The sequence below is a fragment of the Streptomyces sp. NPDC002730 genome (genome assembly GCF_042888805.1).
Classification (GTDB): Bacteria; Actinomycetota; Actinomycetes; order Streptomycetales; family Streptomycetaceae; genus Streptomyces.
Window position 1 is genome coordinate 110,520 of the sequence record NZ_JBIAQG010000016.1, and the last position, 57,529, is coordinate 168,048.

Below are 57,529 nucleotides of genomic sequence, written 5' to 3' on the forward strand. Positions count from 1 at the left end.
GGCGCTGGGCCTGGAGGCACCCGCCGAGCCCGAACTCCCCGCGCAGCGACGCTTCGCTGCCATCGACCGACCGAAGCACACGTACAACTCGTACCCCTCGCACAACCGGAATGAGGACCACTGATGGAGTCGGCTGAAATCCGCCGCCGCTGGCTGAGCTTCTTCGAGGAGCGCGGGCACACCGTCGTGCCTTCGGCGTCGCTCATCGCGGACGACCCGACTCTGCTGCTGGTCCCCGCGGGCATGGTGCCGTTCAAGCCGTACTTCCTCGGTGAGGCCAAGCCGCCCGCCCCGCGCGCCACCAGCGTGCAGAAGTGCGTCCGTACGCCGGACATCGAAGAGGTCGGCAAGACCACCCGCCACGGCACGTTCTTCCAGATGTGCGGCAACTTCTCCTTCGGCGACTACTTCAAGGAAGGCGCCATCACCTACGCCTGGGAGCTGCTGACCAGCTCTGTGGCCGACGGTGGCTACGGACTGGACCCCGAGCGGCTCTGGATCACGGTCTACCTCGACGACGACGAGGCCGAGCAGATCTGGCGCGACAAGATCGGCGTACCGGCCGAGCGCATCCAGCGCCTGGGCAAGAAGGACAACTTCTGGTCCATGGGTGTCCCCGGACCCTGTGGCCCCTGCTCCGAGATCAACTACGACCGTGGCCCGGAGTTCGGCGAAGAGGGCGGCCCGGCCGTCAACGACGAGCGCTATGTGGAGATCTGGAACCTGGTCTTCATGCAGTACGAGCGCGGCGCCGGTGACGGCAAGGAGGACTTCCCGATCCTCGGCGACCTGCCGTCGAAGAACATCGACACCGGCCTCGGCCTCGAGCGTCTCGCCATGATCCTGCAGGGCGTACAGAACATGTACGAGACCGACACCCTGCGCGTCGTCATGGACAAGGCCACCGAGCTCACCGGCGTGCGCTACGGCGCCGACCACGGCTCGGACGTCTCGCTGCGCGTGGTCGCCGACCACATCCGTACGTCCGTGATGCTCATCGGCGACGGCGTCACCCCCGGCAACGAGGGTCGCGGCTATGTGCTGCGCCGCATCATGCGCCGCGCCATCCGCAATATGCGGCTGATGGGCGCCACCGGACCGGTCGTCGCCGAACTCGCCGACACGGTCATCAAGACCATGGGCGAGCAGTACCCGGAGCTGATCACCGACCGCAAGCGCGTCGAGGCCGTGGCCCTCGCCGAGGAGGCCGCGTTCCTCAAGGCCCTCAAGGGCGGCACCAACATCCTCGACACCGCCGTCACCGAGACCAAGGCTTCGGGCGGCAAGGTCCTCTCCGGCGACAAGGCGTTCCTGCTCCACGACACCTGGGGCTTCCCGATCGACCTCACCCTGGAAATGGCTGCCGAACAGGGGCTCTCCGTGGACGAGGACGGCTTCCGCCGTCTGATGAAGGAGCAGCGGGAGCGCGCCAAGGCCGACGCCAAGGCCAAGAAGACCGGTCACGCCGATCTGTCCGCCTACCGCGCGGTCGCCGACAACTCCGGCTCCACCGAGTTCACCGGCTACTCCGCCACCGAGGGCGAGTCGACGATCGTCGGCCTGCTGGTCGACGGTGTTCCGTCGCCCGCCGCCACCGAGGGCGACGAGGTCGAGGTCGTGCTCGACCGCACGCCCTTCTACGCCGAGGGCGGCGGCCAGCTGGCCGACCAGGGCCGGATCAAGCTCGACACCGGCGCCGTCATCGAGATCCGCGATGTGCAGCAGCCGGTCCCGGGTGTCAGCGTGCACAAGGGTTCGGTGCAGGTCGGCGAGGTGACGGTCGGCGCCTCCGCCTACGCCGCCATCGACATCAAGCGCCGCCGTGCCATCGCCCGCGCCCACAGTGCCACGCACCTCACGCACCAGGCGCTGCGCGACGCCCTCGGCCCGACGGCCGCCCAGGCCGGTTCGGAGAACTCGCCGGGCCGCTTCCGCTTCGACTTCGGGTCGCCCGCTGCCGTACCCGGCACGGTCCTCACCGACGTCGAGCAGAAGATCAACGAAGTCCTCGCCCGTGAACTCGACGTCCAGGCCGAGGTCATGAGTATCGACGAGGCCAAGAAGCAGGGCGCCATCGCCGAGTTCGGCGAGAAGTACGGCGAGCGCGTGCGTGTCGTCACCATCGGCGACTTCTCCAAGGAGCTCTGCGGCGGTACGCACGTGCACAACACCGCCCAGCTGGGCCTGGTGAAGCTGCTCGGCGAGTCGTCGATCGGCTCCGGGGTGCGCCGTATCGAGGCTCTCGTCGGCGTCGACGCCTACAACTTCCTCGCCAAGGAGCACACGGTCGTCGCCCAGCTCCAGGAGCTGGTCAAGGGCCGTTCCGAGGAGCTCCCCGAGAAGATCTCCGCCATGCTCGGCAAGCTGAAGGACGCCGAGAAGGAGATCGAGAAGTTCCGCGCGGAGAAGGTTCTGCAGGCCGCCGCCGGTCTCGCCTCGGGTGCCAAGGACGTACGTGGCGTGGCTGTCGTCACCGGCCAGGTGCCGGACGGCACCGGCTCCGACGATCTGCGCAAGCTGGTCCTCGACGTCCGCGGCCGGCTGAATCAATCGTCGGGGGCCGGCGACCGCCCGGCTGTGGTCGCCCTGTTCACCACGGCCAACGGCCGCCCGCTCACGGTCATCGCCACCAACGAGGCCGCCCGCGAGCGCGGTCTCAAGGCCGGTGACCTGGTCCGTACCGCCGCCAAGACCCTCGGCGGCGGCGGTGGCGGCAAGCCGGACGTCGCCCAGGGCGGCGGCCAGAACCCGGACGCCATCGGCGACGCCGTGGCCGCCGTCGAGCGCCTCGTCGCCGAGACGGCCTGACGCTGATGCGCAGAGGACGCCGTCTCGCGATCGACGTCGGAGACGCCCGGATCGGGGTCGCCTCGTGCGACCCCGACGGGGTCCTGGCCACGCCGGTGGAGACCGTGCCGGGACGCGATGTCCCGGCCGCCCACCGGCGGCTGCGGCAGCTCGTCGAGGAGTACGAACCGATCGAGGTCGTCGTGGGCCTGCCCCGCTCGCTCAGCGGCGGTGAGGGCCCGGCCGCGGTCAAGGTCCGCGGCTTCGCGCAGGAGCTCGCACGCGGCATCGCTCCCATTCCGGTCCGACTGGTCGACGAGAGGATGACCACAGTGACGGCCAGTCAGGGGCTGCGCGCTTCGGGCGTGAAGTCCAGAAAAGGCCGGTCCGTCATCGACCAGGCTGCCGCTGTGGTGATCCTTCAGAACGCTCTGGAGTCCGAACGGGCGTCCGGTGAGGCACCCGGCGAGGGCGTCGAAGTGGTTGTCTGATCGCGATACGGTAACGTTCCGCGCGATGCGGCGGTGTTCGAACAGCTGCCGCACAGCAAAGAGGCGGGACGGCCCAACGCCCGACTCGCGGCCCTAGGGGATCGATGACTGAGTATGGCCGGAGCTCCGGCTCCGAACCGTGGCATCCCGAGGACCCCTTGTACGGGGACCAGGGATGGGGAGGACAGCAGGCTGCAGCCGGCCAGCCTCCGTACGGCGGCCAGCCGCAGCAGCAGTACCCGCAGCAGCCGCAGCAGTACGGCAACCAGCAGGACCCGTACCAGCAGGACCCGTACCAGCAGGACCCGTACCAGCAGCAGTACGGCCAGCAACAGCAGCAGTACGGCCAGCAACAGCAGCAGCAGTACAACGACCAGCAGCAGTACAACGGTGCCTGGGACACCGGCCAGCACCCCGCCATGCCGTACGGAGCGGACCCCGCCGACACCTACGGCGGCCAGCAGCCCGGCTACGGCAGCCAGCAGGAGGCCGACTACTACGCCACTCCTGAGGCGTACCCGCCGCCGCAGCCCCCCGGCCGACGCCAGGCCGAGCCGGAGCCGCCCACGTCCGACTGGGATGCCGAGGCGCCGCAGGAGGAGACCCACCCCTTCTTCACCGGCGACGACGGCCGGGACGACGACGGTGAGTACGACGACGACCCGCGCGAGCCGCGCCGGGGCGGCGGCCGTGAGGGCCGCGGCAAGACCAAGAAGAAGAGCCGCAACGGCGTCGCCTGTCTGGTTGTCTCGCTGATCCTCGTCGGCGGCCTCGGCGGTGTCGGCTACTTCGGTTACCAGTTCTGGCAGGGCCAGTTCGGCGCGCCCGAGGACTACACCGGCGCCGGAAGCGGCTCGGCCCAGGTCGACATCCCCAAGGGGGCGGGCCTCGGAGAGATCGGCGCCATCCTCAGGGAGGCCGGTGTCGTCAAGAGCTCGGGCGCCTTCGTCTCCGCCGCCGACGGAAAGAGCATCGAAGCCGGCGTCTACACGCTCGCCAAGGGCATGTCCGGTAAGAACGCGGTGGCCGCCATGCTCAACCCGGCCAGCCGCAACAACCTGATCGTCCCCCCGGGCAAGCGCAATTCCTGGGTCTACGAGCAGATCGACAAGCGCCTCGGAGTCAAGGCAGGAACCACCAAGGCCGTCGCGACGGCCAAGGTGAAGACCCTGGGCCTGCCCGACTGGGCCGATGACAACCGGGACATCAAGGACCCGCTGGAGGGCTTCCTCTACCCCGATACGTATCCGGTCGCCAAGGGCATGAAGCCGGAAGCTGTCCTTCAGAAGATGGTCGCCCAGGCGAACGAGGCATTCGGCAAGAAGGACCTCAAGGCCGAGGCCGCGAGGCTGGGCCTGAAGTCGCCGCTCGAGGTGCTCACTGTCGCGAGCCTCGTCCAGGCCGAAGGCAAGTACAAGCAGGACTTCGACAAGGTCTCGCGAGTCGTCTACAACCGCCTCAAGCCGAACAACGCCGAGACGGTCGGGCGCCTCGAGTTCGACTCGACGATCAACTTCATCAAGAGCGAGAGCACTCTCGACGTCGGTTCCGTGGACAACCTGCGGAAGATAAAAGATCCGTACAACACGTACGACATCAAGGGTCTGCCGCCGGGCCCGATCAGCAACCCGGGCCTGGACGCCTTCGGCTCGGCGCTCAACCCGACGCCCGGCCCCTGGTACTACTTCGTGTCGATCACCGAGGACGAGACGCTCTTCGCGGTCACCAACGCGGAGCACGAGCGGAACCGTAAGAAGTACGAAGAGCAGCAGGAGAAGAACAGGCAGTGAGCACTCCGAAGCGGGCGGCGGTCCTCGGATCGCCGATCGCCCACTCCCTCTCTCCGGTGCTGCACCGGGCGGCCTACGCGGAACTCGGCCTCGCCCACTGGTCGTACGACCGTTTCGAGGTGGACGAGGCGGGGCTGCCGGAGTTCGTGGAGAGGCTCGACGACTCCTGGGCCGGGCTGTCGCTGACCATGCCGCTCAAGCGCGCGATCATTCCGCTGCTCCACGGCATCAGTGACACCGCGGCTTCGGTGGAAGCCGTCAACACGGTGGTCTTCACCGAGAACGGCCGCCGTCTCGGCGACAACACCGATATCCCCGGCATGATCGCCGCACTGCGCGAGCGGGGCCTCGACAAGGTCGAATCGGCCGCGGTGCTGGGCGCGGGCGCGACCGCGTCGTCCGCTCTCGCCGCGCTCTCGCGGGTCTGTACAGGACCGGTCACCGCCTATGTACGCAGTGCCGCCCGGGCGGACGAGATGCGCGGCTGGGGCGAGCGGCTCGGTGTCGAGGTGCGTATCGCCGACTGGGCCGAGGCCGCCGCGGCGCTGCGTGCGCCGCTGGTCATCGCCACTACGCCGGCCGGTGCCACCGACGAGCTGGCGCACGCCGTACCGGCCCGCCCCGGGACGCTCTTCGACGTGCTGTACGACCCCTGGCCGACCGCACTCGCCGCCGCCTGGTCGCGGCACGACGGAGACGTCGTCGGCGGCCTCGACCTCCTGGTCCACCAGGCGGTGCTCCAGGTCGAGCAGATGACTGGGCGGACCCCCGCGCCGCTTGCGGCCATGCGGGCCGCCGGGGAGAAGGCGCTGACCAGCGGCGGAACCGCGTGAATCTCGCAGGGCGCGTCCCGGAGATCACCGTCAGGTTCCTTCTGCACATGGTGCCTCTCCAGGTGTACGCCGGACTGGCCGTCGGTATCGCCGTGATCGTGCTGCTGGTGAGGCTGAGGCGGGCTCGGGCGTCCGCTTGATGGACCGGAGACCAGGTCACGATGCCGGACGTGGGAGGATCGGAGGAGGCGGGCCAGGGCCGCGCACCCGGTCGCGCCGTCGCAGTTCCAGGCGCGAGCAGGAGGAGCACCGTTGAGCAGGTTGCGTTGGCTGACGGCGGGGGAGTCGCACGGACCCGCACTGGTGGCGACGCTGGAGGGTCTTCCCGCCGGTGTGCCCATCACCACGGAGATGGTGGCGGACCACCTTGCCCGGCGGCGCCTCGGCTATGGACGCGGTGCGCGGATGAAGTTCGAGCGTGACGAGGTCACCTTCCTCGGTGGCGTACGGCACGGACTGACCATGGGCTCGCCGGTGGCGGTCATGGTGGGCAACACCGAGTGGCCGAAGTGGGAGCAGGTCATGTCGGCCGACCCGGTCGACCCCGATGAGCTCGCGAAGCTGGCCCGCAACGCGCCGCTGACCCGGCCGCGTCCCGGCCACGCCGACCTGGCCGGTATGCAGAAGTACGCGCTCGAAGAGGCCCGGCCGATCCTGGAGCGGGCCAGCGCCCGCGAGACCGCGGCGCGTGTCGCGCTGGGCGCGGTCGCCCGCTCGTACCTCAAGGAGACGACGGGCATCGAGATCGTCTCCCACGTCGTCGAGCTGGCCGCCGCCAAGGCTCCGTACGGCGTGGTTCCCGTCCCCGCCGACGAGGAGAAGCTCGACGCGGACCCGGTTCGCTGCCTGGACGCGGACGCGTCGAAGGCGATGGTCGCGGAGATCGACCAGGCCCACAAGGACGGTGACACCCTCGGCGGCGTTGTCGAGGTACTGGCCTACGGCGTGCCGGTCGGTCTCGGCTCGCATGTGCACTGGGACCGGCGCCTCGACGCCCGTCTCGCGGCCGCGCTGATGGGCATCCAGGCCATCAAGGGTGTCGAGGTCGGAGACGGCTTCGAGCTGGCGCGGGTCCCCGGGTCGAAGGCGCACGACGAGATCGTGCCGACCGAGGACGGCATCCGCCGCACATCCGGCCACTCCGGCGGTACGGAGGGCGGCATGTCCACCGGTGAACTGCTGCGCGTACGGGCCGCGATGAAGCCGATCGCGACCGTGCCGCGTGCGCTGGCCACGGTCGACGTCGCCACCGGCGAGGTCGCGGCCGCCCACCACCAGCGTTCCGACGTCTGTGCAGTACCGGCCGCCGGGATCGTGGCCGAGGCGATGGTGGCGCTCGTCCTCGCGGACGCCGTCGCGGAGAAGTTCGGCGGAGACAGCGTCTCCGAGACCCGCCGCAACGTGCAGTCCTACCTCGACAATCTGCACATCCGGTGAACGCCCCGCTGATCGTCCTGGTCGGGCCCATGGGCTCGGGAAAGTCCACCGTGGGTGAACTGCTCGCCGAGCGGCTCGGCGTGGCCTACCGCGACACCGACGCCGATATCGTCGCGGCGCAGGGCCGCGAGATCTCGGACATCTTCGTCGACGAGGGCGAACCGTACTTCCGTGACCTCGAGCGCAAGGCCGTACGGGCCGCCGTGACCGAGCACCCCGGAGTGCTCGCACTCGGCGGCGGCGCGATCCTCGACGACTCGACCCGTGAACTGCTGGCGGGCCTGCCCGTCGCCTATCTCTCGATGGAAGTGGAGGAGGCGGTCCGGCGGGTCGGCCTCAACCAGGCGCGCCCGCTGCTCGCGGTCAATCCGCGCCGGCAGTGGCGGGAGCTGATGGACGCCCGCCGCCATCTCTACACCGAAGTGGCACGCGTCGTCGTGGCCACCGACGACCGCACCCCCGAAGAGGTCGCCCAGGCGGTCCTCGACGCACTGGAGCTGAAGGACGTATGACCGATCAGGCAGTGACCCGTATCCAGGTCGGCGGTACGGAAGGCTCCGATCCGTACGAAGTGCTCGTCGGCCGGCAACTGCTGGGCGAGCTGCCCGGGCTGATCGGCCCGCGCGCCCAGCGGGTGGCGGTGCTGCACCCCGAGGCGCTCGCCGGCACCGGAGACGCGATCCGCGAGGATCTGGCCTCCCAGGGCTACGAAGCCATCGCCATCCAGCTGCCGAACGCCGAGGAGGCCAAGACCGTCGAGGTCGCGGCGTACTGCTGGAAGGCGCTCGGCCAGACCGGATTCACCCGCAGCGACGTCATCATCGGCGTCGGCGGCGGATCCACCACCGACGTCGCAGGCTTTGTCGCGGCGACCTGGCTGCGCGGGGTGCGCTGGATCGCCGTCCCGACGACCGTGCTCGGCATGGTCGACGCGGCGGTCGGCGGGAAGACCGGCATCAATACCGCCGAGGGCAAGAATCTCGTCGGGGCCTTCCATCCGCCGGCCGGAGTGCTGTGCGATCTGGCCGCCCTGGACTCGCTGCCGGTCAACGACTACGTCAGCGGCATGGCTGAGATCATCAAGGCCGGCTTCATCGCCGACCCCGCCATCCTCGACCTGGTCGAAGCCGATCCGCAGGGTGCGCGTACGCCGGCGGGGCCGTACACCGCCGAGCTGATCGAGCGCTCCATCCGGGTCAAGGCCGAGGTCGTCTCCAACGACCTCAAGGAATCCGGACTGCGCGAGATCCTCAACTACGGCCACACCCTCGCGCACGCGATCGAGAAGAACGAGCGCTACAAGTGGCGGCACGGCGCGGCCGTGTCGGTCGGTATGGTCTTCGCCGCCGAACTGGGCCGGCTGGCAGGGCGTCTTGACGACGCGACCGCCGACCGGCACCGCTCCGTCCTGGAGTCCGTCGGACTGCCGCTGACCTACCGCGGCGACCAGTGGCCCAAGCTCCTGGAGACCATGAAGGTCGACAAGAAGTCCCGCGGCAATCTGCTGCGCTTCATCGTCCTCGACGGTCTCGCCAAGCCGACCGTGCTGGAAGGCCCGGACCCGGCGGTACTGCTCGCAGCCTACGGAGAGGTGTCCGCATGACCCGTCGGGTGCTGGTCCTCAACGGCCCCAACCTCGGGCGGCTCGGCTCCCGCGAGCCCGACGTCTACGGCGCGACCTCCTACGCCGGGCTGGTGGAGACCTGCCAGGCGCTCGGCAAGGAGCTCGGCTTCGATGTCGACGTACGCGAGACGAACGACGAGGGCGAGATGATCCGCTGGCTGCACGAGGCCGCGGACGGCTCAATTCCGGTCGTTCTCAACCCCGGTGCCTTCACGCACTATTCGTACGGGATGCGCGACGCGGCCGCTCAGCGGACCGCCCCGCTCGTCGAGGTGCACATCTCCAACCCGTATACGCGCGAGGCATTTCGGCACACCTCGGTGGTCGCGGCCGTGGCCAGCGGCACGATCGCCGGATTCGGCGTCGGCTCGTACCGCCTCGCCCTGCGCGCGCTGGCCGAAGAATTGACCGGCTGACAGGGCACTTTGGGCCTGCCCCGGCCGTTCCCACTGTGGCGGCCGGGGGAGGTACCGTTCGGTAGCAAGGCGGCCCAGCTGCCGCCTGACCAGCGACAGTCGTACGAGACGGAGTGGCACCGGATGCAGCAAGCAGTGGGGGCTCCGCTGCCGCCGCCCCACGGACCGGGGCACGGACCGGCCGGATGGATACACAGCGCCCAGCACCCGGGGCCTGTGCAGGGGGCTCCCGCCGGACCGCCGCCGCCCGTCGGCCCTCCACCGCCGCAGGGCGGCCATCCCACGGCTCCCGCCGGACCTCCGCCCGCGGCCCCTGCCGGACCTCCGCCCGCGGCCCCTGCCGGACCTCCGCCCGCGGCCCCTGCCGGGCCTCCGCCGCCACAGGGACGGCCGCACGGCGGGCATCCCGCGGCTCCCGTCGGACCTCCGCAGCCGCAAGGCGGCCATCCCGCCCCCGGCTGGACGAGTCAGGCCCCTCAGCATGACTCCGCGCCGCCGTCCCGCGACACGACGGGGCACATCCAGCTGCCGCCGGGCGGGCCGGTTCCCATACCCGCCCCGCCACCCGCCGAGATCGGCACCGGCGCGACCACCCTCGCCGTCCTGCTGATCGGCCCGGCCGGCGCCGGGAAGACGACCGTGGCGCGCCACTGGGCCGCCGGGCGCCGCGTCCCCACCGCGCACATCAGCCTCGACGACGTACGCGAATGGGTCTGCTCCGGCTTCGCGGACCCGCAGTCAGGCTGGAACGACCACTCCGAGGCCCAGTACCGCCTCGCCCGCCGCACCTGCGGCTTCGCCGCCCGCAACTTCCTGGCCAACGGGATCTCCTGCATCCTCGACGACGCGGTCTTCCCCGACCGGCCCGTCGTCGGCCTCGGCGGCTGGAAGCGCCACGTCGGCCCCGGTCTGCTGCCCGTGGTCCTCCTGCCGGGCCTCGAGATCGTCCTGGAGCGCAACGCCGAGCGCAGCGGAAACCGCCGCCTCTCGGACGAGGAAGTCGCGAGCATCCACGGCCGGATGGCCGGCTGGTACGGATCGGGGCTGCCGATCATCGACAACTCCAAGTACGACGTGGAGACCACGGCACGGGTCCTCGACGACGTACTCGCCCGTTCCATCGCCAGCCCGCCGAACTGGTAGGCCGCGCACTCGCGTGCCCACCCCCGGTCGGACGCGCTGACCAGGCCGGGCCGGGCCCACGCTCGTAGGCTCGTGACATGTCAGAGGTCTATGGGATCCGCCGCGGCAGGCTGCGCGACCGGTGCGCGGCGACCGGCAGCGCAGGGGCCCTGGTCTCCCGCCCCGCCAACGTCCGCTATCTCGCGGGCGGAGCGCCACCCGGCGCCGTACTGCTGGTCGGCCCGGGCGAAGACGTCCTGCTCTGCCCCCGTACGCCCACCGGCGATCCCGCCGACGGCCGTCCCGACGAACAACTGCGGCTGACCGTCCTGCCGACCTCGGCCGGCGACCCGGCGGTCGCGGCCGCAGAGCTGGCGAGGACGGTGGGGGTGGAGTCGCTCGCCGTCGAGGAACACCATCTGACCGTCGCCAGGCACCGGGCGGTGGGCTCGGTGGCACCCCGGCTGCGCCTCACCGACCTCGGTCTCGCCGTCGAGCAGCAGCGCCTCGTCAAGGACGAGGAGGAGATCGCCTGCCTGCGGATCGCGGCGGAGATCACCGACCAGGCCCTCGGCGAGCTGCTGGAGTCGATCCTGGTGGGCCGCACCGAGCGGCATCTCGCGCTGGAGCTGGAGCGCCGACTCGTCGACCACGGCGCCGACGGCCCCGCCTTCGCGACCTCGGTCGCCACCGGACCCAACTCCGGGCAAGGCGGCCACCGGCCCTCCGACCGCCGGGTCGAGGAGGGCGATTTCCTCTCCGTCTGCGTCGGCGCCAATTACCGCGGCTACCGGTGCGAGATCGGCCGTACGTTTGTGATCGGGACGACCCCGGCGGACTGGCAGATCGAGCTGTACGACCTTGTCTTCGCCGCTCAGCGGGCCGGCCGGGAGTCTCTCGTACCGGGCGCCGCCTACCGCGACGTGGACCATGCGACCCGGCAGATCCTGGACGCCGCGGGCCACGGAGAGGGCCTCGCGCCGCTCACCGGGCACGGTGTCGGGCTCGAAATCGACGAGGACCCGCAGCTGGCACCTGCGGCCATGGGTAAACTGGACGCTTGTGTGCCGGTCACCGTCGAACCGGGGGTCCACCTCCCGGGCCGGGGCGGTGTCCGGATCGATGACACGCTCGTCGTACGCCAGGAGGCGGACGGCGGACCCGAGCTACTCACCATCACGACCAAGGAGCTGCTCGCGCTCTAGCTTTGCTGCAGCGCGCTTCCTCGGTCGTCCACCAGCGTCAGTCCAGGAGATTCCGCAACCGTGGCTTCCACGAACGACCTCAAGAACGGCATGGTGCTCAAGCTCGACGGAGGCCAGCTCTGGTCCGTCGTCGAGTTCCAGCACGTCAAGCCCGGCAAGGGCCCTGCTTTCGTGCGCACCAAGCTCAAGAACGTGCTCTCCGGCAAGGTCGTCGACAAGACGTTCAACGCCGGCGTGAAGGTCGAGACGGCCACCGTCGACCGCCGCGACATGCAGTTCTCGTACATGGACGGCGAGTACTTCGTCTTCATGGACATGCAGACGTACGACCAGCTGATGGTCGACCGCAAGTCCGTCGGCGACGCCGCCAACTACCTGATCGAGGGCTTCACGGCCAGCGTCGCCACGCACGAGGGCGAGGTGCTCTACGTCGAGCTGCCGGCCGCCGTCGAGCTGGTCATCCAGCACACCGAGCCGGGCGTCCAGGGCGACCGCTCCACCGGCGGCTCCAAGCCGGCCACGCTGGAGACCGGTTTCGAGATCGGCGTCCCGCTCTTCATCACCACCGGTGAGAAGATCAAGGTCGACACCCGCTCCGGTGAGTACCTCGGCCGGGTGAACAGCTAACCGTGGCTGCCCGGAACAAGGCCCGTAAGCGCGCCTTCCAGATCCTCTTCGAGGCCGACCAGCGCGGTACCTCCGTGCAGACGGTCCTCGCGGACTGGGTGCGGCACGCGCGGACCGACGACCGGCAGCCGCCGGTCGGCGAATACACGATGGAGCTGGTCGAGGGGTACGCGGAGTACGCGGACCGGATCGACGACCTCATCGCCACCTACTCGGTCGGCTGGACGCTCGACCGGATGCCGGTCGTCGACCGGAACATCATCCGGCTCGGGGCGTACGAGCTGGTGTGGGTGGACGAGACTCCGGACGCGGTGGTGATCGACGAGGCGGTGCAACTCGCCAAGGAGTTCTCCACCGACGAGTCCCCGTCGTTCGTGAACGGCCTGCTGGGCCGCTTCAAGGACCTCAAGCCGAGCCTGCGCCGGGACTAGGGCGCGACCGGCTCCACCGGGCCCGTGGCGGAAGACGAACAGTCTTCCGCCACGGGCCCGGTGCATGTCCGGCTGCCGCGGCTGACGCCGGCCGGGGACCAACCCCCGAACGCACCGGAGGGCGAACCCGGAACAACCGGGTTCGCCCTCCGACGTGACGTTTCTCCTGAAGTGGCGTCAGCCTTCTTCATGCGCGACCGCGCGCCGCGCGTCCGCGTCGAGCACACCCCAGCTGATGAGCTGCTCGGTCAGGACCGACGGCGACTGGTCGTAGATGACGGCGAGGGTGCGCAGGTCGTCCTGGCGGATCGACAGCACCTTGCCGTTGTAGTCGCCGCGCTGGGACTGGATCGTGGCGGCGTACCGCTGGAGAGGGCCGGCCTTCTCCTGCGGGACGTGGGCCAGGCGCTCCAGATCCAGGACGAGCTTCGGCGGCGGCTCGGCGGCCCCGCCCGGCGTGGTGCCAGGAAGCAGTTCCTGCACCGGGACGCCGTAGAAGTCCGCCAGCTCGGCAAGACGCTGCACGGTCACGGCACGGTCGCCACGCTCGTACGAGCCGACCACGACGGCCTTCCAGCGGCCCTGGGACTTCTCTTCCACGCCGTGGAGGGAAAGCCCCTGCTGGGTGCGGATGGCGCGGAGCTTGGCCCCGAGCTGTTTTGCGTATTCGCTGGACATATAGCTCCCCGGACACTGTGTCGACGTGCGGCTCCGCCGCGCGGCTGGTCACTCACTGTGAGGTTACGCAGCGTTACTTGGACTCGTCAAGCCGAATGGTCCGTAGCGGGTGCTGCCGGCGCCGGGACGAGGGGCGGGAGCCGGGGCCGCGCAAGGCCCTGGTACCGTTGATGGCGTAATTCCGACGTCCTTTAAGATCCGTCCCGTGAGGCGGAGAAGGAGGTCCGTTTCATATGGACTCGCACGACAGTTCCGATGTGGCACGCCCCGTTCTCGAGGCTCCCGACATCGCGCGGGTACTGACCCGCATCGCCCACGAGATCGTCGAACGCGCGAAAGGCGCCGACGACGTGGTGCTTCTCGGCATTCCGACCCGCGGTGTGTTCCTTGCCCGCCGGCTGGCCGACAAGCTCGAAGAGATCACCGGCCGAAAGATTCCGGTCGGCTCCCTCGACATCACCATGTACCGCGACGATCTGCGTATGCGGCCCGCCCGCACGCTGGCGCGCACCGAGATCCCCGGTGACGGCGTCGACGGCCGGCTGGTCGTCCTCGTCGACGACGTGCTCTTCTCCGGCCGCACCATCCGCGCCGCGCTCGACGCACTGGGCGACATCGGCCGACCGCGCGCCGTACAGCTCGCGGTCCTGGTCGACCGCGGCCACCGCGAACTCCCCATCCGCGCCGACTATGTCGGCAAGAACCTCCCCACGTCGCTGCGGGAGACGGTCAAGGTTCAGCTCGCCGAGGAGGACGGTCGCGACACCGTGCTGCTCGGTGTGCGCGAGACCGCCCCGGCCGGCGAGCAGTAGCACCCTCCGTACGCCCTTCGAACCCTCGTACGGACGTGCTAGCCGCGCGCCCGCATGCCGCTGTGCTGTCCGGGGCCGCATACCGATGGCGGCTCCGCCGCAGGCCTCCGGACCCACGACTTCCAGACAACGGAGCACACCCAGATGAAGCGTCACCTCATCTCGGCCGCCGACCTCACCCGCGACGACGCCGTTCTCATCCTCGACACCGCCGAGGAGATGGCCCGGGTCGCGGACCGGCCGATCAAGAAGCTGCCGACCCTGCGCGGCCGTACCGTCGTCAACCTCTTCTTCGAGGACTCGACCCGGACCCGGATCTCCTTCGAGGCTGCCGCCAAGCGGCTCTCCGCCGACGTGATCAACTTCTCCGCCAAGGGATCCTCGGTCTCCAAGGGCGAGTCCCTCAAGGACACCGCGCTGACCCTGGAGGCGATGGGAGCGGACGCCGTCGTCATCCGGCACGGCGCCTCCGGAGCCCCCTACCGGCTCGCCACCTCCGGCTGGATCGACGGCGCGGTCGTCAACGCCGGCGACGGCACCCACGAGCACCCCACCCAGGCGCTGCTCGACGCCTTCACCATGCGCCGCCGCCTGGTCGGCGCGGATGCCGGGATAGGGCGTGACCTCACAGGACGTCGCATCACGATCGTCGGCGACGTGCTGCACAGCCGGGTGGCCCGCTCCAACGTCCTGCTGCTGAACACCCTCGGCGCCCAGGTCACCCTCGTTGCCCCGCCCACCCTGGTGCCGATCGGTGTCGAAAACTGGCCGTGCGAGGTCTCGTACGACCTGGACGAGGTGCTGCCGAAGTCCGACGCCGTGATGATGCTGCGTGTGCAGCGCGAGCGCATGAACGCCGCCTTCTTCCCGACCGAGCGCGAATACTCACGCCGCTACGGCCTGGACGGCGACCGCATGGCCCGGATGCCCGAGCACGCCATCGTGATGCACCCCGGACCGATGAACCGCGGCATGGAGATCACGGCGCAGGTCGCCGACTCCGACCGCTGCACGGCCGTCGAGCAGGTCGCCAACGGCGTCTCGACCCGCATGGCCGTCCTGTATCTGCTTCTGGGCGGCAATGAGCCCGCCGTCAGCCCCACCCACGCGCGCACCGAGGAGAGCAAGTAACCATGAGCAAGATTCTTATCCGTGGCGCGAAGGTGCTGGGCGGCGAGGCGCAGGACGTCCTGATCGACGGCGAGACCATCGCACAGGTCGGCACCGGGCTGAGCGCGGACGACGCGACCGTCGTCGAGGCCGAGGGGCAGATCCTGCTGCCGGGCCTCGTCGACCTGCACACCCATCTGCGTGAGCCGGGCCGTGAGGACTCCGAGACCGTCCTCACCGGCACCAAGGCGGCCGCTGTCGGCGGATTCACCGCCGTGCACGCCATGGCCAACACCTTCCCGGTCGCCGATACCGCCGGCGTCGTCGAGCAGGTCTACCGCCTCGGCAAGGAGTCCGGCTATTGCGACGTGCAGCCCATCGGCGCCGTCACCGTCGGCCTCGAGGGCAAGAAGCTCGCCGAACTCGGCGCGATGCACGACTCCGCCGCCGGCGTGAGGGTCTTCTCCGACGACGGCAAGTGCGTCGACGACGCGGTGATCATGCGCCGCGCGCTGGAGTACGTGAAGGCCTTCGACGGCGTCGTGGCCCAGCACGCCCAGGAGCCCCGTCTCACCGAGGGCGCCCAGATGAACGAGGGCATCGTCTCCGCCGAGCTCGGCCTCGGCGGCTGGCCGGCCGTCGCCGAGGAGTCGATCATCGCCCGCGATGTCCTCCTCGCCGCCCACGTCGGCTCCCGGGTGCACATCTGCCACCTCTCCACGGCCGGCTCCGTCGAGATCGTCCGCTGGGCCAAGTCCAAGGGCTGGAACGTCACCGCCGAGGTGACCCCGCACCACCTGCTGCTCACGGACGAGCTCGTACGCTCGTACAACCCCGTCTACAAGGTGAACCCGCCGCTGCGCACCGAGACCGATGTGCTGGCGCTGCGCGAGGCTCTCGCCGACGGCACCATCGACTGCGTCGCCACCGACCACGCCCCGCACCCGCACGAGGACAAGGACTGCGAGTGGGCCGCGGCCGCCATGGGCATGGTGGGCCTGGAGACCGCGCTCTCCGTCGTCCAGCAGACGATGGTCGACACCGGCCTCATCGACTGGGCCGGTGTCGCGGACCGGATGTCCTTCCGGCCCGCGCAGATCGGCCGGCTGGAGGGCCACGGAAGGCCCGTCTCGGCAGGTGAGCCCGCGAACCTCACGCTCGTCGATCCGGCATACCGTGGAGTGGTGGACCCCGCGGGCTTCGCATCCCGCAGCCGCAACACCCCCTACGAGGGGCGTGAGCTGCCGGGACGCGTCACCCACACCTTCCTGCGGGGCCGGGCAACGGTCGTGGACGGGGAGCTGGCGTGACAACTCTGATCGACATCGCCGCCGAGCAGAAGTCGGCGGAGGTCACCGACTGGGCGGCCCGCATCGGCTGGGTCGTCGGACTGCTGCTCTTCATCGCCTTCGTCTACTGGCTGATGCGCCAGGGATGGAAGTGGCGCGGCAGCCTCCAGTCCGACCTCCCCGAGCTGCTCGCCGCGCCCGACGCGCCCGGCGAGGCGAAACTTGAACTGACCGGCCGCTACCACGGCTCCACGACCGCCGGACAGTGGCTCGACCGGATCGTGGCCCACGGCCTGGGCACCCGCAGCCGCGTGGAGCTCACGCTCACCGACGCGGGCCTGGACGTCGTACGCCCCGGTGCGACCGACTTCTTCATCCCGGCAGCGCAGCTGCGTGAGGCCAGGCTCGACAAGGGCATCGCCGGCAAGGTCCTCGCCGAGGGCGGACTCCTGGTCGTCACCTGGGCGCACGGCGACAAGCTGATCGACTCCGGGTTCCGCGCCGACCACGCGGCCGAGCACGCCGCCTGGGTCGAATCCATCAACAGCATGATCAACACGACGGAAGGCACCGCACGATGACGATCTCCACCCGGGGAGCCGCCAAGGCTCCCGCCGTACTCGTCCTGGAGGACGGCCGCACGTTCCGCGGCCGCGCCTACGGGGCCGTGGGGGAGACCTTCGGCGAGGCGGTGTTCAACACCGGCATGACCGGCTACCAGGAGACCCTCACCGACCCGTCGTACCACCGCCAGGTCGTTGTGATGACCGCCCCGCACGTCGGCAACACCGGCGTCAACGACGAGGACGACGAGTCGCAGCGGATCTGGGTCGCGGGCTATGTCGTACGTGACCCCGCGCGCGTGCCCTCCAACTGGCGCTCCCAGCGCTCCCTGGACGACCAGCTCGTCGCCCAGGGCGTGGTCGGCATCAGCGGCATCGACACCCGCGCGCTCACCCGCCATCTGCGCGAGCGCGGCGCGATGCGCGTCGGCATCTTCTCGGGTGACTCTCTCGCCGACGAGGCCACACTGCTGGCCCGGGTGCAGGAAGCCCCCCAGATGAAGGGCGCGAACCTTTCCGCCGAGGTCGCGACGGAGCGGACGTACGTCGTCCCGGCGATCGGCACCAAGAAGTTCACCGTCGCCGCCATAGACCTCGGCATCAAGGGCATGACCCCGCACCGCATGGCCGAGCGCGGCATCGAGGTGCACGTCCTGCCCGCCACCGCCACGGTCGAGGACGTGTACGCGGTCAACCCCGACGGCGTGTTCCTCTCCAACGGCCCCGGCGACCCCGCCACCGCCGATCTGACCGTCGTCAAGGGCGTCCTCGAGCGCAAGACGCCGCTCTTCGGCATCTGCTTCGGCAACCAGCTGCTCGGCCGCTCGCTCGGCTTCGGCACGTACAAGCTGAAGTACGGCCACCGGGGCATCAACCAGCCCGTCCAGGACCGCTCCACCGGCAAGGTCGAGGTCACCGCGCACAACCACGGATTCGCCGTCGACGCGCCGCTCGACAAGATCTCCGACACCCCCTACGGCCGCGCCGAGGTCTCCCACGTCTGCCTCAACGACAACGTGGTCGAAGGCCTGCAACTGCTCGACCAGCCGGCCTTCAGCGTCCAGTACCACCCCGAAGCGGCCGCGGGCCCGCACGACGCCGCGTACCTCTTCGACCGCTTCGTATCCCTGATGGAGGGCCAGCGTGCCTAAGCGCTCCGATATCCAGTCCGTCCTGGTCATCGGCTCCGGCCCGATCGTCATCGGTCAGGCCGCCGAGTTCGACTACTCCGGCACCCAGGCCTGCCGCGTCCTCAAGTCCGAGGGCCTGCGGGTCATCCTGGTGAACTCCAACCCGGCGACGATCATGACCGACCCGGAGATCGCCGACGCCACCTACGTCGAGCCGATCACCCCGGAGTTCGTCGAAAAGATCATCGCCAAGGAGCGCCCCGACGCGCTGCTGCCCACCCTCGGTGGCCAGACCGCGCTCAACACCGCGATCTCCATGCATGAGCAGGGTGTGCTGGAGAAGTACGGCGTCGAGCTCATCGGCGCCAATGTCGAGGCGATCAACAAGGGCGAGGACCGCGAGCTGTTCAAGGGCGTCGTCGAGGCCGTCAACGCCAAGATCGGCCACGGCGAGTCCGCCCGCTCGGTCATCTGCCACTCCATGGACGATGTGCTGAAGGGCGTCGGGACGCTCGGTGGCTACCCCGTCGTCGTCCGCCCCTCGTTCACGATGGGCGGCGCCGGTTCCGGCTTCGCGCACAACGAGGACGAGCTGCGCCGTATCGCCGGTCAGGGCCTCACGCTCTCGCCGACCACCGAGGTGCTCCTGGAGGAGTCCATCCTCGGCTGGAAGGAGTACGAGCTGGAGCTGATGCGCGACAAGCACGACAATGTCGTGGTCGTCTGCTCCATCGAGAACTTCGACCCGATGGGCGTGCACACCGGCGACTCGATCACCGTCGCCCCGGCGATGACGCTGACCGACCGCGAGTACCAGCGGCTGCGCGACGTCGGTATCGCGATCATCCGCGAGGTCGGCGTCGACACCGGCGGCTGCAATATCCAGTTCGCCGTCAACCCCGACGACGGCCGGATCATCGTCATCGAGATGAACCCGCGTGTCTCCCGCTCCTCGGCGCTCGCCTCCAAGGCCACCGGCTTCCCGATCGCCAAGATCGCCGCCCGTCTCGCCGTCGGCTACACGCTCGACGAGATCCCCAACGACATCACCGAGAAGACGCCGGCGTCCTTCGAGCCCACTCTCGACTACGTCGTCGTCAAGGTGCCGCGCTTCGCCTTCGAGAAGTTCCCGTCCGCCGACGCCACCCTCACCACCACCATGAAGTCGGTGGGCGAGGCCATGGCGATCGGCCGGAACTTCACCGAGGCGCTCAACAAGGCGCTGCGCTCGCTGGAGAAGAAGGGCTCGCAGTTCTCCTTCACCGGTGAGCCGGGCGACAAGGCGCAGCTGCTGCTCACCGCCAAGGTCCCCACCGACGGCCGGATCAACACCGTCATGCAGGCCATCCGCGCGGGCGCCACGCCCGAGGAGGTCTTCGAGGCGACGAAGATCGACCCGTGGTTCGTCGACCAGCTCTTCCTGATCAAGGAGTACGCGGACGAGCTCACCGCCGCCGAGAAGCTCGACCCCGAGCTGCTCGCCGACGCCAAGCGGCACGGTTTCTCCGACGCCCAGATCGCCGAGATCCGCGGGCTGCGCGAGGACGTCGTCCGCGAGGTCCGGCATGCGCTCGGCATCCGCCCGGTCTACAAGACGGTCGACACCTGCGCCGCCGAATTCGCCGCCAAAACGCCGTACTTCTACTCCTCGTACGACGAGGAGAGCGAAGTCGCGCCGCGCGAGAAGCCCGCAGTGATCATCCTCGGCTCGGGGCCGAACCGTATCGGCCAGGGCATCGAGTTCGACTACTCCTGTGTCCACGCCTCCTTCGCGCTGAGCGACGCCGGCTACGAGACCGTGATGGTTAACTGCAACCCCGAGACCGTCTCCACCGACTACGACACCTCCGACCGGCTCTACTTCGAGCCGCTCACCCTGGAGGACGTCCTGGAGATCGTGCACGCGGAGTCCCAGGCGGGGCCGATCGCGGGCGTCATCGTCCAGCTCGGCGGCCAGACCCCGCTGGGTCTCGCGCAGGCGCTCAAGGACAACGGCGTGCCGGTCGTGGGCACCTCGCCCGAGGCGATCCACGCCGCCGAGGACCGCGGCGCCTTCGGCCGCGTACTTGCCGAGGCCGGCCTCCCGGCTCCCAAGCACGGCACCGCGACGACCTTCGCCGGCGCCAAGGCCATCGCCGACGAGATCGGATACCCCGTCCTCGTACGCCCGTCGTACGTGCTGGGCGGGCGCGGTATGGAGATCGTGTACGAAGAGGCCCGCCTCGAGTCGTACATCGCCGAGTCCACCGAGATCAGCCCCACCCGTCCCGTCCTGGTGGACCGCTTCCTCGACGACGCGATCGAGATCGACGTCGACGCGCTCTACGACGGCACCGAGCTCTACCTCGGCGGCGTGATGGAGCACATCGAGGAGGCCGGAATCCACTCCGGCGACTCGGCGTGCGCGCTGCCCCCGATCACGCTCGGCGGCTTCGACATCAAGCGGCTGCGGGCCTCGACCGAGGCCATCGCCAAGGGCGTCGGCGTCCGCGGACTGATCAACATCCAGTTCGCGATGGCCGGCGACATCCTGTACGTCCTCGAGGCCAACCCGCGTGCCTCGCGCACCGTCCCCTTCACCTCGAAGGCGACCGCAGTGCCGCTGGCGAAGGCCGCAGCCCGTATCTCGCTCGGCGCGACCATCGCCGAACTGCGCACGGAGGGCCTGCTGCCCGCGAACGGCGACGGCGGCACGCTCCCGATGGACGCGCCGATCTCCGTCAAGGAGGCCGTGATGCCGTGGTCGCGCTTCCGCGACATCCACGGCCGCGGCGTCGACACCGTCCTCGGCCCGGAGATGCGCTCCACCGGCGAGGTCATGGGCATCGACTCGGTCTTCGGCACCGCCTATGCCAAGTCGCAGGCCGGCGCCTACGGCCCGCTGCCCACCAAGGGCCGCGCCTTCATCTCCGTCGCCAACCGCGACAAGCGCTCGATGATCTTCCCGGCGCGTGAGCTGGTCGCCCACGGCTTCGAGCTGCTTGCCACATCCGGCACGGCCGAGGTGCTCAAGCGCAACGGCATCAACGCCACCATCGTGCGCAAGCAGAGCGAGGGCGAGGGCCCGAACGGCGAGCGGACCATCGTCCAGCTGATCCACGACGGCGATGTCGACCTCATCGTCAACACCCCGTACGGCACCGGCGGCCGCCTCGACGGCTACGAGATCCGTACGGCGGCCGTGGCGCGCTCCGTGCCGTGCCTGACGACGGTCCAGGCGCTCGCCGCCGCCGTCCAGGGCATCGACGCGCTCAACCGCGGTGATGTGGGCGTCCGTTCACTCCAGGAACACGCGGAACACCTGATCGCGGCCCGCGACTAGCAATCGGGGAGGGGACACCGGAAACGGTGTCCCCTCTCGGGGATCTGGGGGTGTCCCCCAGAAAACACAGCGTGAGGACGCCTTCATGTACAAGTTCTTCTTCAACCTGGTCTTCAAGCGGATGGACCCGGAGGAGGCCCACTACCTGGCCTTCCGCTGGATCCGCCTCGCGGTCCGCATCCCCGTACTGCGTACGTTCGTCGCCGCGGCTCTCGCGCCCCGCTACAAGGAGCTGCGCACCGAGGCGCTCGGCCTGCGGATGCACGGTCCCTTCGGCCTCGCCGCAGGCTTCGACAAGAACGCCGTCGCCATCGACGGAATGTCGATGCTCGGCTTCGACCACATCGAGATCGGCACGGTCACCGCACAGCCGCAGCCCGGCAATCCCAAGAAGCGGCTCTTCCGGCTCGTACCGGACCGTGCGCTGATCAACCGCATGGGCTTCAACAACGAGGGCTCGGCGGCCGTGGCGGAGCGCCTGGGCGCCCGCAAGGCGGTCTTCGCGACCACGGTCGGCGTCAACATCGGCAAGACCAAGGTCGTGCCGGAGGCGGAGGCCGTGGGCGACTACGTCACCTCCACCGAGCGACTCGCGCGCCACGCCGACTACCTGGTCGTCAACGTCTCGTCGCCGAACACGCCCGGTCTGCGCAACCTCCAGGCGACCGAGTCGCTGCGCCCGCTGCTCACCGCCGTGCGAGAGGCCGCCGACCGGAGTGTGCAGGACCGCCGCGTCCCGCTGCTCGTCAAGATCGCGCCGGACCTCGCGGACGAGGACGTCGACGCGGTCGCGGACCTCGCCCTCGAGCTGGGCCTCGACGGCATCATCGCCACCAACACGACGATCGCGCGGGACGGCCTGGGCCTGAAGTCCGACCCGGACCTGGTCAAGGAGACGGGTGGCCTGTCCGGCGCGCCCGTGAAGGACCGCTCGCTGGAGGTCCTGCGGCGGCTGTACGCGCGCGTGGGCGACCGGATCACGCTCGTGGGCGTCGGGGGCATCGAGAACGCCGAGGACGCCTGGCAGCGGATCCTGGCGGGCGCCACGCTGGTCCAGGGCTACAGCGCGTTCATCTACGAGGGTCCTTTCTACGCCCGCGCCATCCACAAGGGCCTGGCGGCGCGGCTCGCGGCCGGCCCGTACGAGACGCTCGCCGATGCTGTCGGCGCCGAGACCCGAAAGGCCACCGCATGACCCCCCTCCAGACCACGGCGCCCTTCGGCGCACGCCTGCGCCACGCCATGGACACCCGTGGACCGCTCTGCGTCGGCATCGACCCGCACGCGTCCCTGCTGACCGCGTGGGGCCTGAACGACGACATCGCCGGCCTGGAGCGCTTCACGCGCACGGTCGTGGAGGCACTGGCCGACCGGGTCGCCGTGCTCAAGCCGCAGTCGGCGTTCTTCGAGCGCTTCGGCTCTCGGGGCATCGCCGTACTGGAGAAGGCGGTGGAGGAGGCGCGTGCGGCGGGTGCGCTGGTCCTGATGGACGCCAAACGCGGCGACATCGGCTCGACGATGGGCGCGTACGCGGCGACCTACCTCGACAAGGACTCGCCGCTCTTCTCGGACGCGGTGACCGTCTCCCCGTATCTCGGCTTCGGCTCGCTGCGCCCGGCGCTGGACGCGGCCGCTGTGTCGGGTGCGGGCGTCTTCGTGCTGGCCCTCACCTCCAACCCGGAGGGCGCGGAGGTCCAGCGCTCCACGACCGCGGACGGCCGCTCCCTGGCCCAGCTGATGCTCGACCACATGGCGGCCGAGAACGCGGGCGCCGAGCCGCTCGGCTCGGTCGGCGCGGTGGTCGGCGCGACGCTGGGCGACGCCGGTGTGAACCTCGACATCAACGGCCCGCTGCTCGCCCCCGGCATCGGGGCTCAGGGCGCGACGCCCGCGGACCTTCCGGGTGTCTTCGGGGCGGCGGTCGGCAATGTGGTCCCGAGCGTGAGTCGTGGCGTGCTGCGGCACGGCCCGGATGTGGCGGCCCTGCGTGAGTCGGCGACGCGCTTCGCGGACGAGGTGCGGTCGGCGGTCGCCGGGGCCTGAGCCTGGGCCTCGGGGCGCGGGGGTGCTGTTCGATGCGGGCGCAGGCGCGACCACAGCTGCGGTCGCAGGTGGGGCAGAGACCCTGCCTGGGCAGCTTGGGAAACCTCCGCGGCCGGCCCAATGACAGAATCTCGGCCCAAAAGTCGGTCGTTTCGCCAGAAATGTCCCAGTCGGTCGATGCTGACCAGGACTTTTCGTCTGTTCTCGCTGACTGGAGCGGTCCTGGCCGCTAGTCTCCGTCGAAGAGTAAACGTGCAGCGCAGGTGCATTGCGTTGCTCGTTGCTCGCCTGGTGTGGGGCGACTAGCTTCCTCACCGGTCCGTATCCGACAGTTCGACATCCGAGGTGACGTAGGCGTGGCTCTTCCGCCCCTTACCCCTGAACAGCGCGCAGCCGCGCTCGAAAAGGCCGCCGCGGCTCGCCGGGAGCGGGCCGAGGTCAAGAATCGACTCAAGCACTCCGGCGCCTCGCTCCACGAGGTCATCAAGCAGGGCCAGGAGAACGACGTCATCGGCAAGATGAAGGTCTCCGCTCTTCTTGAGTCCCTGCCGGGCGTGGGCAAGGTCCGCGCCAAGCAGATCATGGAGCGGCTCGGCATCTCCGAGAGCCGCCGCGTGCGCGGTCTCGGCTCCAACCAGATCGCGTCACTTGAGCGCGAGTTCGGCGGCGGTGCCGCCTGACGTTCTCGGGCACTCCCGGGAACCTGGATAATCGCTGCATGGCAGCAGAGGTACGTCCGCGGCTGACCGTGCTCTCCGGCCCCTCCGGGGTCGGTAAGAGCACGGTCGTCGCCCATATGCGCAAGGTCCACCCCGAGGTATGGCTCTCGGTGTCGGCCACCACAAGAAAGCCGCGCCCCGGCGAGCGCCACGGCGTTCAGTACTTCTTCGTCACCGACGAAGAGTTCGACAAGCTGATCGCCAATGGCGAGCTGCTGGAATGGGCCGAGTTCGCGGGCAATCGCTACGGCACACCGCGCCGTGCGGTCCTCGAACGCCTGGAGGCGGGCGAGCCCGTGCTGCTGGAGATCGATCTCCAGGGCGCACGGCAGGTCAAGGAGTCCATGCCGGACTCGCAGCTGGTCTTCCTGGCCCCGCCGAGCTGGGAGGAACTGGTCCGTCGGCTCACCGGCCGCGGCACCGAGTCTCCCGAGGTGATCGAGCGCCGGCTGGCGGCCGCGAAGGTCGAGCTGGCCGCCGAGTCGGAGTTCGATATCACGCTGGTCAATACCTCCGTCGAGGACGTGGCCCGTGAGCTGCTAGCCTTGATGCAGCTGTCTCCTGGGGACTGAAACATCAGCGGCTGACACCGTGGGCCCCCGGACCCCAGTGTTTGATCTTTGTCCGAACATTTTGCACGTTCTTCGGAAGGCTTAGCGTGTCCTCTTCCATCACTGCGCCCGAGGGCATCATCAACCCGCCGATCGACGAGCTGCTCGAGGCCACTGACTCGAAGTACAGCCTCGTGATCTACGCGGCCAAGCGCGCGCGCCAGATCAACGCGTACTACTCGCAGCTCGGTGAGGGTCTGCTCGAGTACGTCGGTCCGCTGGTGGACACCCACGTCCACGAGAAGCCGCTCTCGATCGCCCTGCGTGAGATCAACGCGGGTCTGCTGACCTCGGAGGCCATTGAGGGCCCGGCTCAGTAGGCACATTCTGTTCCTTCACCACAGGCCCGGCGGAGCATCCGCCGGGCCTGTGGTGTGTCATGGGAAGGTACGCATCCGAATGCGGGGAGACGCAGCAGTGTCACTGGACAAGCCGAAGGTCGTTCTGGGGGTCAGCGGAGGCATCGCCGCGTACAAGGCGTGCGAGCTGCTGCGGAGGCTGACCGAGTCGGGTCACGACGTACGGGTGGTGCCGACCGCGTCGGCACTGCACTTCGTCGGCGCGGCGACCTGGTCGGCGCTCTCCGGCCACCCCGTCTCGACCGAGGTCTGGTCCGACGTCCACGAGGTGCCGCACGTACGGATCGGACAGGACGCCGATCTGGTCGTCGTCGCGCCCGCCACCGCCGACATGCTCGCCAAGGCGGCCCACGGCCTCGCAGACGACCTGCTCACCAATACGCTCCTGACCGCCCGCTGTCCGGTGGTCTTCGCGCCCGCGATGCACACCGAGATGTGGGAGCACCAGGCCACCCAGGAGAATGTGGCGACGCTGCGCCGCCGTGGAGCCGTTGTGATCGAGCCGGCCGTGGGGCGGCTCACCGGTGTGGACACCGGCAAGGGCCGGCTTCCGGATCCGGGCGAGATCTTCGAGGTCTGCCGCCGGGTGCTCGCCCGCGGTGTCGCCGCGCCGGATCTTGCCGGCCGCCATGTCGTCGTCAGCGCGGGCGGCACGCGCGAGCCGCTCGACCCGGTCCGCTACCTGGGGAACCGCTCCTCCGGCAAGCAGGGGTACGCCCTGGCGCGCACCGCGGCGGCCCGCGGCGCCAGGGTCACGCTCATCGAGGCGAACACCGGGATACCGGACCCTGCGGGCGTCGACGTGGTCCACGTCGGCACGGCGGTCCAGCTGCGCGAGGCCGTGCTCAAGGCGGCGGCGGCCGCCGATGCCGTGGTGATGGCCGCGGCCGTCGCGGACTTCCGCCCCGTCGCGTACGCCGAAGGCAAGATCAAGAAGAAGGACGGCCAGGAGCCCGCGCCCATCGCACTGGTCCGCAACCCGGACATACTCGCGGAGATCTCCACCGAACGGGCCCGCCCCGCCCAGGTCATCGTCGGCTTCGCCGCGGAGACCGACGACGTCCTCGCCAACGGCCGCGACAAGCTGCGCCGCAAGGGCTGCGACCTGCTCGTGGTCAATGAGGTGGGGGAGCGCAAGACCTTCGGCTCCGAGGAGAACGAAGCCGTGGTGCTCGCCGCGGACGGCGGCGAGACGCCGGTGCCTCACGGACCCAAGGAATCTCTCGCGGACACCGTGTGGGACCTTGTTGTCCCGCGACTCGGGTGAATTCTTGGATTCGCCCAGTGGATGTATGAAACCCCACGAAAACCGGCGAAACGCTCGTGGATTGGGGCCGATCGGCCTACAGTTTTCAGTCGCGTCACAGGTCACAGAGCTCCCACGGAGCGAGACGGGTGGTCCGGCGGGGGAGGGCGACCGATAAACTGCTCGTGGAACGTCGCGGGGCGCAGCCCCCGGCCGGTCCAAAAATGATCAGCCAGCAGCCGCTGCAACCCCAGGGAGCGATGTGTCCCGCCGTCTCTTCACCTCGGAGTCCGTGACCGAGGGTCACCCCGACAAGATCGCTGACCAGATCAGCGACACCATTCTCGACGCCCTTCTGCAGGAGGACCCGACCTCCCGCGTTGCCGTGGAGACCTTGATCACCACCGGTCTGGTGCATGTGGCCGGCGAGGTGACCACCAAGGCGTACGCCGACATCCCCACGCTCGTGCGGAACAAGATCCTTGAGATCGGTTACGACTCCTCGAAGAAGGGCTTCGACGGCGCGTCCTGCGGCGTCTCGGTCTCCATCGGCGCGCAGTCGCCGGACATCGCGCAGGGCGTCGACACCGCGTACGAGAAGCGCGTCGAGGGCGACGAGGACGAGCTCGACAAGCAGGGCGCCGGCGACCAGGGCCTGATGTTCGGCTACGCCTGCGACGAGACGCCCGCGTTGATGCCGCTGCCGATCCACCTGGCGCACCGGCTCTCCCGCCGCCTCTCCGAGGTCCGCAAGAACGGGACCATCCCCTACCTGCGCCCCGACGGCAAGACCCAGGTCACCATCGAGTACGACGGTGACAAGGCCGCGCGTCTGGACACTGTGGTCGTCTCCTCGCAGCACGCGTCCGACATCGACCTGGACTCGCTGCTCGCCCCCGACATCCGCGAGTTCGTCGTCGAGCATGTGCTGAAGCAGCTCGTCGAGGACGGCATCAAACTGGACACCGACGGCTACCGGCTGCTGGTCAACCCGACGGGCCGGTTCGAGATCGGTGGCCCGATGGGCGACGCCGGCCTCACCGGCCGGAAGATCATCATCGACACCTACGGCGGCATGGCCCGCCACGGCGGCGGCGCGTTCTCGGGCAAGGACCCGTCGAAGGTGGACCGCTCGGCCGCGTACGCGATGCGCTGGGTCGCCAAGAACGTGGTGGCCGCCGGCCTCGCGGCGCGCTGCGAAGTCCAGGTCGCGTACGCCATCGGCAAGGCCGAGCCGGTCGGACTCTTCGTCGAGACCTTCGGCACGGCCACGCTCGAGGTCGACAAGATCGAGCAGGCCATCGCCGAGGTCTTCGACCTCCGCCCGGCCGCCATCATCCGCGACCTGGACCTGCTGCGCCCGATCTACGCGCAGACCGCGGCGTACGGCCACTTCGGCCGCGAACTCGCGGACTTCACGTGGGAGCGCACGGACCGCGTGGACGCGCTGCGCAAGGCCGCGGGGCTGTAAGGCTCCGTAAGCCACAACGCCCGTGTGACGGCCCCGGACCGCAATGGTCCGGGGCCGTCGCGCGTACCGGGGTTCGGGCGGGTGGCCGTGTCAGTGGCGTCTGGTAGGAATTTGGCTGTGAGCAGCGACAACAAGCAGCCCGAAGAGCCCGCCGCCGGTGGGCCGGAGCAGCTTGCGCTCATCCGGGAGACCGTGCGCAAGGCCAAGGTGCCCAAGGCCAAGCCGCGGACCTGGCGTGGGGCCGTGCTGGCCAAGGAGCTGCCCGTGGCGCGGGTCATGGTCAACAAGGGCGTGCTCCATCTCGACCAGTACTTCGACTACGCCGTGCCCGAGGAGCTGGACGCGGACGCGCAGCCCGGAGTGCGGGTGAGGGTGCGGTTCGGGGCCGGGGCGCACCGGGTGCGTGAAGGCCGGCGTGAAGGCGGCGGGCTGATCGACGGGTTTCTCATCGAGCGGCGCGCGGAGTCCGACTACGCGGGAGCGCTCGCGGCGCTCGCCTACGTGGTCTCTCCCGAGCCGGTGCTCAGCCCCGAGATGCTTGCCCTCGCGCGCGCGGTCGCCGATCGGTACGCCGGGAGTCTGGCGGATGTGCTGCAGCTCGCTGTCCCGCCCAGGAACGGGCGGGCCGAGTCGAAGCCCTCGCCGGAGCCGCTGCCGCCGCCGGCCGCGCCGGAGGCAGGGAGCTGGGGGCGGTACGGGCGTGGGGCGGCCTTTCTGGAGGCGCTCGCGAGTGGTGGCGCGCCGCGGGCCGTGTGGACCGCGCTCCCCGGGCCGCAGTGGCCGGACGAGCTGGCGCGGGCCGTCGCGGCAACGCTGGCCTCCGGGCGGGGCGCGCTGGTGGTCGTGCCCGACGGGCGGCGCGCGGCGCGGGTCGATACCGCGCTGACCGCGCTGCTGGGGGAGGGGCGGCATGCTGTGCTGACCGCCGAGTCCGGGCCCGAGAAGCGGTACCGGCAGTGGCTCGCCGTGCGCCGGGGGTCGGTGCGGGCCGTCGTAGGCACCCGGGCCGCGATGTTCGCTCCCGTCCAGGATCTCGGCCTCGTCGCGATCTGGGACGACGGCGACTCGAGCCACAGCGATGAGAACGCACCGTTCCCGCATGTGCGCGAGGTGCTCGAGCTGCGGGCCACGCACGACTCGTGCGGCTTCCTGCTGGGGAGTACGAGCTGCACGGTGGAGGCCGCCCAGCTGGTGGCGAGCGGGTGGGCCCTGCCGCTGATCGCCGACCGGGAGCAGGTGCGCAGCGCCGCGCCCTTGGTGCGTACCGTCGGGGACGGCGAGCTGGCGCGCGACGAGGCGGCGCGGGCGGCGCGGCTGCCCAGTCTGGCCTGGCGGACCGTTCGGGACGGGCTGAAGAGCGGGCCGGTGCTGGTGCAGGTGCCGAGGCGGGGCTATGTGCCGAGGCTGGCGTGCGAGCGATGCCGGACGCCCGCCCGGTGCCGGCACTGCTCAGGACCCCTGGAAGCGCCGGACGCGCACGATCTGAAGTGCGGCTGGTGCGGGCGCGGTGCGCCGGACTGGCACTGCGTCGCGTGCGGGAGTACGAAGCTGCGCGCCCAGATCGTCGGCGCACGGCGTACGGCGGAGGAGCTCGGCCGGGCCTTCCCCGCCGTCCAGGTACGTACATCGGGCCGGGACCATGTGCTGGACACCGTGCCGGGGCGCCCCGCGCTGGTGGTGAGCACGCCCGGCGCGGAGCCCGTCGCGGACGGCGGATACGCGGCGGCGCTGCTGCTCGACGGATGGGCGATGCTCGGACGGCCCGATCTACGGGCGGGCGAGGATGCGCTGCGGCGCTGGATGGACGCCGCCTCGCTGGTGCGCGGGCAGAGCGAGGGCGGCACGGTGGTGATCGTCGCCGAGCCGACGCTGCGGCCCGTGCAGGCGCTGGTGCGCTGGGACCCGGTGGGACACGCGCAGCGCGAGCTCGGCGAGCGGGCCGAGCTGGGATTCCCGCCGGTGTCGCGGATGGCCGCGGTGACTGGCCCGGGGGAGGCGATCGCCGCCTTCGTGGCGACGGCCGAGCTGCCGGGCGACGCCGAGGTGCTTGGCCCTGTCCCGGTGCCGGCCACCGACCCCGGCAGGCCCCGCAGGCCGGGCGATCCCCCGCTGGGTGAGGTGTGGGAGCGGGTGCTGCTGAGGGTTCCGCCGGGCAGCGGTTCGGCGCTCGCTGCCGCACTGAAGACCGCACAGGCGGCCAGGACGGCACGCGGCGGCGGCGAGCCGGTACGGATCAGAATCGACCCGCCGGACATCGGCTGAGACTGACGGCGGGAAGTCCCCGACAACGGGGGCAGGGCCCTGTACAAGAAGCGGCTGCCCCCGCCCCGAAGGGGGCAGGGGCAGCCGGCGGAAGGTCAGCCGTTGCGCGGGCCGGGGAAGGCGCTCGGGCGGGCCTCCTCACAGAGGGATTGGCTGCTGACCGTCGGCTGCGGCGGCATCGCACGGGCGGCGGGCACGGCAGGCAGTCCCGGGCCGACCGCCAGGGCGCGGGTGGTGGCCGTCTCCGCGCCGTGGTCCAGATCGGCCGGACCCGCCTGCTGCGCGGCCCGCCGCGCGCCGTAACGGCGGTGCACCGCCTGCTTGGTGACCCCGAGTGCCGAGCCCACCGCGTCCCACGAGAAGCCCAGCGAACGGTCGAAGTCCACCGCGGCGGTCACCAGAGTCTCGACGCTGTCCCGCAGCTCCTGTGCGAGACGGACGGTCGGAGCCGGGGCCCTGCCGTAGACGACAAAGCCCGTGGAAGGGCCTGAGCGGCGCGGGCGGTAGACATTGCCCAGCTGGGCGGTGAGCGTGCGCAGAGCATCCACCTGCCGGCGGACCCGCTCGATGTCCCGCACCAACAGATGCAGGCTTGCCCGGGCTTGGGCGTCGTGGGTTGCGTGGTCGGCCATGGACAAGCCTCTCGAACCGGCGTTGAAAAGGGGTCGGGCAGCATCGTGGCGGCCCGCTTTCGGTCAATCTCTCTTGACCAACGCTCAACCCGGCGATGTGGTCACGCTGCGGGGGCGTATGCGTATGTGCGCGGGGCGCACAGTCCTCCGTACGCCCCCTGCTGCCCCGCGCATAGACTGGTGCGCTGCTCGTCACCGCACCGCATGCACGCCAGTTACCTGCACGTACCAGCCTGAGAGGCAGTCAGCCACCGATGAAGCTCGTCTTCGCAGGCACCCCCGAGGTCGCCGTACCCGCCCTGGACGCACTGATCGCCTCCGACCGGCATGAAGTGGCCGCCGTCGTCACCAGGCCGGACGCTCCCGCCGGGCGCGGCCGCCATCTGGTCGCCAGCCCGGTCGCCCAGCGTGCCGAGGAGGCCGGGATCGAGGTGCTCAAGCCGGTCAAGCCGCGGGACGAGGAGTTCCTGGCGCGGCTGCGCGAGATCGCGCCCGACTGCTGCCCGGTCGTCGCCTACGGTGCGCTGCTGCCGAAGGTGGCGCTGGACGTGCCGGCCCGTGGCTGGGTCAATCTGCACTTCTCGCTGCTGCCTGCCTGGCGTGGCGCCGCACCCGTCCAGCACGCCATCATCGCCGGTGACGAGGTGACCGGCGCCTCGACCTTCCTGATCGAGGAAGGGCTGGACTCGGGCCCGGTCTACGGGGTGATCACCGAGCAGGTGCGGTCCACCGACACCAGCGGCGATCTGCTCACCCGGCTCGCTTTTGCCGGCGCCGGGCTGCTTGTCGCGACCATGGACGGCATCGAGGACGGCAACCTGCAGGCCGTGCCGCAGCCGGCCGAGGGCATCTCGCTCGCGCCGAAGATCAACGTCGAGGACGCCCACCTGGACTGGACGGCTCCGGCGCTCCGCCTCGACCGCCTCGTACGCGGCTGCACGCCCGCTCCCGGTGCCTGGACGGTCTTCCGCGGCGAGCGGCTCAAGCTGATCCAGGCGGCGCTGCTGCCCGACCGCACGGACCTCGCGCCCGGACAGCTCTCGGCCGGCAAGAACAATGTGTACGTCGGCACCGGATCGCACGCCCTCGAGCTGCTCTGGGTCCAGCCGCAGGGCAAGAAGCCGATGCGGGCCGCCGACTGGGCGCGCGGGGTGCGGATCGCCCCGGGCGAGCGGGTGGGAGCCGCGGACGTAGGCTGAGGGGGTTCGACCCTTTCAGCTGAGAGGGGTTCGACCCTTTCAATCGCGGAGCACCTTTGAACGAGCAGGCACATCGCCGTCCCCCGAAGCCGTACCGCCGCCCCAAGAAGGATCCAGTGCGGATCCTCGCCTACGAGGCGCTGCGGGCCGTCGACGAGCGGGACGCGTACGCGAATCTCGTCCTGCCGCCCATGCTCAAGAAGGCCAGGGAGAAGGACGATTTCGACGGGCGCGACGCGGCGCTCGCCACTGAGCTCGTGTACGGGACGCTGCGCCGCCAGGGTACGTACGACGCGATCATCGCGAGCTGCATCGACCGGCCGTTGCGTGAGGTCGACCCGCCGGTGCTCGATGTGCTCGCGCTCGGTGCGCACCAGCTGCTCGGGACGCGGATCCCCTCGCATGCCGCGGTCTCGGCGAGCGTGGAGCTGGCCCGGGTGGTGCTCGGCGACGGGCGGGCGAAGTTCGTCAACGCAGTACTGCGGAAGATCGCCCAGGACGACCTCGACGCCTGGCTGGAGCGGGTCGCGCCGCCGTACGACAAGGACGCCGAGGATCATCTGGCGGTGGTGCACTCGCATCCGCAGTGGATCGTCTCCGCGCTGTGGGACTCACTCGGCGGCGGGCGCGCCGGGATCGAGGACCTGCTGGAGGCCGACAACGAGCGGCCCGAGGTGACGCTCGTCGCCCGGCCAGGACGTTCCACGGCCGATGAGCTGCTCGAGGCGCTGGGGGAGGAGTCGGGGCTGCCGGGACGCTGGTCGCCGTACGCCGTGCGGCTGGCCGAGGGCGGCGAGCCCGGCGCCATTGAGGCTGTACGCGAGGGGCGGGCCGGAGTCCAGGACGAGGGCAGCCAGCTTGTCGCGATCGCCCTGGCCAACGCGCCGCTGGACGGTCCCGACGAGCGCTGGCTCGACGGCTGCGCGGGACCCGGCGGCAAGGCGGCGCTGCTGGCCGCGCTCGCCGCGCAGCGGGGTGCGTCGCTGCTGGCTTCCGAGAAGCAGCCGCACCGGGCCCGGCTGGTGGAGCGGGCGCTGGCCGGCAACCCCGGCCCGTACCAGGTCATCACGGCCGACGGCACCCGGCCGCCGTGGCTGCCCGGCTCGTTCGACCGCGTACTGATGGACGTGCCGTGCACCGGACTCGGCGCGCTGCGGCGCAGGCCCGAAGCCCGCTGGCGCAGACGCCCCGAGGACCTCGAGGGCTTCGCGCCGCTCCAACGTGCGCTGCTGCGCGAGGCGTTGAGTGCCGTACGGGTCGGGGGAGTGGTCGGATACGCGACCTGCTCGCCGCATCTCGCGGAGACCCGGGTGGTCGTGGACGACGTGCTCAGGGGCCGAGGGGGCCCGGCCGTGGAAGCCGAACTGCTCGACGCGCGGCCTCTGATGCCGGGTGTTCCCGCGCTGGGCGAGGGACCCGACGTACAGCTGTGGCCCCATCTGCACGGCACGGACGCGATGTATCTCGCGCTGCTGCGCCGTACGGCCTGAGGCGTACAGCCGGAGGTGTACTTCAATTCGCTGCCTTACGGACGCGAACAAGGTCCGAAATTCCTCTCGGTGCGTGACTTCTCGTTACGATGAACCGTATGTTTCAGGCCACATCCGAGTGGCTGGATTAGCGAGGGTCGGGTTTTGTGGCCGCCCGCCCGATTGCGGGACGAGCAGCCTCAAGATTGCTCCCGAGGCGAAGTCCGGCACGCGAGCCATCGCCGCCACAAATCCGGCTGCCGCCCAGGCTGCGGCCAACGTGTGTGGCACCGGATGCACGATCTACTACGCCGAACGCCTGCCGGGCGAGCGGCGTTGGGGCACTCTGTTCATCCACACGAAGCCGGGTGCGGCCAACAACCAGCCCGTGTGTTCCATCCTGGACAACAACACGAGCTAGGGCCAAGTACATGAAGCTCAAGCTGTGTTCGAACGTCATCGCCGACGGATGCACCCAGGACTCGGGCACTTTCACCCAGTACGCGGGCCCCGTCTACCAGAAGCGGGGAGAGTGCGGGGAGGCCACAGCGATCATGAAGACCTCTTCCGGTGCGTCGACCGCACTCATTGACGCCGTCCGCGGCGCGACCGCCTGCTGACGGCGTTTCCTGCGCCAGTCCGACGCGGCGCTCTCCCGGTCCGCACTCTTCCGCGGCCGGGAGCACCGCCCTCCCGCCGTCCTGCCGATGGCCTGTGGTGCGTCGGTGATGATCACCAGGGGTCGCCGCTGCCCGCCGTGCCCGTCCCTTGTGTGCGTCCGCCATGACGCCCCCAATTGCCCCTGGTGCCGGGCCGAATCGCCGGGATTGCGCGGACTGTGCTGATCCGGGGAGCCTCTGGTCCATACCGGGAGCCCTACCGGGGAGGGGAAGCGCCCCGGAACGTGGCAGGCTTGGCCCATGGCCGTTCAGATCAGTCCCAGCATCCTCTCCGCCGACTTCTCGCGCCTGGCGGAGGAGGCCAGAGCCGTCGAGGGCGCCGACTGGCTCCATGTCGATGTCATGGACAACCACTTCGTGCCCAACCTCACCCTGGGCGTGCCGGTCGTGGAATCCCTCAGCCGCGCGACGGATACCCCGCTGGACTGCCATCTGATGATCGAGGACCCCGATCGGTGGGCCCCGCAGTACGTCGAAGCGGGGGCCGGATCCGTCACCTTCCATGTCGAGGCAGCCGCCGCTCCGGTACGGCTGGCGCGCGAGATCCGGGCCAAGGGTGCCCGCGCGTCGATGGCGCTCAAGCCCGCCACCCCCATCGAGCCGTACGAGGACCTGCTCCCCGAGCTCGACATGCTGCTGATCATGACCGTGGAGCCAGGCTTCGGCGGCCAGGCCTTTCTGGACATCATGCTGCCCAAGATCCGCCGCACCCGGGAGCTGATCTCCAAGCACGGCCTCGAGCTGTGGCTGCAGGTCGACGGCGGGGTTTCGGAGGCGACGATCGAGCGCTGCGCCGAGGCGGGCGCGGACGTTTTCGTCGCCGGTTCTGCGGTGTACGGGGCGCAGGACCCGGCGCAGGCGGTGCGGGAACTGCGCGGCAAGGCGCAGCAGACCATCACCTCGGCGGCCTGGGCTTGCAACCACTGAGCCACAAGCAAGTGAACTCGGCCCATCAGGGCCGATCAAGGACCGGCGGATCTGACAGGATGACGGATCCGGAGTGTGTACAGCAGTGAGGAGATCGCGGTGTCGACGGGCCGGTCAGCCATGCGGATGGGACCCGCGGAGCTGGTGCAGGCGGCGGCCATGGCCCGCCGCTTCTATCTCGAGGGCAAATCCAAGATCCAGATCGCGGAGGAGTTCGGCGTCAGCCGCTTCAAGGTCGCGCGGGTTCTGGAGACGGCGCTCGAGCGTGATCTCGTACGGATCGAGATCCGCGTACCCGCCGAGCTGGACGCAGAGCGCTCCGACGCGCTCCGCGCCCGCTACGGCCTGCGGCACGCGGTCGTGGTGGAGTCCCCGGCGGAGGGCGAGGACGAGTCGCCCGACCCGGAGAACCTGGGCGAGGTGGCCGCCGACCTGCTCGGCGAGCTGGTGAACGAGGGCGATGTGCTGGGTCTGGCCTGGGGCCGGTCCACCATCCATATGGCGGCCGCGCTCGACCGGCTGCCGCCGTGCACGGTCGTCCAGCTGACGGGCGTGTACGACGCCGGGACCGCCGAGCGCGGCTCCGTCGAGGCGGTACGGCGTGCCGCGCAGGTCTCCGGCGGCGAGGCCCACCCCATCTATGCCCCGATGCTGCTGCCCGACCCGGCGACCGCCGCGGCGCTGCGCAACCAGACCGGGATCGCCCGCGCCTTCGAGTACTTCGACAAGGTCACCGTCGCCGCGGTCTCCATCGGCTCCTGGGAGCCGGGTATCTCGACCGTGCACGACATGCTCACCGACGAGGAGCGCGCGCACTACGCCTCGCTCGGCGTCGCCGCCGAGATGTCCGCCCACCTCTTCGACGCGGAGGGCCGTCGGGTCGGCCGCGACCTGGGCGAGCGGTGCATCACGGTCGAGGCCGACCGGCTGCGCCGTATCCCCGAGGTGGTGGCGATCGCGGGCGGCCAGCGCAAGGCGGAGGCGATCGCTGCCGTGCTGCGCTCCGGCCTGGTCACCAGCCTGGTGACGGACACGGCGGCAGCCGACCAGCTGCTGATGGCCCCGCCCGGACCGCGGCCCGCACTCGACCGGGCCGACCCGGACGACTGACGGGACGGTTCGCAGGACGACTGCCGGCCCGCCGTCGGGGGCCGGCAGCCCGAGTCACGGCCGCGCTTTGTGCCCCGGGTTGACCCGTGTCTCCGACCGGGTCCAGTGCGTAACCACCGGGCTGCGAGAGGGCGTTGGGCAGACAGAGGCACGCCGAAAACGAGAGTGACGCGGCCGATCGGGTCACCCACGTCGTGCAGAGCACCGTCCTGGGCTCATTGTCCGATCCGCCGGTGCCCATTCACGCCTCCCACGGCCTTGGCGCACGCCGTTCGGCCGCGGCGCACGCGCTCGGCCCCGCGCCCCGGACACCCACGGCGGACGCGTTTGGAGGATCCGCTCGACCGCACGGCCATGAGCTGGACTTTTCTCCCAGGCAACACATGCGCATGGGCATGGGACAATGAAGTACGTGCGATTTCCCCGGCTGAAATGACCGGGGGCCAACTCCGATCGACTGGGATGATCAGCACGTGCGTTTCCTCAATGACCTGAAGCCGCCGTACGACCTCACGTACGACGACGTTTTCATGGTGCCGAGCCGCTCGGCCGTCGGCTCCCGCCAGGCCGTCGACCTCTCCGCTCCCGACGGCACCGGCACGACCATCCCGCTGGTCGTCGCGAACATGACCGCCATCGCGGGCCGCCGTATGGCCGAGACGCTCGCCCGCCGCGGTGGCCTCGTCGTCATCCCTCAGGACATCCCGATCGATGTCGTCACCGACGTCATCTCCTGGGTCAAGACGCGCCACCTCGTGCTCGACACCCCGATCGTGCTCGCCCCCGGCCAGACCGTCGCCGACGCGCTGTCCCTGCTGCCGAAGCGCGCGCATGACGCGGGCGTCGTCGTGGACGCGGACCACCGGCCGATCGGCGTTGTCACCGACGCCGACCTGTCCGGCGTGGACCGCTTCACACAGCTGTCCGAGATCATGTCCAGGGACCTGCTGCTGCTCGACGCGGACATCGACCCGCGCGACGCCTTCAACAAGCTCGACGCCGCCAACCGCCGCTACGCCCCTGCCGTGGACAAGGACGGCCGGCTGGCCGGCATCCTCACCCGCAAGGGCGCGCTGCGCGCGACCCTCTACAGCCCCGCCGTCGACAACGACGGCAAGCTGCGCATCGCCGCCGCCGTCGGCATCAACGGCGATGTGGCGGGCAAGGCCAAGCAGCTCCTCCACGCAGGCGTCGACACGCTCGTCGTCGACACCGCGCACGGCCACCAGGAGTCGATGATCACCGCGATCAAGGCGGTCCGGGCGCTCGACCCGCAGGTGCCGATCGTCGCGGGCAACATCGTCGCCGCCGAGGGTGTACGCGACCTCATCGAGGCCGGCGCGGACATCATCAAGGTCGGAGTGGGCCCCGGCGCGATGTGCACCACCCGCATGATGACCGGCGTGGGCCGGCCGCAGTTCTCGGCCGTCCTGGAGTGCGCCGCCGAGGCGAAGAAGTTCGGCAAGCACGTCTGGGCCGACGGCGGTGTGCGACACCCGCGCGACGTCGCCATGGCGCTCGCCGCCGGCGCGTCCAACGTCATGATCGGCTCCTGGTTCGCCGGTACGTACGAGTCGCCGGGCGACCTCCAGCAGGCCGCCGACGGGCGTCTGTACAAGGAGTCCTTCGGCATGGCGTCCGCCCGCGCCGTCCGTAACCGTACGAGCGAGGAGTCGGCGTACGACCGGGCCCGCAAGGGACTGTTCGAGGAGGGCATCTCCACCTCCCGGATGTTCCTCGACCCGACCCGGCCCGGTGTCGAGGACCTGATCGACTCGATCATCGCGGGCGTCCGCTCCTCCTGCACCTACGCCGGCGCCGGCTCGCTCGAGGAGTTCGCCGAGAAGGCGATTGTCGGCATTCAGAGTGCCGCCGGCTATGCCGAGGGTCAGCCCCTGCACGCCAGCTGGAGCTAATAACTTCCATCCGTGTCCGGCCCGTGCGCTCGCCGCGCGGGCCGGACACGGTGTTTTGGCGTCAACTCGCTTTCCCCAGGCATGTGTGGAGCAAGCCGGGGTATACGCGCTCTGCACTGACCACGGAGCAGGGGAGGACCAAGTGTCCACGGCGAGCACGGTCCCGGCCGAACGCACGCAGCCTGGAACACAGCGCCCGAACATCGCGGAGCTGGATCTTCCGGACGTGGCGAACCCGGCGGAGGTGGCACCCAAGGACGCACGTGAGATCTCGAGGCTCTTCTTCGTTCGGCTCGCCTCGCTGGAGGAGGGAACGCACGAGCATCAATACGTACGGAACACACTCATCGAACTCAACCTGGCGCTCGTCAGGTACGCGGCCGGCCGGTTCCGTAACCGCGCGGAGCAGATGGAGGACATCGTCCAGGTCGGCACGATCGGCCTGATCAAGGCGATCGACCGGTTCGAGCTGAGCCGCGAGGTGGAGTTCGCGACCTTCGCCGTCCCGTACATCGTCGGTGAGATCAAGCGGTTCTTCCGCGACACGAGCTGGGCCGTGCATGTGCCGCGCCGGCTGCAGGAGTTGCGGATCGATCTGGCGAAGGCCACCGACGAACTCTCCCAGCAGCTCGACCGCGCGCCGCGCACCGCCGAACTGGCCGAGCACCTCGGGCTCGACGAGGAAGAGATCATCGAAGGCGTGGTCGCCAGCAACGGCTACACGGCCGGCTCGATCGACATGCCCGTGGACGACGCGTCCGACCACGCGTCGACGCCGCTGTCCGACCGGCTCGGAGCGCCCGACGCCGATCTGGAGATCGCGGAGAACGTCCAGGCGCTCAAGCCCCTCATCGAGGAACTCGACGACCGCGACAAGAGGATCCTGCAGATGCGCTTCGGAGAGGAGATGACCCAGTCGGAGATCGGTGTGGAACTGGGCGTTTCCCAGATGCATGTCTCCAGGCTGCTGACGCGCATCACCTCACGGCTGCGTGAGGGCCTGCTTGTGGTGGAGTGAGACTCCACCCCACGCATCACCATTCCCCCCACGGGAGAAGCGGCGTCCCGAGCACCGGGACGCCGCTTTCGCCTGCTGTCTTCGGCGTGCGCGATTCCGCGTGCTCCAGTGCGCGTGCTCCGGGTCCGCGTGCTCCGGGTCCGGGAATCAGCAGCGTCGTTTCCGGGATCAGCAGCTGGACTGAGCCGACACCGGCCGCATCCAGGTCGCCTGCACCCGCTTGCCGTACGGCAGCGGGCGGACCTCCACCCGGCCCGCCAGCCGGAGCACCATGTGCCAGCCGAATCCGCCGCCGCCGGTGAAATCGGGCTCGCGCGGTACGGGAGGCAGCGGGCTGGAGTCGTCCATCTCCACCACCAGCGTGTCCTGCCCCGCTGTCAGATGCAGCCGCCACCAGCCGGCGGTGTGCCGCAGCGCGTTGGCGACCAGCTCGGAGACGACGAGCAGCACTGCGTCCCCGTCGGCCCAGGGGCAGTACTGCAGCAGGAAGTCCGCGGTCGCGCGGCGGGCTCCCGAGCTGTCTCTGTGTGGCGAATCCTCGATCACCACATGCGGCTCTGCGTTCATCACCGCTCGCATACCCCAGATGTCGCTCTTCAGCCCATGTTCTTTAACTATCGGACGGCCGGATTGACGGGAACGCCGCCCGGAGCGCGTCGGCGACCGCGGCGGCCAGCACGGCATGGCCCTCGTCATTGGGGTGCACCCCGTCGGCCAGCTGCCCGGGACCGAGCAGATCGCGTCCTGGCAGCAGCGTGAGCCGCTGGTCGCCGGACCCGTCGCCGATACGGTCGCGGACGGCCTCCTCCATTGCCGTACGCAGCTCGGCGAGAGTGGCGCCGAGCGGGTTCGGGGTCTGCTCGGCGTCGGGGCGCAGTACGGGGGAGACCAGCAGGAGCGGGATGTCCGGATGCCCCTGGCGTACGAGCTCGATGAACGCGCGCGTCGTCTCGTACAGCAGCGGGACCGAACAGGGGATGCCGGTCCAGCAGTTGGTGCCGAAAGCGAGGGTGATCACATCGGCGGGCGCTGCCGCCAGCTGCTGCGCCGTGGCCAGTTCGCCCCGGGCCGCGCCCGCGTATCCGAGGTTGACCGTGTCCAGGCCGAGGGTGCGGCCGGCGACCGCGGGCCAGGAGTGGGCGGGGCGGGTGGACCACCAGCCCTCGGTGATGGAGTCGCCGTGGACGAGCCAGCGCGGGCGTGGCGCGGCGGGCGCGACCGTGCCACCGATTGCTCGTACTCCCAGGATCACGGGGGACTGGGCCTCGGGCGGATGGACGGTGAACGGGCCACTGGTGCCGCCGGGCAGGCTGATCGTGACGACCGCCTCCTCGGCCGGGTCGGTGAAGGTCTCGGACACACAGCCACCGCCCTGCCAGAGCGCGAAGCAGTGCGCGAGATCCCGCAGCGCGTCGGTCGGACCCGGCACGGTGGCGCGGTAGCGGATCTCGACCGCGTCCGCGCCGTCTGTCGTGAACTCCAGCCGTACGCCGATGGGCAATGCGGCCCGCTCGCCGGCGTCCCACGCCAGCCGGGCCAGATCGGCCGGGTCCGCGCGCACCGCGCGCCCACGGTCCAGCCAGGCCACGCCTCGCAGAAAGGGTCCGGGGTCGAGCCAGGTCACGCGGGCCTCCCAAGGTCGGGTGCGGAAACTGACCGCACGATCACTGTGCGGTCCTGCACTGTGTCCAACGCTGTGCAGTCCAACGCTGTCCACTCCGGTGCGGCACCATGCGGCAGACACGACGAGGTGTCCATGGAGTCCGGCATCGGACCGCTCCGGCGTTCCCCGCCGTTACCTGCAGGAACATTGCGTTGCGCATGCCAAATCGCGTAACTTGACTGCGCTTACCGGGGGGTAACCACTGCCGATCAGCTGCCCCCGATCCGTTGTTCTATGTGCTCTGGGGAGACCATGCGCCGGCGATTCCGCCGCCCCACGATCCGCGGCCGGATCGTGACTCTGACGGTCATACCCGTCATCGCTCTGATGGGGCTGTGGACCTTCGCCATGGTCTCGGTCACCGGCGACCTCCGGGCCCTGATCCGGGTCCAGAGTGTGTACGAGGATTTCGGCACCCCGGTCGACACCGCTGTGGGGCAGATCCAGATCGAACGCAGGCTCACCGCCGCGTATCTGGGAGCGGGGCTGAAGGACGGCTCGGCCGCAGTCGCGGCCCTGACCGCGCAGCAGCGTTCGACCGACCGGGCCGTCGGCGCCATGCGCGACGCGATCGGCGACCGGGAGCGGCGTGCGGACCTCTCCGAACGCCAGCGGCAGTCCCTCGACGCGATGGCCGGCGCCATCGACGGCCTGGAGGACCTGCGTGAGCGGGTGCTGGCCCGGACGATCTCCTGGGACGACGCCGTCGACGCGTACACCGTCCTCGTCCAGCCGACTTTCGACGTGCAGTCCACGCTCACCGCCCTGCAGGCCGGCCAGCTCGCCCGCGAAGGGCAGGTCGTCATCGAGCTGGTGCGCGTGCGGGAGTTCGTCTCCCGTGAGGACGCCCTGGTCGCCGGGGCGCGTGCCGCGGGCAGTCTCACCGACGGCCAGTACGACGCGCTCACCGCCACTATCGAGGACCGGCGGGTCTTTCACCGTACGTACGTCCCCGACCTCCCGGGCGACTCCAGGAAGCTGTTCACGGACTTCGAGGCGAGCGACGAGTACCGGGCGCTGACGGCCGGTGAGGACGCTCTGCTGCGGGCCGGCGCGTCCGATGCCGGCAAGGCCATGGCCGCCGACTCCTGGCGGACCACGACGGACCGCGCGGTCAAGCGGTACATGCTGCTGTGCACCGATTCGGCGCTGAACACCGCCGACCGCGGCCGGGCTTTCGCCTACCGGGAGATGGTCAAGGCCGCGGTCGTGGGTCTGCTGGGACTGATCGCGGTCGGCCTGTCGATCTGGTTCTCGGTCGCCAGCGGCCGGCGCATCTCGCGCCGCCTGGAGGAGCTGCGCGACGCCGCCGACGTGCTCGCCACTCAGCAGCTGCCCGATGTGATGGAACGGCTCGGCGCGGGCGAGGAGGTGGATGCGGCCGCTGCCGCACCGCCGCTGGACTTCGGCGACGAGGAGAAGGGTCCTGACGAGATCGGTCAGGTCGGCCGGGCACTCAACACCGCCCGGCTGGCAGCCGTCGAGGCCGCCGTCAAACAGGCGACCCTGCGCCGCGGCGTCTTCGCCGTACTGCTCAACATCGCCCGCCGCAACCAGGCGCTGGTGCACCGGCAGTCGAAGCTCGTCGACACTCTGGAACGCCGCACCACCGACCCGGACACGCTCGAGGACCTGTTCCGGATCGACCATCTGACGACCCGGATGCGACGCCATGCGGAGGGGCTCATCATCCTGTCCGGCGCCACGCCGGGACGACGCTGGCGCAAGCCGGTACCCGTGGTGGACATCGTGGCCGCCGCGGTCGGCGAGATCGAGGACTACACCCGGGTCGTGGTGCCGCCGATGCCGGCCGTGGGCATCAGCGCGGAGGCGGTCGCCGACGTGGTGCACCTCGTCGCCGAGCTTGTCGAGAACGCCGCCGTGTTCTCCCCGCCGCACACCCAGGTCACCATGCGCACCGGCCAGGCCCGCAACGGATTCGTGCTGGAGATAGACGACCGCGGCCTCGGTATGGACGCGGACGAACTGGACCAGGCGCACCAGACGCTGGCGCGGCCCCGCGACTTCGACCCGGCACAGGACGAGCGCCTCGGCCTGTACGTCGTCGGCCGGCTCGCCGAACGGCACGGTATCGGGGTCACCCTCACCCGCTCGCCGTACGGCGGCACCACGGCCGTGGTGCTGCTGCCCCACCCGATCCTCGCCCCCGTCGAGCCGGTCCCGCCCGCCCAGGGCAAGGAACCGGGCGCGCCCGCCCAGCTGGCCACGGAGCCGGTGGGCAGGCCGCAGCCCGCCCCGGTCCGGGCTCTGCCGACAGCCGCCCCCCGGGCGCTGGAAGTCGTGCAGCCGGCGCACGACCGCGCCAAGGAGGAGCCGCAGGCGCAGCCCGCCGCGCAGCCGCCCGAGCCCGGCCCGCCGCTGCTCGGACTGCCGACCCGGGTGCGCCAGGCATCGCTCGCCGCCCCGCTGCGCGACGCACCCTCCGCAGCGGCCGAGGACCCCGACCGTGAGGTGTCCCCGGAAGAGATGCGCTCGATCTTCGGAGCCTTCCAGCGCGGTCTCGACCGCGGCCGCAAGGGCGATCCCGCAGGACCCGCGTCGCCGGGGGCCGAGCCGCGCTCCCGTACGACCGATGAAGGGACGGACGATGATGGCTGACGAACCCACGGGGGACCCAGCGGGCCTCGGCTGGCTGCTCGACGATCTACTGGCCAGGACCGACCATGTACTCCAGGCAGTGCTGCTGACCGCGGACGGTCTGGTCAGCAGCGCCTCCAAAGGCATGGCCAGGAAGGACATCGAACATCTCTCCGCCGTCTGCGCGGGCTTCCACAGCCTCGCCAAGGAGGCCGGCGACCGCTTCGAGGCCGGGTCCGTGCGGCAGACGATGGTGATGCTCGACCACGCCTTCCTCTTCATCACTCCGGCCGGCGACGGCAGCCGGCTTGCGGTGCTCTCCGACCCCGAGACCGACGTCGGACAGCTGGCCCACGAAATGTCGCTGCTGGTCAGGCGGGTGGGCCGGCATATGGCCGTCCCCACGCGCTCGGCCCCCGAGGCCACCGACACCTAGACCGTGAGCGACCACTGGTACGAGGACGAGACCGGCCCTCTGGTGCGGCCGTACACCGCGACCGGCGGCCGGACCCGTCCCGCCGCCGAGCACAGCATCGATCTGATGTCGCAGGTCACGGCCGTGGACCCGACCGGATCCGAGCCGCGGCTCGACCATGCTCGCAGCTCGCTGCTCGAGCTGGTGCGCCGCGAGCCGCGCCCGGTTGCCGAGATCGCCGCCGACGCGGATCTTCCCCTCACCGTCGTACGCGTCCTGCTGGCCGACCTGGTCGAGGCCGGACTGATCCGGGTCTCCGCGCCGGTCACCCACGAGGGTCTGAACGACCCGGAGCTGCTGCGCGAAATCGTCGACCGCCTTCGGGAGCTGTGAGGCATTCGTTCACCGGTGCGCAATGTTTCCCCGTGCCGTCCGTCATCGCGCAATGATCGTTCGCAGATGCGCAACAACCCTGCATTACGGGCATGAGCGAGAGCCTCGTAGGCTCACTCCCCGTACCAGGAGTGGCGGTGACCGTCTGCTCGGCGGTTCCTCCCCTCATGCGCGGGCTTCTCCGCCATGCCCGCGGGCCGCCGGTCACCCCGCCGCTGCCGACCCGCAGCCATGAAGGAGCCCCGGAGTGCTTGACCACGGCGAAGCCCCACCCGCGACCGCGCCGTCCCCCGCCCGGAGCCAGGGCCTGGGCGCCCGGCTGATGCGGCGCAAGCCAGTCGAGCAGCTGGTCGCCGAGGGCGGCCAGGGCGAGGGTGGCTCGCTGCGTCGCTCGCTCACGATGTGGCAGCTGACCATGATCAGCATCGGTGCGACGCTCGGCACCGGCATCTTCGTCGTGCTCGGCGAGGCCACGCCGCTGGCCGGCCCGGCCGTCGCGATCTCGTTCGTCATCGCCGGTCTGACCGCTCTGTTCTCGGCCCTCTCCTATGCCGAGCTGGCCGGATCCATCCCGGTTTCCGGCTCCTCGTACTCGTACTCGTACGCCACCATGGGCGAGATCGTCGCCTGGATCTGCGGCTGGTGTCTGATCCTGGAGTACGGAGTCTCGGTCGCGGCCGTGGCCGTCGGCTGGGGGGAATATCTCAACGAGCTGCTCGACGGCACGATCGGTGTGACCATCCCCGAAGCGATCTCCGCCCCGTTGGGCGAGGGCGGCTTGATCAACCTGCTGGCGCTGGTCGTCGTACTGCTCGCCATGTCTTTCCTGATGGGCGGCGCCAAGGAGAGCGCCCGGGTCAACACGATCATGGTCGGCGTGAAGATCGTGACGCTGCTGCTCTTCATCGGCATCGGCTTCATGGGCATCAAGGCCGGTAACTACACCCCGCTCGCCCCGCTCGGCGTGACCGGGATCAGCGCCGCCGCGGCCAGCCTCTTCTTCTCGTACATCGGCTTCGACGCGGCCTCCACCGCCGGCGAAGAGGCCAAGAACCCCAAGCGGGACCTCCCGCGCGCGATCATGCTGTCGCTGCTGATCGTCACCGTGCTGTACTGCCTGGTTGCGCTCGTCGCCGTCGGCGCCATGCCGTGGCAGGACTTCGAGGGCACCGAGGCCGCCCTGGCCCAGATCATGAAGGACGTCACGGGCCAGAGCGTCTGGGGTGTGGTGCTCGCCGCGGGCGCGGTCGTCGCCATCGCCTCCGTGGTCTTCGCGGTGCTCTACGGCCAGACCCGCATCCTGTTCGCGATGTCCCGCGACGGCCTGGTTCCCAAGCTGTTCGCCAAGGTGAACCCGCGTACCGGTGCCCCGCGCGCCAACACCGTCATCGTCTCGCTCTTCTGCGGGGCCCTTGCCGCCTTCATCCCGCTGGGCGAGCTGGCCAATGCCACCAGCATCGGCACGCTCTTCGCCTTTGCGCTGGTCAACGTCGCCGTGGTGATCCTGCGGTACAAGCGCCCCGACATGAACCGCACGTTCACGGTGATGCTGTTCCCGGTCACCCCGATCCTCGGCTTCATCTTCTGCGGCTACCTGATGTACACGATGCCGGGCACCACCTGGATGGTCTTCGGTGGCTGGATGATCGTCGGCCTCGTGTTCTACTTCGGATACGGCATGCGCCGCTCCCGACTTGCCACAGCAGAGAAGTGATCGACCCGCAGTGCGACTGAACGATCTCGACGAACGCATCGTCCACGCCCTCGCCGAGGACGCCCGCCGCTCCTACGCGGACATCGGCTCCGAGGTCGGCCTCTCCGCGCCCGCCGTCAAGCGGCGGGTCGACCGGCTGCGCGCCGAAGGCGCCATTACCGGATTCACCGTTCGGGTGGACCCGGCGGCGCTCGGCTGGGAGACCGAGGGCTACGTCGAGATCTACTGCCGCCACAACACCTCGCCCGACGCCATCCGCCGGGGCATGGAGCGCTACCCAGAGGTCGTGTCCGCCTCCACCGTCACCGGTGAGGCGGACGCGATCGTCCAGGTATTCGCCTCCGACATGCGCCACTTCGAGCGGGTGCTCGAGCGGATCGCGGGCGAGCCGTTCGTGGTGCGCACCAAGTCGGTGCTGGTGCTCTCCCCGCTGCTGCGGCGGTTCTCGTCGGGCGCGCCCGCCTGAGCCGTCAGAGCTTGGGGTGCCAGGGCACGACCTTGAAGTCGCCCGTCCCGGCCTTGACCTTCTCGAACGGCGCCGAGCCCACGCACTTGGGCAGGTCCTCAGTCTCCACGGGACTGCCCGTGGAGGCCCAGCTGTAGCCGAGCCGGTCGTTCGTGCCCAGGTCGTGGACCGTGATACCGACCCGCTTGCCCTTCGCGCCCTCCAGGTCGGACTTGGTGATGACACCGCTCACCACGGCCACCTTGCCGCCGGTCAGCAGGCAGTCGACCCTGGCCTCGGCGAAGGCGCCCTTGCCGTTCAGGTAGTGGCTGAAGCGAAAGGTGCCGGTCGCCTTCGTCGGGTCGTCGTTGTCCTTCGCCGCCAGATGCGCGTCGAAGGTGAAGGTGATGTCGTCGCCGAGCGACCGGTACAGCTTCGCGGAGCCGGTGAGTACGGCTGCCTCACGGGTCCCGCCGTCGCCATCCCCCGAGGCGACGGCGGAGCCCGCGGCTCCGGCGGTGATCAGCAGCGCCGCCCCGATGGCGGCGATCTTCGTACGACGGTGAGCGATGCGGCTCATGACAGGCCCTTTCGGCAGGTGATCCAACGCCCACCACTCTTCCGGCGGCGGTTCCCCGGCACATCGAGCCAGAGGCTGCACCGGTGCTCCGCCGCCCGGCGGGGGAGAGCCCCCGTCGTCTCCGACCTCGGTCTGATTTCCGGGGCCGCGCAACGAATCACCGCCGCGGGTGCGCATCGCGCAATGGATCGACCAGCGACGCGCAACGGTCCCGCCTTGTCCGGGCGGGAGTCCGGACCGTACCGTTTTTAACGTCTTCTTCACCCCGCATACATCGCCCCGAGGTTGCTCATGCCCCCGCTGCGCACCGCACTGCTCCAGAGCTCCGGCCGACCGGGCTCGGTCGCCGAGAACCTCAAGGTGCTCGACGATGCCGCGAGCAATGCCGCTGCCGCCGGTGCCCGGCTGCTGATCTGCCCCGAGATGTTTCTGACCGGGTACGCGATCGGTGACCAGGTCCCGGTGCTGGCCGAGCCCGCCGACGGCCCCGGCGCCCGGTCCGTCGCGGAGATCGCCGTACGCCACGGCATCGCGGTGATGTACGGATACCCCGAGCGGGACGGCGAGCGGATCTTCAACTCCGCGCAGCTGATCGGCCCCGACGGCGAAAGCCTCGCGAACTACCGCAAGACCCATCTCTTCGGCTGCTTCGAGCAGCAGTGGTTCACTCCGGGCGAGCAGCCGGTCGTCCAGGCGGAACTCGGCGGGATCCGGATCGGCATGCTGATCTGCTACGACGTGGAGTTCCCGGAGAATGTCCGGGCGCATGCTCTCGCCGGCACCGATCTGCTGCTGGTGCCCACCGCCCAGATGCACCCCTTCCAGTTCGTCGCCGAGTCCCTCGTGCCGGTGCGGGCCTTCGAGAGCCAGATGTACATCGCGTACGTCAACAGGACCGGACCGGAGGGCGAGTTCGAGTTCGTCGGACTCAGCTGCCTCGCGAGCCCCGACGGCGCCGTAAGGACCCGCGCGGGCCGCGGCGAGGAGCTCGTCATCGGCGAGGTGGACCCCGGTCTGCTGAGCGCCTCGCGCGAGACCAATCCGTATCTGCGCGACCGCCGCCCCGGCCTGTACACCTCCCTGGTCTGAACCCCTTCCCGCTCGCCGCTCACGCTTTCCCCGCAAGGAGTCCGTACCCCATGACGTCCACGGTGCCCACCACTGCTGTCCAGCACACCGACGAGCAGCCGCCGATCACCATGTTCGGTCCGGACTTTCCGTACGCGTACGACGACTTCCTCGCCCACCCGGCCGGCCTGGGCCAGATACCGGCGACCGAGCACGGCACCGAGGTCGCGGTCATCGGCGGTGGACTCTCCGGCATCGTCGCCGCGTACGAGCTGATGAAGATGGGCCTCAAGCCCGTCGTCTACGAGGCTGACCAGATCGGCGGCCGACTGCGCACCGTCGGCTTCGACGGCTGCGATGACGAGCTGAGCGCCGAGATGGGCGCCATGCGCTTCCCGCCCTCCTCCACCGCGCTGCAGCACTACATCGACCTGGTAGGCCTGACCACCGAGCCCTTCCCCAACCCGCTCGCCCCCGTCACCCCGTCGACCGTCGTCGACCTCAAGGGCGAGTCGCACTACGCGGAGACCATCGACGACCTGCCGCAGGTCTACCGCGATGTGATGGACGCCTGGAACGCCTGCCTCGAAGAGGGCGCCGACTTCTCCGACATGAACCGCGCCATGCGCGAGCGCGATGTGCCGCGCATCCGCGAAATCTGGGCGAAGCTGGTGGAGAAGCTCGACAACCAGACGTTCTACGGCTTCCTCTGCGAGTCCGAGGCCTTCAAGTCCTTCCGGCACCGCGAGATCTTCGGCCAGGTCGGCTTCGGCACCGGCGGCTGGGACACCGACTTCCCCAACTCCATCCTGGAGATCCTGCGCGTCGTCTACTCCGAGGCCGACGACCACCACCGCGGCATCGTCGAGGGCAGCCAGCAGCTGCCGCTGCGGCTCTGGGAGCGCGAGCCGGAGAAGATCGTGCACTGGGCACAGGGCACCTCGCTGTCCTCGCTGCACGACGGCGAGCCGAAGCCGGCCGTGACCCGGCTGCACCGCACCGCGGGCAATCGGATCACCGTCACCGACGCCTCCGGCGATATCCGCACCTACCAGGCGGCCGTCTTCACCGCGCAGTCCTGGATGCTGCTCTCCAAGATCGCCTGTGACGACTCGCTCTTCCCCATCGACCACTGGACGGCGATGGAGCGGACCCACTACATGGAGTCGTCCAAGCTCTTCGTCCCGGTCGACCGGCCCTTCTGGCTGGACAAGGACGAGCAGACCGGCCGGGACGTCATGTCGATGACGCTGACCGACCGGATGACGCGTGGCACGTATCTGCTGGACAACGGTCCCGACAAGCCGGCCGTCATCTGTCTCTCGTACACCTGGTGCGACGACAGCCTCAAGTGGCTGCCGCTGTCCGCGAACGAGCGGATGGAGGTCATGCTCAAGTCGCTCGGCGAGATCTACCCGAACGTCGACATCCGCAGCCACATCATCGGCAACCCGGTCACCGTGTCCTGGGAGAACGAGCCGTACTTCATGGGCGCGTTCAAGGCGAACCTGCCCGGCCACTACCGCTACCAGCGCCGTCTGTTCACGCACTTCATGCAGGACCGGCTGCCCGAGGACAAGCGCGGCATCTTCCTCGCGGGCGACGACATCTCCTGGACGGCAGGCTGGGCCGAGGGCGCCGTGCAGACCGCGCTGAACGCGGTGTGGGGCGTGATGCACCAGCTCGGCGGGTCGACGGATGCGTCCAACCCGGGCCCCGGTGACCTCTACGACGAGATCGCTCCGGTCGAACTGCCGGAGGACTGAGACCAGCCGTCCGGGGCCGGCCGCGATCCGGCCGGCCCCGGACGGTGATCAAACGATCAGACCTGGCCGGTCAGCGCCAGGGCGTGAGCAGACAGCGCCCGACGAGACCGACGCCCGTGTCCAGTCGCTCGGTGAACTCCTCAGCCAGGCCAGGGAGTTCCCGTACGCCCCACAGCAGCCGGGCTGCCGACCAGGCGCCGTCCCTCGCCCGCTCCAGGCTCCACGAGCCCAGCAGATGTGTCAGCGGATCGGCGATCTCCAGCAGATCGGGGCCCGGCATCAGTTCCTCGCGGATGCGCTCCTCGAGCAGGATGAGGATGTCACCGACGCGATCGAACTCGCCCTCCAGATCCGCCGGTTCGCAGCCGAGCGTGCGACAGGTGTCCACCACCGCGAGCGCCAGATCGTGCCCGATGTGCGCATTGATGCCGGCGAGGGCGAACTGCAGCGGCCGTACGCCGGGATGGCGCCGGTACTGGAACAGCGGCCGCCAGCAGGCCGGCGCCCGGCGCCCCTCGGCCGCCGCGTCCACGGCCGTCAGATAGCGCTGGGCGAAGAGCACGTCCAGTGTGACGGCAGCCCGCCGGTCTGGGAATGCACCGTCGTCAATACGTCGTTCGATCTCCTCCGTCACCGCCAGATAGACCCGGTTGAAGACGGCGACCCCGTCCGTGGCCGGCCAGTCGTCGCGCAGGGCGTGCATCCGCTCCACCACCGAGTCGACCGGGGACGTGCGGAGATCGGCCCGGGTCGCGAAGTGTTCCATCTGCGCCATGCAGGCAGCGTCCCAGCCGGCGGCCGGATGGCACGGTGACGGGCCGGGGCTTCCCCAGAACGGAGGACCTACGGCCGGGTGTCGTACGTCGACGGGTCCAGCGCACGCCGAGGTTCACGGGCCCGCTCCACTTCGACGGGTGTTCGATGATCGGCGCAATCGTCATGCGCCGGCCGGGACAGAGTCCCATCCGTGAATCGTGCGCTCGGCATTGTCACTCGTACCTGGCGGCCCTACGCTCGCACGGTCCCATTCATGAATCTAGTTCACATATCTGATGGGAGCGCTTGATGGCCGGAAGACCCCGACGGCGCCTGGGAGTTGTGCTCGCCGCCGTCGCCGCCTGCGTCACCGTGCTTGTACCGATCGCCTCGTCCCAGGCCGCGGCCACGTCGGGCTCGCATCGGGTGCCGAAGACGGTGGTGATTGATGGCAAGCGGCTCAAGGAGGCCAAGTCGCGCCTCGACCACGGCGATCCGGCACTGCGCAAGGCGGCCCAGGCCCTTGTCGCACGCGCCGACGGCTGGCTCGGGCAGGGGCCCTGGACCGTCGTGGACAAGCCCAAGCCCGCACCGGGCGGCGATGTCCACGACTATCTGAGCCAGGCGCCCTACTGGTGGCCCTCGCAGCCCAAGACGCCCGGGAATCCCTGGGGTTGCCCCTACGTCCAGCGCGACGGCGAGCGCAATCCCGAGGTCGACACCGGCACCGACCGCCCCGACATCGGCAAGGTCGTGAACTCGATCAGCACGCTGAGCCTGGCCTGGTACTACACGGGCAAGAGGCAGTACGCCGAGCATGCGTCGACGATCCTGCGCACCTGGTTCGTGGACCCGGCGACCCGGATGAACCCCAATCTGAACCATGGGCAGTTCATCCCCTGCAAGTACGACGGCCGGGCGATCGGCATCATCGACTTCTCCCAGCAGTACACCAGCGTCCTGGACGCCATCGCGATCCTCGACACCGGGGCGCCCGGCTGGTCGAAGAGCGACCGGACGGCGATGCGGGCGTGGAACACGTCCTTCCTGGACTGGCTGGTGAGCTCGCCCTTCGGCAAGGAGGAGTCGGCGGCCAAGAACAACCACGGCACGTTCCATGACATGCAGGTGGCCGCCCTGGCCCTCGCCACCGGCGACAAGGACCTCGCGCGCAAGGTCGTCCTCGACGCCCGCGGCAAGCGGATCGACCCCCAGATAGCCGCCGACGGCAGTCAGCCGCAGGAGCTCGCCAGGACCCGCAGCTGGCACTACTCGACCTTCGACCTGGTCGCGTACACGCGGCTCGCGGCCATCGGCGAGCACGTGGGTGTGGACCTCTGGGCCTATCAGGGGCCGCAGGCGCAGAGCCTGTTCAAGGCGGTCGACTATCTGCTGCCCGCCGCGACCGGGGCGGCCGCCTGGCCGCACCCCGAGCTCAAGTTCTACCGGTACGCGGCGAGTGATGTGGTGCATGCGGCCGCCGACGCCGGTGACCGGCAGGCCAAGGCTGCGGTCCCGCGCCTGGAGACTCCGCCGGGCGGGGACCTCTGGGCGCTGCGGCCCGCGGCGGAACAGCTCGACTCGATCGCGGGCTGAGCGGCGCGCGCTCCGGACGGGCGGGGCTCCGGACCGGCGGGGCTCCGCACCGCACCCCGCTCCTCAATCGCCGGAGGGGCTGAAATCAGCCCGCGTCACCGTGTCCGCGACGCCCGACCTCGCGCTCTGCCGACCGGCCGAGCGCAGCACCCCCGCGCCCGCGACCAGCCCGCATGCCAGCGCCGTCACGAGGCCGAAAGAGACCACCAGGCTCGTGGCGTCGGCGACCGCGCCGATCGCCGAGGGAGCGATGAGTCCCGAGGTGTACGTGATGGTGGCGACGCCTGCGATGGCTTGACTGGGATTGGGGCCGCTGCGCCCGGCCGCCGCGAAGGCGAGCGGCACGACCACAGCCACACCGAGCCCGATGAACGCGAAGCCGGTCATCGCCACGGCCGGATGGGGCGCCACGACCACCAGCAGCCCGCCCGCGGTCGCCAGCACACCGCCCACCCGCACCGTGCGCACCGGGCCGAAGCGGTCCACGATCCGGTCGCCGGCGAGCCGCGCCACCGCCATGGTCAGCGCGAAGGCCGTGGTGGAGGCGGCCGCGAGACCGGCCGAGGTGTCCAGTACGTCCCGCAGGAAGACCGCGGACCAGTCCAGGCTGGCGCCCTCCGCGAACACCGCGCAGAACCCGACCGCGCCGATGACGATCGCGGACTTGGGCGGCAGCGTGAAACGCGGCGGCGGCTCCTCGTGGGGCGCGCTGCGCAGGTCCAGTACGCCCTGACAGGCGATCAGCCCGAGCGCGGTCAGGACCGCTGCGGCGAGGGCGTGGTGCAGCCGGGCGTCGCTGCCGAGATGTGCGGCGAGTGTGCCGCCCGCGGAGCCGATCAGCGCACCGGCGCTCCACATGCCGTGCAGCCCGGACATGATCGAGCGGTCGAGGCGGTTCTCGATCTCGACACCCAGGGCGTTCATCGCCACGTCCGACATGCCCGCCGTGGCGCCGAACACGAACAGCGCCGTACAGAGGGCGAGCAGATTCGGGGCGAGGGACGGCAGGGTCAGCGAGAGCGTCCATAGCGTGATCAGGCCGCGCAGCGCGTTGCGCGCGCCGAAGCGGTGGCTGATCGCGCCGGCCAGCGGCATCGCCACGGAGGCGCCGAGCGCCGGAAAGGCGAGCGCGAGACCGAGCTGCCCCGCGCCGACCGCCGCATGCTCCTGGATCCAGGGAATGCGGGTGGCGAAGCTGCCGGTGACTGCGCCGTGCACACAGAAGACGGCGGCTACGGCGAACCGCGCGCGCTTCAACTGGCTCCGTCCGAAGACCACTTCGCCGGCCATGTCCATGCCCCTCCCCACAGAAGTCCCGCGTAAACTATCAGGAACCCTGCCTGATAAATAGTGGCGGCAGTGATCTGGAAGGATTCCGGCATGCCCGCATCTCCGAGCACCGCCCGGGCCATCAACGACCGGCTCGCCCTCCGACTGCTGCAGCAGGAAGGCCCGTTGACGGCAGGGCAGCTGAAGACCATGACCGGACTCTCCCGTCCCACCGTCGCCGATCTGGTGGAGCGGCTGCAGCTGTCCGGTCTGATACAGGTTGTCGGCGAGGCGGGCGCCGAGCGCCGCGGCCCCAATGCCCGGCTGTACGGGATCGTCGCCGACCGCGCGCACCTGGCCGCCCTCGACGTACGCACCCAGAGCGTGACCGTGGTCGTCGCCGATCTGCTCGGCGTCACCCTCGCCGAGGCCTCGCTGCCCATCGGCGGCGACACCGGCACCGGGCCCGCCGTCGAGCGGGCGGTCGCACTCCTGGAACGGACGGCCAGGGAGGCGGGCGCGGCCCGGCTGCACAGCGTCGGAATCGGCGCGCCCGGCCTGATCGACCCGGTCACCGGCGAACTGCGCGACACCTCCGGCCTGCCCGCCTGGCACCGCCGCCTGGTCGCCGCGCTCCAGGAGCGGCTGCCTGCCAGGGTCCTCGTCGAGAACGAGACCAATCTGGCCGCCGTGGCCGAACAGCGCCTCGGCGCGGCCCGCGACCGCGACACCTTCGCGCTGCTGTGGCTCGGCCACGGGATCGGCGCGGCCCTCTTCCTCGACGGCAGACTCCGCCGAGGCGCGTCGGGCGGCGCGGGTGAGATCGGCTTCCTGCCGGTACCCGGCACGGCGGGACTCCCGAGCGGTGTCGACTGCGAGGGCGGCTTCCACTCGCTGGCCGCGTCCGCCGCGATCTGCGCGCTCGCCGGCCGGCACGGCATCGAGGTGCCGCAGTCCCAGGAGCCGAGGGCCGCGGCGGTCGTACGGACAGCCGTGACGGCCGGCCGGGACGACTTCCTCGATGCCCTCGCCGACCGTCTCGCGCTCGGCGCGGCCGCGGTCGCCTCCGTCCTCGACCCGGGCTGCGTGGTCCTGGGCGGCGAGGTCGGCCATGCGGGCGGCGCGGAACTGGCCGCCCGGGTCGAGGCCCGGCTGGCCGAGCTCTCTCCGCTGCGTACGGAGGTGCGGGCGGGAAGGCTCGGCGGCGCCGCGGTCCTGAGCGGAGCGCTGCTGTCGGCGCGCGAGGCGGCCCAGGACGAACTCTTCGCACCGGGCGCATAAGTGCACGGCGGGCCGCGATCGTTGTGATCGGACCCGCCCGGCGGCGGGTTCGTCCTCAATCGCCGGAAAGGCTTGAAATCAACCCAGCCGCTGCGCCAGGAACCGCTCGGACGTGACCTTGCCGACGGCCCGTTCGGGCGTCAGCTGCTCACCTCTGCGGTAGCCCGCGTACGCCTTCCCGGCCAGCCGTACCGGCAGTACCGGGCGGCGCCTGCCACGCGCGCGGAGACAGGCCCGCGCCAGATCCGGCAGCGGACGGATCTCCGGACCACCCATGTCCGCCACCCGGCCGACCGGCTCGCCGACGGCCAACTCGGCCAGCCGGTCGGCAACTTCGCCCGTGTCGATGGGCTGAAGGCTCACTCCTGACGGCAGCGGCATCACCGGGAGCCGGGCCGCGCCCGCCGGAAGGCGCAGCACCAGGTCGTGGTACTGGGTCGTCCGCAGGATCGTCCACCCGGACCCCGACCCGGACCCGGACCCGCCGGCTTCCTCGATCATCCGCTCGACCTTGTGCTTCATGCCGTAGTAGCCCAGCGGCAGCCGGTCCACGCCGACGATCGAGACGTACACGAGGTGTGGGACGCGGGCTCGGCGTGCGGCGTCCAGCAGTCGCGCGGCCGCCTTGTCGTCGCCGCCTCGCGGAGTCGAGGACGCCCTCACGCAGCCGAGCGGACACCAGGCTGCCCGGCGTTCCCGTACCGCCCGTCACGAATGGAGGTCATGGGGCCGGCGAGTCGGATCGGCCGGGAGCCCGGCGGCGGCAAGGGCCTGGACTCCGCCGCCGGGCGGTCGACACCCCACGGTCCGCGGAGGTGCCGCAGAGATTAAATGGACTAGACCAGGGCGGTCAATAGGTCGGAATCAGCCATTCGACACGACCTTGTGAGTCAGCCCACAGCTGTTCACTCGCATGGCCCATCACCGGGCGTGGCACACTGGCCCTGTATCAGCAGCAGCGCACTCCGGGGTCGGTGTAATTCCGAACCGGCGGTTATAGTCCGCGACCCGTCCGCATCCAGCGGCCGGTTGACCAGGTGAAATTCCTGGACCGACGGTGAAAGTCCGGATGGGAGGCAGTGCGCGGCGGGCGACCTTTCCGGTACGCCGGCCGTAGTGGCTGATCGTCGTACTCGGCGATCGGTGCGCTCGGCCTCGGCGTCGCTGTGAATCTTTGTCCCGCTCTCTGTCGTCATCGACAGGCCCCGGAGTCCGTGCCCGAAGAGGCAGGAGGACCCGGTGGCCACCGCAGCCGACGCAGACGCCATGCGCCGAGCGATCCAGCTCGCCGCCCGCGGACTCGGCTCCACCAGCCCCAACCCGGTCGTCGGTTGCGTCATCCTCGACGCCTCCGGACAGCCTGCCGGTGCCGGCTTCCACCAGCGCGCCGGCGGCCCGCACGCCGAGGTCCACGCACTGCGCGAGGCCGGAGAGCGCGCACGTGGCGGCACCGCGTACGTCACCCTCGAGCCCTGTAACCACACCGGCCGCACCGGCCCGTGCGCCCAAGCGCTGGTCGAGGCCGGGATCGGACGGGTCGTGTACGCGGTCGGCGACCCGAACGCGCAGGCCACCGGTGGCGCGGACACGCTGCGCGCCGCCGGAGTCCGGGTCGAGCAGGGCCTCCTCGCCGACCAGGCCGAGGCGGGCAACATCGCCTGGCTCACCTCCGTACGCCTCGGCCGCCCCTACGTCCTGTGGAAGTACGCCGCGACCCTCGACGGCCGTATCGCCGCGCAGGACGGCACCAGCCGCTGGATCACCTCGCCCGAGTCCCGCGCCGACGTCCACCGGCTGCGCGCCGAGGCCGACGCGGTGATCGTCGGCTCCGGCACGGTCCGCGCCGACGACCCGCACCTCGCGGTCCGCGGCATAGAAGGCGCCGTCCAGCCGCTGCGCGTCGTCGTCGACACCGAAGGCACCGCCGTCAAGCCCGGCGCCCGCGTCCTCGACGACGCCGCGCCCACGCTGATCGCGGTCGCCGAGGACGCCGAGACCGAACTGCTCGATGTCGTACGGCTGCCTCGCGCGGCGCACGGCCTGTCCGTACCGGCCCTGTTGGAAGCCCTGCACCAGCGCGGCGTCCGCTCCGTGCTCCTCGAGGGCGGCCCGACGCTCGCCGGAGCCTTCGTCGCCGCGGGCGCCGTCGACAAGGTCGTCGGTTATCTCGCCCCCGTACTCCTCGGCGCCGGCCGCACCGCCCTCGCCGACGCCGGAATCTCCACGATCACCGAAGCGTTGCGGCTCGACATGACGGAGACCGTCCGCGTCGGCCCCGATCTGCGTGTTACTGCCACCCCCGCCAAAGCCCCGAAGGAGCGCTGAGTGTTCACCGGAATCGTTGAAGAGCTGGGTGAGGTCACCGCCGTCGAGAATCTCGGCGACTCCTCCCGCTTCCGACTGCGCGGCCCCGTCGTCACCGAAGGCGCGAAGCATGGCGACTCGATCGCCGTCAACGGCGTCTGCCTCACCGTCGTGGACTTCGGCGACGGCGAGTTCACCGCCGACGTGATGGCCGAGACCCTCAAGCGCTCCAGCCTCGGAGCCCTCGAGGAAGGCTCCCGCGTCAACCTGGAGCGGCCGATGGCCGTCGGCGGCCGGCTCGGCGGCCACATCGTCCAGGGCCATGTGGACGGTACCGGCACCATCGTCGAGC

The 57,529-nt window shown here is 70.3% G+C and carries 54 protein-coding genes, 1 pseudogene and 1 riboswitch (2 of these 56 only partly in view); of the genes and pseudogenes, 47 read left to right on the top strand and 8 right to left on the bottom strand.

All coding sequences use genetic code 11. The features are described 5' to 3' along the window. The 14 genes from ACFYXH_RS34810 to nusB form a co-directional block, all read left to right on the top strand. Nucleotides 1-124: the final stretch of a DUF6167 family protein gene (locus tag ACFYXH_RS34810; protein ID WP_327322297.1), read on the top strand. The gene continues 206 nt to the left of window position 1, outside the view; the window shows 124 of its 330 coding nt (coding positions 207-330); the start codon falls outside the window, past its left edge; it ends in the stop codon at nt 122-124. Beyond that, nucleotides 124-2,808 (top strand): alanine--tRNA ligase, encoded by a 2,685-nt coding sequence (gene alaS, locus ACFYXH_RS34815; protein ID WP_389571721.1) that lies wholly within the window; start codon nt 124-126, stop codon nt 2,806-2,808. The genes ACFYXH_RS34810 and alaS overlap by 1 nt, the downstream gene beginning before the upstream one ends. Before the next feature lie 5 nt (nt 2,809-2,813). Next, nucleotides 2,814-3,278 (top strand): Holliday junction resolvase RuvX, encoded by a 465-nt coding sequence (ruvX, locus tag ACFYXH_RS34820; RefSeq protein ID WP_389571724.1) that lies wholly within the window; start codon nt 2,814-2,816, stop codon nt 3,276-3,278. Between the two features lie 104 nt (nt 3,279-3,382). Further along, nucleotides 3,383-5,068: an endolytic transglycosylase MltG gene (gene mltG, locus ACFYXH_RS34825; protein ID WP_389571727.1), complete on the top strand. Its 1,686-nt coding sequence runs from the start codon at nt 3,383-3,385 to the stop codon at nt 5,066-5,068. After that, complete coding sequence (locus tag ACFYXH_RS34830; RefSeq protein WP_389571730.1) at nt 5,065-5,901, top strand: shikimate dehydrogenase; 837 nt, start codon at nt 5,065-5,067, stop codon at nt 5,899-5,901. The genes mltG and ACFYXH_RS34830 overlap by 4 nt, the downstream gene beginning before the upstream one ends. Further along, nucleotides 5,898-6,041 (top strand): hypothetical protein, encoded by a 144-nt coding sequence (locus ACFYXH_RS34835; protein ID WP_389571733.1) that lies wholly within the window; start codon nt 5,898-5,900, stop codon nt 6,039-6,041. The genes ACFYXH_RS34830 and ACFYXH_RS34835 overlap by 4 nt, the downstream gene beginning before the upstream one ends. A 112-nt stretch (nt 6,042-6,153) precedes the next feature. Beyond that, complete coding sequence (gene aroC / locus ACFYXH_RS34840; protein ID WP_389571736.1) at nt 6,154-7,338, top strand: chorismate synthase; 1,185 nt, start codon at nt 6,154-6,156, stop codon at nt 7,336-7,338. A gap of 29 nt (nt 7,339-7,367) precedes the next feature. Further along, nucleotides 7,368-7,850: a shikimate kinase gene (locus ACFYXH_RS34845; RefSeq protein WP_389571964.1), complete on the top strand. Its 483-nt coding sequence runs from the start codon at nt 7,368-7,370 to the stop codon at nt 7,848-7,850. Next, nucleotides 7,847-8,941: a 3-dehydroquinate synthase gene (gene aroB / locus ACFYXH_RS34850; protein WP_389571739.1), complete on the top strand. Its 1,095-nt coding sequence runs from the start codon at nt 7,847-7,849 to the stop codon at nt 8,939-8,941. The genes ACFYXH_RS34845 and aroB overlap by 4 nt, the downstream gene beginning before the upstream one ends. Beyond that, entirely contained in the window at nt 8,938-9,378 is a 441-nt protein-coding gene (aroQ, locus tag ACFYXH_RS34855; protein WP_389571742.1) for a type II 3-dehydroquinate dehydratase, read from the top strand. The genes aroB and aroQ overlap by 4 nt, the downstream gene beginning before the upstream one ends. 123 nt (nt 9,379-9,501) lie before the next feature. Continuing rightward, nucleotides 9,502-10,521 (top strand): AAA family ATPase, encoded by a 1,020-nt coding sequence (locus ACFYXH_RS34860; RefSeq protein ID WP_389571744.1) that lies wholly within the window; start codon nt 9,502-9,504, stop codon nt 10,519-10,521. Between the two features lie 77 nt (nt 10,522-10,598). Beyond that, nucleotides 10,599-11,705: an aminopeptidase P family protein gene (locus tag ACFYXH_RS34865; RefSeq protein WP_389571747.1), complete on the top strand. Its 1,107-nt coding sequence runs from the start codon at nt 10,599-10,601 to the stop codon at nt 11,703-11,705. A 60-nt stretch (nt 11,706-11,765) separates the two neighbouring features. Next, nucleotides 11,766-12,332 carry an elongation factor P gene (gene efp, locus ACFYXH_RS34870; RefSeq protein WP_326648583.1) on the top strand — a complete coding sequence of 189 codons (567 nt, stop codon included), beginning with the start codon at nt 11,766-11,768 and terminating at the stop codon, nt 12,330-12,332. Nucleotides 12,333-12,334: 2 nt separating this feature from the next. Next, nucleotides 12,335-12,763 carry a transcription antitermination factor NusB gene (gene nusB, locus ACFYXH_RS34875; protein WP_327322285.1) on the top strand — a complete coding sequence of 143 codons (429 nt, stop codon included), beginning with the start codon at nt 12,335-12,337 and terminating at the stop codon, nt 12,761-12,763. A gap of 177 nt (nt 12,764-12,940) precedes the next feature. Here nusB and bldD read toward each other — a convergent pair whose 3' ends face one another. Beyond that, nucleotides 12,941-13,441 (bottom strand): transcriptional regulator BldD, encoded by a 501-nt coding sequence (bldD, locus tag ACFYXH_RS34880; RefSeq protein WP_030355502.1) that lies wholly within the window; start codon nt 13,439-13,441, stop codon nt 12,941-12,943. Between the two features lie 233 nt (nt 13,442-13,674). On the opposite strand from bldD, the gene pyrR reads away from it, so the two are divergent. From pyrR to ACFYXH_RS34950, 14 genes are all read left to right on the top strand, one after another. Next, complete coding sequence (gene pyrR / locus ACFYXH_RS34885; RefSeq protein WP_327322284.1) at nt 13,675-14,253, top strand: bifunctional pyr operon transcriptional regulator/uracil phosphoribosyltransferase PyrR; 579 nt, start codon at nt 13,675-13,677, stop codon at nt 14,251-14,253. A gap of 144 nt (nt 14,254-14,397) precedes the next feature. Then, nucleotides 14,398-15,384, top strand: coding sequence for an aspartate carbamoyltransferase catalytic subunit (locus ACFYXH_RS34890; RefSeq protein ID WP_389571752.1), 987 nt, complete (start codon nt 14,398-14,400; stop codon nt 15,382-15,384). A gap of 2 nt (nt 15,385-15,386) precedes the next feature. Then, nucleotides 15,387-16,673 (top strand): dihydroorotase, encoded by a 1,287-nt coding sequence (locus ACFYXH_RS34895; RefSeq protein WP_389571753.1) that lies wholly within the window; start codon nt 15,387-15,389, stop codon nt 16,671-16,673. Beyond that, complete coding sequence (locus tag ACFYXH_RS34900) at nt 16,670-17,233, top strand: hypothetical protein (protein WP_389571756.1); 564 nt, start codon at nt 16,670-16,672, stop codon at nt 17,231-17,233. Before ACFYXH_RS34895 ends, ACFYXH_RS34900 begins: the two co-directional genes overlap by 4 nt. Continuing rightward, on the top strand, nt 17,230-18,366 hold the full coding sequence (gene carA, locus ACFYXH_RS34905; protein WP_389571759.1) for a glutamine-hydrolyzing carbamoyl-phosphate synthase small subunit: 1,137 nt from the start codon (nt 17,230-17,232) through the stop codon (nt 18,364-18,366). The genes ACFYXH_RS34900 and carA overlap by 4 nt, the downstream gene beginning before the upstream one ends. Continuing rightward, entirely contained in the window at nt 18,359-21,667 is a 3,309-nt protein-coding gene (gene carB / locus ACFYXH_RS34910) for a carbamoyl-phosphate synthase large subunit (RefSeq protein ID WP_389571762.1), read from the top strand. Before carA ends, carB begins: the two co-directional genes overlap by 8 nt. A gap of 85 nt (nt 21,668-21,752) precedes the next feature. Beyond that, the gene (locus ACFYXH_RS34915; RefSeq protein ID WP_389571765.1) at nt 21,753-22,862 is read left to right on the top strand and encodes a quinone-dependent dihydroorotate dehydrogenase; all 1,110 of its coding nucleotides are present in this window, start codon (nt 21,753-21,755) and stop codon (nt 22,860-22,862) included. Next, nucleotides 22,859-23,710, top strand: a complete 852-nt coding sequence (gene pyrF / locus ACFYXH_RS34920; protein WP_362679476.1) for an orotidine-5'-phosphate decarboxylase — start codon at nt 22,859-22,861, stop codon at nt 23,708-23,710. Before ACFYXH_RS34915 ends, pyrF begins: the two co-directional genes overlap by 4 nt. A 356-nt stretch (nt 23,711-24,066) precedes the next feature. Further along, complete coding sequence (locus ACFYXH_RS34925; protein WP_005319887.1) at nt 24,067-24,390, top strand: integration host factor; 324 nt, start codon at nt 24,067-24,069, stop codon at nt 24,388-24,390. A gap of 38 nt (nt 24,391-24,428) precedes the next feature. Beyond that, nucleotides 24,429-25,001 carry a guanylate kinase gene (gmk, locus tag ACFYXH_RS34930; RefSeq protein WP_385308495.1) on the top strand — a complete coding sequence of 191 codons (573 nt, stop codon included), beginning with the start codon at nt 24,429-24,431 and terminating at the stop codon, nt 24,999-25,001. A gap of 86 nt (nt 25,002-25,087) precedes the next feature. Further along, nucleotides 25,088-25,360: a DNA-directed RNA polymerase subunit omega gene (gene rpoZ, locus ACFYXH_RS34935; RefSeq protein WP_005319902.1), complete on the top strand. Its 273-nt coding sequence runs from the start codon at nt 25,088-25,090 to the stop codon at nt 25,358-25,360. A gap of 103 nt (nt 25,361-25,463) precedes the next feature. Then, nucleotides 25,464-26,666 carry a bifunctional phosphopantothenoylcysteine decarboxylase/phosphopantothenate--cysteine ligase CoaBC gene (coaBC, locus tag ACFYXH_RS34940; RefSeq protein ID WP_385308667.1) on the top strand — a complete coding sequence of 401 codons (1,203 nt, stop codon included), beginning with the start codon at nt 25,464-25,466 and terminating at the stop codon, nt 26,664-26,666. A 241-nt stretch (nt 26,667-26,907) separates the two neighbouring features. Next, nucleotides 26,908-28,116, top strand: coding sequence for a methionine adenosyltransferase (gene metK / locus ACFYXH_RS34945; protein WP_327322275.1), 1,209 nt, complete (start codon nt 26,908-26,910; stop codon nt 28,114-28,116). Nucleotides 28,117-28,233: 117 nt separating this feature from the next. Next, a complete protein-coding gene (locus ACFYXH_RS34950; protein WP_389571769.1) occupies nt 28,234-30,378 on the top strand; it encodes a primosomal protein N' in 2,145 nt (714 codons plus the stop codon). A gap of 95 nt (nt 30,379-30,473) precedes the next feature. Here the strand turns inward: ACFYXH_RS34950 and ACFYXH_RS34955 are convergent, their stop codons facing one another. Next, the gene (locus tag ACFYXH_RS34955; protein WP_389571772.1) at nt 30,474-31,010 is read right to left on the bottom strand and encodes a hypothetical protein; all 537 of its coding nucleotides are present in this window, start codon (nt 31,008-31,010) and stop codon (nt 30,474-30,476) included. A gap of 254 nt (nt 31,011-31,264) precedes the next feature. Here ACFYXH_RS34955 and fmt point away from each other — a divergent pair, with 254 nt between their 5' ends. The 8 genes from fmt to ACFYXH_RS34995 all read left to right on the top strand — a co-directional run bounded on the left by fmt (nt 31,265) and on the right by ACFYXH_RS34995 (nt 39,329). Then, complete coding sequence (gene fmt, locus ACFYXH_RS34960) at nt 31,265-32,209, top strand: methionyl-tRNA formyltransferase (protein ID WP_327322272.1); 945 nt, start codon at nt 31,265-31,267, stop codon at nt 32,207-32,209. Between the two features lie 56 nt (nt 32,210-32,265). Further along, nucleotides 32,266-33,699 (top strand): RsmB/NOP family class I SAM-dependent RNA methyltransferase, encoded by a 1,434-nt coding sequence (locus tag ACFYXH_RS34965; protein ID WP_389571773.1) that lies wholly within the window; start codon nt 32,266-32,268, stop codon nt 33,697-33,699. A 259-nt stretch (nt 33,700-33,958) separates the two neighbouring features. After that, nucleotides 33,959-34,099: a hypothetical protein gene (locus ACFYXH_RS34970; protein WP_389571776.1), complete on the top strand. Its 141-nt coding sequence runs from the start codon at nt 33,959-33,961 to the stop codon at nt 34,097-34,099. A 10-nt stretch (nt 34,100-34,109) separates the two neighbouring features. Beyond that, complete coding sequence (locus tag ACFYXH_RS34975; RefSeq protein ID WP_389571779.1) at nt 34,110-34,298, top strand: hypothetical protein; 189 nt, start codon at nt 34,110-34,112, stop codon at nt 34,296-34,298. 300 nt (nt 34,299-34,598) lie between these two features. Next, on the top strand, nt 34,599-35,285 hold the full coding sequence (rpe, locus tag ACFYXH_RS34980) for a ribulose-phosphate 3-epimerase (protein ID WP_389571782.1): 687 nt from the start codon (nt 34,599-34,601) through the stop codon (nt 35,283-35,285). A gap of 75 nt (nt 35,286-35,360) precedes the next feature. Then, nucleotides 35,361-36,395 (top strand): sugar-binding domain-containing protein, encoded by a 1,035-nt coding sequence (locus tag ACFYXH_RS34985; protein ID WP_362679502.1) that lies wholly within the window; start codon nt 35,361-35,363, stop codon nt 36,393-36,395. Nucleotides 36,396-36,847: 452 nt separating this feature from the next. Continuing rightward, nucleotides 36,848-38,311, top strand: coding sequence for a GuaB1 family IMP dehydrogenase-related protein (locus ACFYXH_RS34990; RefSeq protein WP_389571966.1), 1,464 nt, complete (start codon nt 36,848-36,850; stop codon nt 38,309-38,311). Nucleotides 38,312-38,453: 142 nt separating this feature from the next. Then, on the top strand, nt 38,454-39,329 hold the full coding sequence (locus ACFYXH_RS34995) for an RNA polymerase sigma factor SigF (protein ID WP_389571785.1): 876 nt from the start codon (nt 38,454-38,456) through the stop codon (nt 39,327-39,329). Between the two features lie 168 nt (nt 39,330-39,497). On the opposite strand, the gene ACFYXH_RS35000 is transcribed toward ACFYXH_RS34995, so the two are convergent. Together ACFYXH_RS35000 and ACFYXH_RS35005 are read right to left on the bottom strand one after the other, a co-directional pair. Beyond that, complete coding sequence (locus ACFYXH_RS35000) at nt 39,498-39,896, bottom strand: ATP-binding protein (protein WP_389571788.1); 399 nt, start codon at nt 39,894-39,896, stop codon at nt 39,498-39,500. A 43-nt stretch (nt 39,897-39,939) separates the two neighbouring features. Beyond that, a complete protein-coding gene (locus tag ACFYXH_RS35005) occupies nt 39,940-40,953 on the bottom strand; it encodes a GDSL-type esterase/lipase family protein (protein WP_389571791.1) in 1,014 nt (337 codons plus the stop codon). A gap of 291 nt (nt 40,954-41,244) precedes the next feature. On the opposite strand from ACFYXH_RS35005, the gene ACFYXH_RS35010 reads away from it, so the two are divergent. From ACFYXH_RS35010 to ACFYXH_RS35030, 5 genes are all read left to right on the top strand, one after another. Further along, nucleotides 41,245-43,611, top strand: coding sequence for a nitrate- and nitrite sensing domain-containing protein (locus tag ACFYXH_RS35010; RefSeq protein ID WP_389571793.1), 2,367 nt, complete (start codon nt 41,245-41,247; stop codon nt 43,609-43,611). Then, entirely contained in the window at nt 43,601-44,026 is a 426-nt protein-coding gene (locus ACFYXH_RS35015; RefSeq protein ID WP_385308518.1) for a roadblock/LC7 domain-containing protein, read from the top strand. The genes ACFYXH_RS35010 and ACFYXH_RS35015 overlap by 11 nt, the downstream gene beginning before the upstream one ends. Nucleotides 44,027-44,029: 3 nt before the next feature. Continuing rightward, nucleotides 44,030-44,398 (top strand): DUF742 domain-containing protein, encoded by a 369-nt coding sequence (locus ACFYXH_RS35020; protein WP_362679514.1) that lies wholly within the window; start codon nt 44,030-44,032, stop codon nt 44,396-44,398. A 247-nt stretch (nt 44,399-44,645) separates the two neighbouring features. Further along, entirely contained in the window at nt 44,646-46,112 is a 1,467-nt protein-coding gene (locus tag ACFYXH_RS35025; RefSeq protein ID WP_389571796.1) for an amino acid permease, read from the top strand. 10 nt (nt 46,113-46,122) lie between these two features. After that, complete coding sequence (locus ACFYXH_RS35030; RefSeq protein ID WP_327322248.1) at nt 46,123-46,578, top strand: Lrp/AsnC family transcriptional regulator; 456 nt, start codon at nt 46,123-46,125, stop codon at nt 46,576-46,578. Nucleotides 46,579-46,582: 4 nt separating this feature from the next. On the opposite strand, the gene ACFYXH_RS35035 is transcribed toward ACFYXH_RS35030, so the two are convergent. Next, nucleotides 46,583-47,137 carry a Repetin gene (locus ACFYXH_RS35035; RefSeq protein ID WP_389571800.1) on the bottom strand — a complete coding sequence of 185 codons (555 nt, stop codon included), beginning with the start codon at nt 47,135-47,137 and terminating at the stop codon, nt 46,583-46,585. Between the two features lie 291 nt (nt 47,138-47,428). Here ACFYXH_RS35035 and ACFYXH_RS35040 point away from each other — a divergent pair, with 291 nt between their 5' ends. Both ACFYXH_RS35040 and ACFYXH_RS35045 read left to right on the top strand, forming a co-directional pair. After that, on the top strand, nt 47,429-48,226 hold the full coding sequence (locus tag ACFYXH_RS35040; RefSeq protein WP_389571803.1) for a carbon-nitrogen hydrolase family protein: 798 nt from the start codon (nt 47,429-47,431) through the stop codon (nt 48,224-48,226). Between the two features lie 50 nt (nt 48,227-48,276). Next, complete coding sequence (locus ACFYXH_RS35045; RefSeq protein WP_389571806.1) at nt 48,277-49,971, top strand: flavin monoamine oxidase family protein; 1,695 nt, start codon at nt 48,277-48,279, stop codon at nt 49,969-49,971. A gap of 70 nt (nt 49,972-50,041) precedes the next feature. On the opposite strand, the gene ACFYXH_RS35050 is transcribed toward ACFYXH_RS35045, so the two are convergent. Further along, nucleotides 50,042-50,746 (bottom strand): DUF5995 family protein, encoded by a 705-nt coding sequence (locus ACFYXH_RS35050; RefSeq protein ID WP_389571808.1) that lies wholly within the window; start codon nt 50,744-50,746, stop codon nt 50,042-50,044. 290 nt (nt 50,747-51,036) lie between these two features. On the opposite strand from ACFYXH_RS35050, the gene ACFYXH_RS35055 reads away from it, so the two are divergent. Continuing rightward, the gene (locus tag ACFYXH_RS35055; protein ID WP_389571811.1) at nt 51,037-52,323 is read left to right on the top strand and encodes an alginate lyase family protein; all 1,287 of its coding nucleotides are present in this window, start codon (nt 51,037-51,039) and stop codon (nt 52,321-52,323) included. A 63-nt stretch (nt 52,324-52,386) separates the two neighbouring features. Here ACFYXH_RS35055 and ACFYXH_RS35060 read toward each other — a convergent pair whose 3' ends face one another. Further along, complete coding sequence (locus ACFYXH_RS35060; RefSeq protein ID WP_389571814.1) at nt 52,387-53,613, bottom strand: MFS transporter; 1,227 nt, start codon at nt 53,611-53,613, stop codon at nt 52,387-52,389. Between the two features lie 90 nt (nt 53,614-53,703). On the opposite strand from ACFYXH_RS35060, the gene ACFYXH_RS35065 reads away from it, so the two are divergent. Next, nucleotides 53,704-54,873 (top strand): ROK family transcriptional regulator, encoded by a 1,170-nt coding sequence (locus ACFYXH_RS35065; RefSeq protein ID WP_389571817.1) that lies wholly within the window; start codon nt 53,704-53,706, stop codon nt 54,871-54,873. A 78-nt stretch (nt 54,874-54,951) separates the two neighbouring features. Here the strand turns inward: ACFYXH_RS35065 and ACFYXH_RS35070 are convergent. After that, nucleotides 54,952-55,521 (bottom strand): annotated as a pseudogene (locus tag ACFYXH_RS35070) (SDR family oxidoreductase); the annotation flags it as partial. A 308-nt stretch (nt 55,522-55,829) separates the two neighbouring features. Next, nucleotides 55,830-55,960, top strand: a riboswitch (FMN riboswitch). 152 nt (nt 55,961-56,112) lie between these two features. Between ACFYXH_RS35070 and ribD the strand changes: the two are divergent. Continuing rightward, a complete protein-coding gene (gene ribD / locus ACFYXH_RS35075; RefSeq protein WP_389571820.1) occupies nt 56,113-57,198 on the top strand; it encodes a bifunctional diaminohydroxyphosphoribosylaminopyrimidine deaminase/5-amino-6-(5-phosphoribosylamino)uracil reductase RibD in 1,086 nt (361 codons plus the stop codon). Further along, nucleotides 57,199-57,529, top strand: partial view of a riboflavin synthase gene (locus tag ACFYXH_RS35080; RefSeq protein ID WP_389571823.1) — the 5' portion only. It continues 305 nt past the right edge of the window; the window shows 331 of its 636 coding nt (coding positions 1-331); it begins with the start codon at nt 57,199-57,201; the stop codon falls past the right edge of the window.

Bases quoted from the DNA above. Each gene is read 5' to 3' on its own strand.
- alaS (WP_389571721.1), top strand. From the start codon at position 124: ATGGAGTCGGCTGAAATCCGCCGCCGCTGGCTGAGCTTCTTCGAGGAG.
- ruvX (WP_389571724.1), top strand. From the start codon at position 2,814: ATGCGCAGAGGACGCCGTCTCGCGATCGACGTCGGAGACGCCCGGATC.
- mltG (WP_389571727.1), top strand. From the start codon at position 3,383: ATGACTGAGTATGGCCGGAGCTCCGGCTCCGAACCGTGGCATCCCGAG.
- ACFYXH_RS34845 (WP_389571964.1), top strand. From the start codon at position 7,368: ATGGGCTCGGGAAAGTCCACCGTGGGTGAACTGCTCGCCGAGCGGCTC.
- aroB (WP_389571739.1), top strand. From the start codon at position 7,847: ATGACCGATCAGGCAGTGACCCGTATCCAGGTCGGCGGTACGGAAGGC.
- aroQ (WP_389571742.1), top strand. From the start codon at position 8,938: ATGACCCGTCGGGTGCTGGTCCTCAACGGCCCCAACCTCGGGCGGCTC.
- ACFYXH_RS34860 (WP_389571744.1), top strand. From the start codon at position 9,502: ATGCAGCAAGCAGTGGGGGCTCCGCTGCCGCCGCCCCACGGACCGGGG.
- ACFYXH_RS34865 (WP_389571747.1), top strand. From the start codon at position 10,599: ATGTCAGAGGTCTATGGGATCCGCCGCGGCAGGCTGCGCGACCGGTGC.
- bldD (WP_030355502.1), bottom strand. From the start codon at position 13,441: ATGTCCAGCGAATACGCAAAACAGCTCGGGGCCAAGCTCCGCGCCATC.
- pyrR (WP_327322284.1), top strand. From the start codon at position 13,675: ATGGACTCGCACGACAGTTCCGATGTGGCACGCCCCGTTCTCGAGGCT.
- ACFYXH_RS34890 (WP_389571752.1), top strand. From the start codon at position 14,398: ATGAAGCGTCACCTCATCTCGGCCGCCGACCTCACCCGCGACGACGCC.
- ACFYXH_RS34895 (WP_389571753.1), top strand. From the start codon at position 15,387: ATGAGCAAGATTCTTATCCGTGGCGCGAAGGTGCTGGGCGGCGAGGCG.
- carA (WP_389571759.1), top strand. From the start codon at position 17,230: ATGACGATCTCCACCCGGGGAGCCGCCAAGGCTCCCGCCGTACTCGTC.
- ACFYXH_RS34915 (WP_389571765.1), top strand. From the start codon at position 21,753: ATGTACAAGTTCTTCTTCAACCTGGTCTTCAAGCGGATGGACCCGGAG.
- pyrF (WP_362679476.1), top strand. From the start codon at position 22,859: ATGACCCCCCTCCAGACCACGGCGCCCTTCGGCGCACGCCTGCGCCAC.
- gmk (WP_385308495.1), top strand. From the start codon at position 24,429: ATGGCAGCAGAGGTACGTCCGCGGCTGACCGTGCTCTCCGGCCCCTCC.
- ACFYXH_RS34955 (WP_389571772.1), bottom strand. From the start codon at position 31,010: ATGGCCGACCACGCAACCCACGACGCCCAAGCCCGGGCAAGCCTGCAT.
- fmt (WP_327322272.1), top strand. From the start codon at position 31,265: ATGAAGCTCGTCTTCGCAGGCACCCCCGAGGTCGCCGTACCCGCCCTG.
- ACFYXH_RS34975 (WP_389571779.1), top strand. From the start codon at position 34,110: ATGAAGCTCAAGCTGTGTTCGAACGTCATCGCCGACGGATGCACCCAG.
- rpe (WP_389571782.1), top strand. From the start codon at position 34,599: ATGGCCGTTCAGATCAGTCCCAGCATCCTCTCCGCCGACTTCTCGCGC.
- ACFYXH_RS35000 (WP_389571788.1), bottom strand. From the start codon at position 39,896: ATGAACGCAGAGCCGCATGTGGTGATCGAGGATTCGCCACACAGAGAC.
- ACFYXH_RS35010 (WP_389571793.1), top strand. From the start codon at position 41,245: ATGCGCCGGCGATTCCGCCGCCCCACGATCCGCGGCCGGATCGTGACT.
- ACFYXH_RS35015 (WP_385308518.1), top strand. From the start codon at position 43,601: ATGATGGCTGACGAACCCACGGGGGACCCAGCGGGCCTCGGCTGGCTG.
- ACFYXH_RS35035 (WP_389571800.1), bottom strand. From the start codon at position 47,137: ATGAGCCGCATCGCTCACCGTCGTACGAAGATCGCCGCCATCGGGGCG.
- ACFYXH_RS35040 (WP_389571803.1), top strand. From the start codon at position 47,429: ATGCCCCCGCTGCGCACCGCACTGCTCCAGAGCTCCGGCCGACCGGGC.
- ACFYXH_RS35045 (WP_389571806.1), top strand. From the start codon at position 48,277: ATGACGTCCACGGTGCCCACCACTGCTGTCCAGCACACCGACGAGCAG.
- ACFYXH_RS35050 (WP_389571808.1), bottom strand. From the start codon at position 50,746: ATGGCGCAGATGGAACACTTCGCGACCCGGGCCGATCTCCGCACGTCC.
- ACFYXH_RS35055 (WP_389571811.1), top strand. From the start codon at position 51,037: ATGGCCGGAAGACCCCGACGGCGCCTGGGAGTTGTGCTCGCCGCCGTC.
- ACFYXH_RS35060 (WP_389571814.1), bottom strand. From the start codon at position 53,613: ATGGCCGGCGAAGTGGTCTTCGGACGGAGCCAGTTGAAGCGCGCGCGG.
- ACFYXH_RS35065 (WP_389571817.1), top strand. From the start codon at position 53,704: ATGCCCGCATCTCCGAGCACCGCCCGGGCCATCAACGACCGGCTCGCC.